The following is a 57,671-nucleotide window of genomic DNA, read 5'->3' on the forward strand; positions in this document are numbered from 1 at the left end:
CCGGGTCAAACCGGGGCCATACAGAACCCGGCTTACAGGCCAACTGGCGAATTTTCCTTTTCCGTCTTCGACGTGAAGCTTCTAAAAAATCTCATCATCATATTGTTTTTCAATCGGAAAATTATCGGTTTAAGGCAACTTTTGTGACGGTAAACTGCCGTCTTCGCGCACAAAGTAAACCATTCGTTAAACTTAACGGCTTATGAATTTCCGATGCGAAGTCGGTATCGTGCCGGCTTCATCCCATTGACGCCCATAGTGTCCCATGGTATCCCAAATGCACACCACATTGGGTCGTGTTTTTGACCCGCAATCGCTGAAACGTTTGAGGAGCCTACAAGGGGCTGCTGCAGGACATGTCGCCCTGGCGCTTGGCGATGTGTCGTGCGTACCGGTGTCGGCTGCGGAGCGGATGGATCGCTTTGGGGCATGCGGTTTTGGCGAGTTGAGTAATGGACCGCTTTTTATCGAACGTGACGAACAGGATCGACGCCAAGGGGCGCGTTTCGGTTCCGTCTCCGTTTCGTTCGGTGCTGGTGAAGCGCGGCATTCAGGAGCTTTATTGTCTCCAGGATTTCGCCTTTCCGGCAATCAGCGTCGGCGGTCCGGATCTGCTGGAGCGCTACGAGCGGCAGATCGCGTCCATGGATGCCTTCTCGCCGCAGGCAAACGCGATGTCGCTGCTGGTTCACGGCGGCGGTGTTTTCATGAAGCTCGACCAGGAAGGTCGATTGATGGTGACGGATTTTGTGCGGGAATTTACCGGCATCTCTACCGAGGTCACCTTCGTCGGGCGGGCGGATCATTTTCAGCTTTGGCAACCGGATGCGTTTTTGGCGGCGCAGGCGGAAGCAAGAGCGGGGCGCGGTTTTTCGGCTGCTCGCCCCGCCTAGGACGGGGACAGTCAATGGCGGCGAATTCTGGCGGACGATCTTCTGATGCCGATGGCGGACCTCAGCGCCATATTCCTGTGCTGCTTCGCGAAGTCATCACCGCGCTTGAGCCCGCCCCCGGCAAGGTCATTCTGGATGGCACTTTCGGTGCCGGCGGCTACACCCAGGCCATTCTCGATCAGGGTGCAAATGTCATCGCGCTGGACCGCGATCCAACGGCTATCGCCGGCGGCCAGGCGATGGTTGCAGTCAATGGCGGCAGGCTTTCGCTCATCCAATCGCAATTTTCCGATCTCGCAAAACATGCGCCGGAGGGTGGGCTTGATGGCGTCGTTCTCGATATCGGCGTGTCCTCCATGCAGATCGACGAAGCAGAGCGCGGTTTTTCGTTCCAGAAGAACGGCCCTCTCGACATGCGCATGTCCGCTTCCGGCGTTTCGGCGGCCGATGTCGTCAACCGTGCGAAGGTTGGCGATCTCATTCGCATCTTCGGTTTTCTCGGTGAGGAAAAGCAGCCGGGTCGCATTGCCCGCGCCATCGAGAAGAAGCGGGCGGAAGAGCCGTTCCGCACCACCCGCGATCTGGCGGGCCTGATCGAGATCGTCACGCCACGGAAAGCCAAAGACAAGATTCACCCGGCAACGCGGGTGTTCCAGGCGCTGCGCGTCTTCGTCAATGACGAGCTGGGCGAGCTGGCGCAGGCCTTGTTTGCCGCCGAGCAGGTTCTGAAGCCCGGCGGCCGGCTGGTCGTCGTCACCTTCCATTCTTTGGAAGACCGTATAGTCAAAAAATTCTTCTCCGACCGTTCGGGCAAGGCCGCCGGCTCCCGGCATCTGCCGATGGTGGAGGACAAGCCCGCCATTTTCGAGAATATCGGGAAGCCGATGATCGCTGCCAGCGACGAGGAGGCGGAGCTTAATCCGCGGGCCCGTTCGGCCAAGCTTCGCGCTGGCCTGCGCACCACGGCACCGGCGCGTGCTGCAGATTTCTCGATTTTCGAGCTTCCCGATCTCGCCAGCCTTGAAAAGATGGGAGGCTGATATGCTGCGCACTTTCGATGTCATCTTGATGGGGGTCATGGTCGCTGCGGCGGTCGTGACCTATTCGATCAAGCACAAGGCCGATCTGAAGCTTGAAGAGGTCCGCAAGCTGGAGGCCGAAATCAAGCTTGAGAAAGATACGATCGATCTCCTGCGGGCCGACTGGGCGCTGCTGACGCAGCCGAACCGTTTGCACCGGCTCGTGAATGCCTATCAGGACGAACTTGGTCTTTCGCCGACGCTGCCGACGCAATTGGCGCAGCCGCGTGAACTGCCGATGCTGCGCTCGCAATTGCCGCAGCCGCCCGAGCCTGAAGGAATGAGCGTCGAGGATGTCATCGCTGCCGCTGTCAACGGCTCGAAGCCGGGGGCAACGCTGGGTGGCGCTTCCAAGCCCAAATCGCCGCCCGCGGGCCAGATTGCCGTCAACGGCGTTCCGGTGCCCACGCCCCGTGCCCGCGTTTCACGTCCGGCGCCGGCGCCTGTGCCGGTCGCTTCCGCCGCCGGCGATGAATCCGGCGATATGGATGAAACCATAACAGGATCGGTGAACCGCTGATGTCTTTTCTCTCCCGCGTCATGGTTTTGAAGAGCAAGGCTCATTTTTCCGCCAGCACCACCGGTATCCATACCGACCATGCGGCGTTTGAGGGTGCCCGCAAGAGGCGCGCGGCCCAGGCGAAAAGCCGCGTCGGCCTTCTCATTTTTGGTTTCGTCGCTTTTTACGCCGTCGTCGGCGGCCGTCTCGTGCAATATGGCATGGCGGAACAGGAAACGGTATCGAGCATCGCGCCTGCAGACCGGCTGATGGCGTCGCGTCCCGATCTTCTCGACCGCAACGGCGAGGTGCTGGCCACCGATATTCGCACCGTCTCGCTTTTCGCCGAGCCGCACCGCATCGTCGATATCGACGAGGCCATCGAGAAGCTGCGCACCGTCCTGCCGGATCTCGACCAGCGCAGCACCTATCAGAAGCTTACCTCCAACTCGCGTTTCCAGTGGCTGCGCCGCCAACTGACGCCGAAGCAGCAGAGCCAGATCCTGGCGCTCGGCATTCCCGGCATCGGCTTCCGCCCGGAAAAGCGCCGCTTTTATCCCGGTGGGCCGACTGCCGCCCATGTTGTCGGACACGTCAACATCGACAATCGCGGCGTTGCCGGCATGGAACGTTACGTCGATAGCCAGGGTCTGGCCGATCTGACGGCGCTCGGCATGACCAGCGACCAGCCGCTGGAGCCGGTGAAGCTTTCGATCGATCTGCGCGTGCAGTCCATCGTGCGTGAAGTTGTAACCGCCGCCATTGCCAAATTTCGTGCGATCGGCGCAGGTGCTGTGGTTCTGGATGTGCATACTGGCGAGGTTCTCGCCATGGCCTCCGTGCCGGACTACGATCCGAACAACCCGGCCGAAGGCGCCAAGGAAGGCTGGCTCAACCGCATGTCGAACGGCACGTTCGAAATGGGTTCCACCTTCAAGTCCTTCACCATTGCCATGGGCCTCGATTCGGGCCGCGTCCATCTCGGCGACACTTTCGATGCGCGTTATCCGATCCGCATCGGCGGCTTCACCATCAAGGACTTCCACGGCAAGGGCCGCATGCTCTCGGTGCCGGAAATCTTCCAGTATTCGTCCAACATCGGTACGGCGAAAATCGCCGACACTGTTGGCACCGAAGGCCACAAGGAATTCCTGACGCGGCTTGGTCTTCTCACCCGCATGCAGACCGAACTGCCAGAAGTGGCGATGCCGTCGCAGCCGCGCGAATGGAAGAAGATCAACTCCATCACCATTTCCTTCGGCCATGGCGTTTCCACGACGCCGTTGCAGACGGCGGTTGCCGGTGCGGCACTCGTCAATGGCGGTAAACTGATCGAACCGACCTTCCTCCCGCGCACCCGTGAACAGGCGGATCAGGTGGCAAAGCAGGTGTTGAAGCCTGGCGCCAGCAAGGATATGCGCTTCCTCTTCGAATGGAACGGCGTCAACGGTTCCGGCCGCAATGCGCGTGTCGATGGTTTCAACGTCGGCGGCAAGACCGGCACGGCCGACAAGGTCGTCAACGGTCGTTACGTGCACGACAAGAACTTCAACGCCTTCCTGTCGGCCTTTCCAATGGACGATCCGCAATATGTCGTGCTGTCGTTCATCGACGAGCCGAAGACGGACAAGGGCAATGGCGCAGCACTTGCCGGCACGTCCGCAGCGCCCATGGTGCACGATATCATCAGCCGCACGGCGGCGGTGCTGGGCGTGAAGCCGAAATTCGGCAAGGATGGCTCGGCCTTGCTCGTGTCTTATTGATTGTTAGCTTATGATGTTCCGGCGATTCGCGCCGGGGGGACAAGACGGACACAGTCGATGAATTTGCGAGATATATCCGGAAATGCGTTTCCGGAATTGAAAGAATTGCTCCTGTCTGAGATCGGGGCGATTGAAATCGGGGGGATCACCGCAGACAGCCGCAAGGCTGCGCCCGGCAACCTGTTCGTGGCGGTTTCTGGCACCAAGGCCGATGGTACGACCTATGTGAAAGACGCGGTTGCCAAGGGGGCCGTTGCCGTTGTTTCCGGGCACGCGGTGGAAGCCGACGTGCCGGTTCTGGTCGTCACCGACCCACGCCTTTACCTCTCCCATGCCGCTTCCCGCTTTTATGGAAAACAGCCGAAAATAATGGTCGCCGTTACCGGCACCGCAGGAAAGACCTCGGTTGCTTCCTTTGTACGGCAAATCTGGGCTTTCGCCGGCCATGCCGCAGCCCAGATCGGCACGACCGGCGTCATTGCTCCTGGCCGCGAGGATTACGGCGCGCTGACGACGCCCGATCCGGTGACGCTGCATGCGCTTCTGGCCGAGCTTGCGAGCGAAGGCGTGACCCATGCGGCGATGGAAGCTTCCAGCCACGGTCTTGACCAGCGCCGCCTTGATGGCGTCCACCTTTCTGCCGCCGGCTTCACCAATCTTGGCCGCGATCACATGGACTACCATCCGACCATCGAGGACTATATGGCCGCGAAGATGCGGCTCTTCGATACGTTGATGGAAAAGAGCGCTCCTGCGGTGATCTTCGCTGACGACCCATGGTCGGACAAGGCGATCCGGGCAGCGCAGGAAGCAGGTCTCGATGTTCGCACCGTCGGTCGCAACGGCCAGTATCTGACGCTGAAGCGCGTCGAGCACTTCCGTCACAAGCAGATGATCGAAGTGCATCATGACGGTGTCATCTACGAAGTCGATATCCCGCTGGCGGGTGATTTCCAGGTGGCCAATGCGCTTGTTGCCGCCGGTCTTGCCATGTCCACGGGTGTTCCCGCCGCAACGGCGCTGAAGGCGCTTGAAAAGCTGATCGGCGCCGCCGGTCGTTTGGAACTCGTGGGCCAGACGAAAAACGGTGCGCTTGCCTATGTGGATTACGCTCATAAGCCCGATGCGCTGGAGAACGTGCTGACTTCGGTGCGGCCCTTCACCTCCGGCCGCATCATCACCGTTTTCGGCTGCGGCGGCGACCGCGACAAGGGCAAGCGCCCGATCATGGGCGAGGTTGCGACCCGTCTTTCCGACATCGTCATCGTCACGGACGACAATCCGCGCTCGGAAGATGCCGCGACGATCCGTTCGGAAGTCATGGCGGCAGCGCCCGGCGCATTGGAAATCGGCGACAGGGCCGACGCTATCCGCCATGCGGTGTCGCTGCTTTCGCATGGCGACACGCTGATCGTCGCAGGCAAGGGGCATGAAGAAGGGCAGATCGTCGGCTCCGTGACGCTGCCGTTTTCCGATCATGAACAGGTGCGCGCTGCACTGGCAGGGCTGGAAGGATCGAAGATTTGAGCTGGTTATGGACAGTCGCCGACATGATCGCCATCACGGCAGGACGCCCCGTGGGCAACCTGCCGACCGGAATCACCGGCATTTCCATTGACAGCCGGACCGTCAAGGCGGGCGAAGCGTTCTTCGCCATCAAGGGTGATCGTGTCGACGGTCACGACTATACAAGTTTCGCGGTTGCGAACGGGGCGGGACTTCTGGTCGTTGCCGAAGCCAAGCTGCCGGCGCTCGGCCGTTTGACTGTGCCGATGATCGTGGTGGAAGATGTGCTTGCAGCCCTTGGCAAGCTTGCCATCGCAGCGCGTGAAAGAACGTCGGCGCGCATCATCGCGGTGACCGGTTCGGTCGGCAAGACCACGACGAAGGAAATGCTGCGGCAGGCGCTCGCGCCGTCGGGCCGGGTGCATGCGGCGGTGGCGTCCTTCAACAACCATTGGGGCGTGCCGCTGACGTTGGCGCGCATGCCAGCGGACACGGAGTTCGGCGTGTTCGAAATCGGCATGAACCATTCCGGCGAAATCCGGCCGCTGGTGAAGACGGTGCGCCCGCATGTGGCGATCATCACGACCATCGCACCGGCCCATCTCGGCAATTTCAAGAACATCGAAGAGATCGCCGCCGCCAAGGCGGAGATTTTCGAGGGTCTGGAGGAGGGCGGCTCCGTCATCCTCAACCGTGATAACGCCCAGTTCGAGCAGCTTGAAGAGGCGGCGCAGGAGCAGGGTATCGAACATATCCTCACCTTCGGCCAGCACGCCAAAGCGGATTTCCGCCTCGCCGATTTCGAGAGCACGACGACCGGTTCGACGATCTGGGCGATTCTCAATGGTGAAACCAGCGAGCTGCATCTCAACATTCCCGGCCGGCATATTGCAGACAATGCGATGGCGGTGCTTGGCGCCGTGGCCGTCACCGGCGCAAATCTCGACCGCGCCTTTGAGGCGCTGGGAACGCTTGAGGCCGTGAAGGGGCGCGGTCAGCGTCACCACCTTCAGATCAACGGCGGCTCCTTCCTGCTGATCGATGAAAGCTATAACGCCAATCCCGCCTCCATGCGGGCGTCGATTGCCGTGCTGGCAGAAACGCCGACGCAGGGCCACGGCCGTCGCGTTGCTGTTTTAGGCGACATGCTGGAGATGGGCGAATTTTCGGCACAGCTGCATGAGGAACTGGCTGGGCCATTGCTTGCGGCAGGCATCGAACATGTGTGGCTCGCGGGTGAAGCGATGGCGGCGCTGCGTGATGCGCTGCCCGACAGCGTCACCGTCATCTGGTTCCCGACAACCGCTGAACTCACCGATTTTGCCCTGCAATGGGTGCAACCGGGAGACGCGCTGATGGTAAAATCATCACTTGGGCTTGGTTTCGGCAAGATTGTCGCCGCCCTGCTTGACAAGTATCCGGCATTCCCCGAGACGGAACGCCAAGTCTGAAATAGCCTTTTGAAAGGGCAATTATGCTGATCTGGCTCGTCGAACTGTCGGATAAAATTCAAATCTTCAACCTGTTCCGGTACATCACCTTCCGGGCAGGCGCGGCGATGTTCACCTCTGCGTTGATCGTCTTCCTGTTTGGACCGGCCATCATCAACTCGCTGCGCGTGCGTCAGGGCAAGGGCCAGCCGATCCGCGCCGACGGACCGCAGACGCATTTCAAGAAAGCGGGCACGCCGACCATGGGCGGCTTGATGATCCTTGCCGGTATTCTCGGCGGTTCGCTGCTCTGGGGCGACCTCTCCAACGTCTATGTCGTTGCCGTTTTGATGGTGACGCTCGGTTTCGGAGCCATCGGCTTCTACGACGATTATCTCAAGGTCACGAAACAGAGCGACAAGGGCTTTTCCGGCAAGGCACGTCTCGGCATCGAATTCCTGATCGCGGCGATTGCCGTGTTCTTCATGATGAAGATGGCGCTCGCTTCCGCGCCCCATGGCGGCACGCTCGGCAGCTCCATCGCCTTTCCTTTCTTCAAGGAATTCGTGATCAATCTCGGTTATTTCTTCGTGCTGTTCGGTGCTTTCGTCATCGTCGGCGCGGGCAATGCGGTGAACCTGACCGATGGTCTCGATGGGCTTGCCATTGTGCCGGTCATGATCGCGGCCGCCACCTTCGGCGTGATCGCCTATCTCGCTGGTAACGCGGTTTTCGCCAATTACCTGCAGATCAACTTCGTGCCCGGCACGGGTGAACTCGCCGTCATCGTCGGCGCGGTCATCGGCGCGGGTCTCGGCTTCCTGTGGTTTAATGCGCCGCCCGCGGCCATCTTCATGGGCGATACGGGGTCGCTCGCGCTTGGCGGCCTCATCGGCTCCATTGCCGTCGCCACCAAGCACGAGATCGTCATGGTCATCGTCGGCGGTCTCTTCGTCATGGAAACCCTGTCTGTGATCATCCAGGTCTTCTGGTTCAAGCGCACCGGCAGGCGTGTCTTCCTGATGGCGCCGATCCATCACCATTTTGAGAAAAAGGGCTGGACGGAAAGCCAGGTGGTCATCCGTTTCTGGATCATCTCCGTTGGCCTTGCGCTGCTCGGCCTCGCTACCCTGAAGCTGAGGTGAGCGATGATCGCGGTCACGTCGTTCAAAGGTAAGAAGGTCGCGCTCTTCGGGCTTGGCGGTTCGGGTCTTGTCACAGCCCGGGCGCTGGTGGCCGGCGGGGCGGATGTCGTTGCTTTCGACGACAATCCCGACAGCGTCGCCAAAGCTGAGGCCGAGGGCATCGCGACGGCGGATCTTCGGACGATAGACTGGGCTTCATGTTCCTCCTTCGTGCTCGCGCCCGGCGTGCCCTTGACGCATCCGAAGCCACACTGGTCAGTCGATCTTGCGAAAGCTGCCGGCGTTGAGATCATCGGTGATATCGAGCTATTCGTCCGTGAGCGTCGCGCTCATGCGCCGGATTGCCCCTTCATCGCGATTACCGGGACCAACGGCAAGTCGACCACGACAGCGCTGATCGCGCATATCCTGAAATCCGCGGGCCGCGATACGCAACTCGGCGGCAATATCGGCACGGCGGTGCTGAGCCTCGATCCGCCGAAGGCGCAGCGCTTCTACGTTGTCGAGTGCTCGTCCTACCAGATTGACCTGGCACCCACGATCAATCCGAGTGCCGGCATTCTTCTCAATCTCACCCCTGATCATCTCGACCGGCACGGCACGATGCAGCACTATGCCGACGTCAAGGAACGGCTGGTTGCCGGCAGCGGCACTGCCATCGTCGGTGTTGACGACAGCTATTCGACACTGATTGCCGACCGTATCGAGCGTGCCGGTGTGAAGGTCGAGCGCATTTCCAAGCGCAATGTCGTTTCCGAAGGTCTTTATGCCGAAGGCAGCCGGATTCTGCGGGCGCATGGTGGCAAGTCCTCGCTGCTGGTCGATCTCGACGATATCCAGACGCTACGCGGCAGTCACAATGCCCAGAATGCGGCGGCGGCAATTGCAGCCTGCCTTGCAGTCGGTGTTTCCGAAGATGACGTTCGCGCTGGTCTCAACTCTTTCCCCGGCCTCAAGCATCGGATGCAGCCGGTTGGCCGGCGTGGCAATGTCACCTTCGTCAATGATAGCAAAGCCACCAATGCCGATGCGGCGGCACCTGCACTTTCGAGTTTCGATCGCATCTACTGGATCGCCGGCGGTCTGCCCAAGGCGGGCGGCATCACCAGCCTTTCGCCGCTCTTCCCGCGCATCGCCAAGGCCTATCTGATCGGCGAGGCGGCGGCGGAATTTGCAGCGACGCTCGGCGAAGCGGTGCCCTATGAAATATCCGGCACGCTGGACAAGGCCGTCGAGCATGCCGCAGCAGATGCGGAAAAAGATGCGACGGCCGGCAATGTCGTGATGTTATCCCCGGCTTGCGCAAGCTTCGATCAATATAAGAACTTTGAAATCAGAGGCGATTCGTTCGTCGCGCAGGTCGCGGCGCTCGATGGCATGACGATGCTCGTTCACTCTGGAAAAGGGGGCTGAAGGCCATGGTAAGCCGAGTTGATCGCGGTCCGGTCGCGGAGTGGTTCTGGACTATCGACCGTTTCTTTCTGGCGGCGTTCATCGCGCTGATGGGCATCGGCCTGATGCTGTCCTTTGCGGCGTCGCCTGCGGTTGCTGAGCGTATCGGTCTCAACAGCTTCTTCTTCGTCGAGCGTCAGGCCATGTTCATGGTGCCGTCGCTGGCGATCATGGTCGGCCTTTCCTTCCTGTCGCCGCGACAGGTGCGCCGTGTGGCGGTCATCATGCTGATCGCGTCGCTGCTGATGATGATCTTCGCGCTGTTTTTCGGCATCGAGGTCAAGGGCGCGCGGCGCTGGATTTCCATCGGCACCTTCTCGATCCAGCCGTCGGAGTTCATGAAGCCGGCTTTCGTCATCGTCTGCGCATGGCTTTTTGCGGAGCGGGCGCGCCACCCGGAGATTCCGGGCAATCTCTTCGCCATCATCACGTTCAGTATCGTCGCTGCACTCCTGATCGCCCAGCCGGACTTCGGCCAGACAATCCTGACTTCGGTCGTCTGGGGCGGCATGTTCTTCATGGCCGGCGTGCCGTGGTTCTGGATCATCATGCTCGGCGGCCTTGGCGTCGGCGGCATTGTAACCGCCTATCTCATGCTCCCGCACGTCGCGGGCCGTATCGACCGGTTCTGGACCGGCGAAGGCGATACGTTTCAGGTTGATACCGCACGCGAGGCGATCATTCGCGGTGACTGGTTTGGGCGCGGACCCGGCGAAGGCATCGTCAAACGCATCATTCCCGACAGCCATACCGACTTCATCTTCTCGGTGGCGGCGGAAGAGTTCGGCATTGTTTTCTGCATGTTCCTCGTTGCGATCTTCGCCTTCATCGTGCTGCGCGGCCTCTCGCACGCCTTCAAGGAAAAGGACGATTTCTGCCGTTTTGCGGTGGCCGGTCTCGTGCTGCAGATCGGCATGCAGTCGATGATCAATATCGGCGTCAATCTCGAACTCATGCCCGCCAAGGGCATGACCTTGCCGCTGATTTCCTATGGCGGTTCGTCGATGATGGCGATCTGCGTGACCGCCGGCTTCCTTCTGGCGTTGACACGCCACAGACCCGAAAAGCGGGCGCAGGAGCGGAGTTTCTTCCGCGTCGGTTCCGGCGTTCCCGCGGAGTAAACGATCATGAGCAAGGGTATTGTTCTGCTTGCCGCCGGGGGAACCGGCGGCCATGTGTTTCCGGCGGAGGCGTTGGCGCATACGCTGAAGGCGCGTGGGTATTCCGTACACCTCGTCACCGACAGCCGCGCCGAGCGTTATGCGGGCAAGTTCCCGGCAGATGAAGTTCATGTGGTGCCGTCCGCCACTATCGGCTCGAAAAATCCGATTTCCGTAGCGCGTTCGCTCTGGAAGCTGTGGGTAGGTCTGCGCGCCGCACGCCGGCTGGTGGCTAAGCTGAAGCCGGTCGCGGTTGTCGGCTTTGGTGGTTATCCCACCGTGCCGCCGCTGCTGGCCTCCACCGGCCTCGGAGTGCCGTCGATCATTCACGAGCAGAATGCGGTGATGGGCCGCGCCAACAAGGCGCTGGCTGCCCGCGTGAAGGCGATTGCCGGCGGTTTCCTGCCGCCCGCCAATGGTCAATATTCCGACAAGACGGTGGCGACCGGAAATCCTGTGCGCCCGGCGGTGCTGGCGGCCTCTGAAATTCCCTACACGCCCTCGCAGATGGGCGAGACTTTCCAGCTCGTGGTTTTTGGCGGCAGCCAGGGTGCGCAGTTCTTCTCCGGCGCGGTGCCGGCCGCGATCTGCCTGCTGAAGGATGAGCAGCGCAAGCGCATTGTCGTCACACAACAGGCTCGGCCCGAAGATAAGGACAGCGTCATCGCCTCCTATCAGAAGCTCGGCGTGAAGGCTGACGTTTCGCCCTTCTTCGGTGATATGGCGTCGCGCATCGGCGAGGCCGATCTGGTCATCAGCCGCTCGGGCGCTTCGACGGTATCGGAGCTTTCGGTAATCGGCCGTCCGTCGATCCTCGTGCCTTATCCGCATGCGCTCGATCACGATCAGGCGGCCAACGCCGCAGCGCTTTCGGCAGCGGGTGGCGCGAGCGTCATCAAGCAGGCGGAACTGTCGCCGCAGAAGCTCTCCAGCCTGCTGTCCTCGGCGCTTTCGGAGCCGGACCGGCTTTCGGCAACGGCAGCAGCGGCCAAGGCAACGGGTAAACCGCATGCGGCGGATGTGCTGGCCGATCTGGTGGAGGCAATTGCCTCCGGCCAGTCCGTACAGGAATTCAAAAAGAAGAATGAAGGAGTTGGGGCATGAAGATGCCGAAAGCCATAGGCCTTGTGCATTTCATCGGCATAGGCGGGATCGGCATGAGCGGCATTGCCGAAGTGCTTCATAATCTCGGCCACCGCGTGCAGGGGTCCGACCAGGCAGACAGCGCTAATGTGCAGCGTCTGCGTGACAAGGGCATCGAGGTTTTCGTCGGTCACACGGCTGATAATATCGGTGACGCCGAGGTTGTGGTCGTTTCCACCGCCATCAAGAAGAACAATCCGGAACTTATCGCGGCGCGGGAAAAACACCTGCCGATCGTTCGCCGTGCCGAAATGCTGGCCGAGTTGATGCGTTTCCGTAATGCCATCGCCATCGGCGGCACCCACGGCAAGACCACGACGACCTCCATGGTCGCGACCCTGCTGGAAGCTGGAAACCTCGACCCGACCGTCATCAATGGCGGCATTATCAATGCTTACGGCACCAACGCCCGCATGGGCGAGGGTGAATGGATGGTGGTGGAGGCCGACGAATCCGACGGCACCTTCCTGAAGCTTCCGGCCGATGTGGCCGTCATCACCAATATCGATCCGGAGCATCTGGATCATTACGGCAATTTCGACGCCGTGCGCGCCGCGTTCCGCCAGTTCGTCGAGAATGTGCCGTTCTACGGCTTCGGCGTCATGTGCCTCGACCACCCGGAAGTGCAGGCGCTGGTCGGCCGCATCGAGGACCGTAAGGTCATCACCTATGGCGAGAACCCGCAGGCGGACGTACGTTTTTCGAATGTGCGCATCGACGGCACGCGCTCGGTCTTCGACGTGGAAATCCGCCGTCGCCGCACTGGCAAGATATTCTCCTTCAAGGACCTCGTCCTGCCGATGCCCGGCCGCCACAATGTGTCGAATGCTACGGCGGCGATTGCCGTCGCCAATCGCCTCGGTATTTCCGAAGCCGACATCAAGAAGGGCCTTGCCTCCTTCGGCGGCGTCAAGCGGCGCTTCACGCTGACGGGCGAAGCCAATGGGGTGCAGGTTTTTGACGATTACGGTCACCATCCGGTGGAGATCAAGGCTGTGCTGAAGGCGGCGCGGGAGGCGTGCAAGGGCCGCATCATCGCCGTGCACCAGCCCCACCGATACAGCCGCCTTTCCAGCCTGTTCGACGATTTCGCGCATTGTTTTAACGATGCCGATACGATTATCCTTGCTCCGGTCTATGCCGCGGGCGAAGATCCGATCGAGGGCGCAAGCTCGGAAGCGCTGGTTTCGGCCATCAGGGCCGCCGGCCACCGGGATGCCCGTTTTCTCGAGAAACGGGAAGATCTCGCCTCAGTGGTTGCGGGCATTGCGAATCCGGGTGATTTCGTGGTTCTCTTGGGGGCTGGAAATATCACGCAATGGGCAGCAGTACTGCCTTCGGAATTGAAGAGCATATCAGGAAAGTCTGAATGAGACAGGTCGATGGGGTTAAATTGCTGGGGAGGCTCGGCGACGGGGTAAACGAACTGAGGGGACGTCTGACACCGGATGCGCCCATGGACCGCGTGACGTGGTTCAGAGCTGGCGGTCTTGCGGAAGTCATGTTCCAGCCTCACGATACCGAAGATCTGATTGCCTTCCTGAAAATTCTGCCGGAAGACGTTCCGTTGACCGTGGTCGGCGTTGGCTCGAACCTTCTGGTGCGCGATGGCGGCATTCCGGGCGTGGTTGTCCGTCTGTCGGCCAAGGGTTTCGGCCAGGTGGAGCTTGCCGGTGAAAACCGCATCAAGGCGGGCGCGATCTGCCCCGACAAGCATATTGCGGCCATGGCCATGGACAATGGCATCGGCGGCTTCCATTTCTACTACGGCATTCCCGGCTCCATCGGCGGTGCGCTGCGGATGAATGCGGGCGCAAACGGCGGCGAGACGCGCGAGCGGGTGGTGGAGGTCTATGCGGTCGACCGTCAGGGCAACCAGCATGTGCTTTCCAATGCTGATATGGGCTATAGCTACCGCCACTCCGGCGCAGATGAGGGCCTGATTTTCACCGGCGCGCTGTTCGAGGGTTATCCGGAAGACAAGGCGAAAATCCGCGCCGAAATGGATGCTGTGCGTCATCACCGCGAAACGGTTCAGCCGATCCGCGAACAGACCGGTGGTTCGACCTTCAAGAATCCGGAAGGTCACTCCGCGTGGGAACTGATTGACGAAGCAGGCGGCCGTGGTCTGGTCATCGGCGGCGCGCAGATGTCTTCACTGCATTGCAATTTCATGATCAATACCGGCCACGCAACTGGCTATGATCTGGAATATCTGGGTGAAACCATCCGCAGGCGCGTGTTCGAGAAATCGGGCATCCGGCTCGAATGGGAAATCAAACGTCTTGGGCTGTTCATGCCGGGCCGTGAGGTGGAGCCTTTCCTCGGGGCTTGAGGCCGGCCGGCTTTTGAGCCTTTGATGACAAGTAACCAAATAAGAGCCCGCGAAACTCTCGTTTCGCGGGCTTTTTGCTGTCAGTATCGATGCGGCTCAGACTTCGTCCTTGTGGGACAGAAGAATGCAGGCCAGCGTGATGAGGGCGGATACGCAGAGGTAATAACCGACATAGCCCATGCCGTAATTCACCTGCAGCCATGTGGCGATGTAAGGCGCCAGCGATGCGCCGAAAATGCCGGCCATGTTGAAGGTGATGGATGAGCCGGTATAGCGCACGCGGGTCGGGAAGGGGGCTGCAAGCGCCGTTCCGATCAGACCGTAGGTCATGCCCATCAGCGTCATGGCAAGTGCTGCGAAGACGAAGATCGAGTCTTCGCTGCCGGTCATCAGGCTTGGCAGCAGGAAGGAGAACAGGCCGATCAGAATGGTCGTGATGATCAGGATTTCGCGGCGGCCGAATTTTTCGGCGAGCTTGCCAGCGATCGGGATGAAGATGCCGAAAACGATGGAGCCGAGGATCTGCACTTCCAGCGCGTCGAGGAACGGGATTTTCAGGACCTTGACGTTGTAGGAGAGCAGATAGGCGGTGCCGATATAGAACAGCACGAAGGTGGCCAGCGCCACGAAGGTGCCGAGCACGAGGCTGCGCTTGTGGTTGCGGAACAGTTCCGCAACCGGTACGGCCACGCGCTCTTCCTTTTCGATTGCCTTCTGAAAGTCGGGCGTTTCGGTGATCGACAGGCGAACCCACATGCCGACCGCGATCAGGATGATCGAAGCGACGAAGGGAATGCGCCAGCCCCAGCTCAAAAGCGCTTCCTGAGACATGAAGTGCAGCAGGATCCAGAACACGCCGGACGAAAGGAACAGGCCAACGGGTGCGCCGAGCTGCGGGAACATGCCGTACCAGCTACGCTTACCCGGAGGGGCGTTTTCCGTGGCGAGCAGGACGGCGCCGCCCCATTCTCCACCGAGGCCGAAACCCTGGCCGAAGCGGCAAAGCGCGAGCAGCAAGGGAGCCAGAACGCCGGCGGTCTCATAGGAGGGCAGGAGGCCGATCACGACGGTGGAGACGCCCATCGTGAGTAGTGCTGCGACAAGGGTGGTCTTGCGGCCGACACGGTCGCCATAGTGGCCGAAGACCACAGCGCCCAGCGGGCGGGCGAAAAAGGCGATGGAGAAGGTGGCGAAGGACGCGAGAAGCGCCGTCATCGGGTCACTGTTCGGGAAGAACAAGGTGGGGAACACGAGCACTGCGGCCGTGGCGTAAACGTAGAAGTCGAAAAACTCGATGGTCGTGCCGACCAGACTGGCAGTGAGAACTCGTGCAGGCGAATTTGTCTTTACAACGTTCGAATTGTCAGCCGTCGGCGATACCGTAGATATCGCGTCGGTCATGGTATTGGATCCATTTTGAATGATTTCAATGTCATGCCTTGGGAGGCGATGACTGCGTTAACGCAATTTTTGTGCTCAGGGAATGCTAAAAAAGAAATAATGCAGATAATGTGATCTATCAGCACGACACGTGTGGTTATGCTTCTCGGGGATGCTTTGGCGATTGAGAGACTGATTCAGGCCGCGGTTTTAAAACGCTGAAACGCCAGATAATTTTCCTTGGGGAATAATCCCGTCTGTTAACGTTTCGACCTTGCCTTTATCGCGGAGCAGGGGCCGCGCGGCTGCCGTTTTATTTTCGATCATTGAAAACCTGCATGTTGCAATCCGTGCAACTCTCTGATTCCAAGGAGGGAATCCGGATCGGTGCTGATTCTTTAACAAAACTCGGCACGTTGGGCGCGGCGGTTAACGAAAGTAAACGATTCATTAACCTTAATGGCGTTTAACTGATCTCAAGGATCATGTGCCAGAATCACCGTTCGTCAAATCCGGTCGGTTCGGGGCGTGGTTCGTAACGGAGAGTTGGTGTCAGAGGGTTCGATGAGCGGCAAGCACGTAGCTGTTCTTTTGGGTGGATTTTCGTCGGAGCGGCCGGTCAGCCTGTCGTCGGGCAACGCTTGCGCGCAGGCTCTGGAGGACGAGGGCTACAAGGTCACCCGGGTCGATGTGGGGCGCGATATCGCCGCCGTACTCGACGAGCTGCGCCCGGATGTCGCCTTCAACGCGCTGCACGGTCCTTTTGGTGAAGACGGCACCATTCAGGGCGTCCTCGAATATCTCGCCATTCCCTATACGCATTCCGGCGTGCTGGCTTCAGCTCTCGCCATGGACAAGGCGCAGGCCAAGAAGGTTGCCGCTGCTGCCGGCATCCCGGTGGCTGCCGAGCGCGTCATGAACCGCTTCGATTTCACCAGCGAGCATCCGCTTGCACCCCCTTATGTGGTGAAGCCGGTGCGCGAAGGTTCGAGCTTCGGTGTCGTGATCGTCAAGGAAGACCAGTCGCACCCGCCGCAAATCCTCACCTCGTCGGAATGGCGTTACGGCGACCAGGTCATGGTCGAGCGTTACATTCATGGTCGCGAGTTGACCTGTGGCGTGCTCGATGGCGAGGCGTTGGGCGTTACGGAAGTGGTGCCGCTTGGTCACAATTTCTATGATTACGATGCGAAATACGCTGCCGGTGGCTCGAAACATGTCATTCCCGCAGAAATTTCACCGAAAATTTACCAAAAAATTCAAACACTGGCGGTTATGGCGCATCGGGCGATCGGATGCCGTGGCGTAAGCCGTTCAGACTTTCGTTACGACGACCGTTTCTCAGAAGATGGCGAAGTTATCTGGCTTGAAGTGAATACGCAGCCGGGCATGACGCCGACCTCCCTGGTGCCGGAAATGGCGGCTCATGCTGGCCGCTCCTTTGGTAACCTTGTTAGCTGGATGGTGGAGGACGCTTCGTGTTTGCGGTGACCGGCAAAAAGTCGACGGCAAAAAAGCGCGAGCAATATGCGGCGGCGGTCAATGCCGACGATCGCAGGGTGCTGCCGCGTCCGCTGCGTCGCTTCGTGCGTTTTGGTGTCAGCCTTGCGACCGGACGCATTCACATTCCCGCCCATACCGGTACGATTTCGGCCGTCGCTTTTTACGCTGTGATCGGGCTCTACGGCATGTCGCTCGGCGGGCACACGAATATCGTGACCCAGACCACGACATCGGCCGCAGGCTTTGCGGTTGAGGACGTGAAGGTCTCCGGCAATCTGCAGACCTCCGAAATCGAAGTTTTCCAGCTTCTCGGCCTCGATGGCAGCACCTCGCTGATCGCGCTCGATATCGATGCAGCGCGCCGCAAGCTGGTGCAGCTTCCCTGGGTGGAAGACGTCGATATCCGCAAGGTCTATCCGAAGACGGTCGAGGTCCGTCTGAAGGAGCGTAAAGCTTTCGGCATCTGGCAGCACGGCACGGAACTGTCGCTGATCGAAAAAAGCGGTAGCGTGATTGCGCCACTGCGGGACAATAAATTCGCCTCCCTGCCGCTGTTCGTCGGCCGCGACGCGGAAACGGGTGCTGCCGGTTTTGTCGCGCAACTGGCCGACTGGCCGGAGATCCGCAACCGCGTTCGCGCCTATGTCCGCATTGCCGGCCGCCGCTGGGACCTGCATCTCGATAACGGCATCGTTGTCAAGCTGCCGGAAGAAAATCTGCCGAAGGCGCTGCAATTGCTGGCGCGGCTCGATCTCGAGGAAAAGGTGCTGTCGCGCGATGTCGCCGCCGTCGATCTGCGGCTGTCGGACCGCACCACGATCCAGCTGACCGAGGGCGCCGCCAAGCGCCGTCAGGTGGCTGTCGATGCGCGGACCAAGGCTCTCAAGAAGGCGGAGAAGAACACATGAGCTTTTTCGGTTCTTCCCATTTTGGCCTGCCTCGCCTGAAGCCATTGTCTTCCAAGCGCAGCCACATCGTTTCGGTGCTCGACATCGGCTCGACCAAGGTCGTGTGCATGATCGGCCGGCTGACGCCGCGCCAGGAAAGCGAAATTCTGCCCGGCCGTACCCACAAGGTCGAAATCATCGGCATCGGCCATCAGCGGTCGCGTGGCGTGAAATCCGGCGTGATTGCCGATCTTGACGCGCTCGAAGGCGTTATCCGTCTCGCCGTCGATGCGGCCGAGCGCATGGCGGGTCTGACCGTCGACAGCCTGATCGTCAATGTTTCGGCCGGAAGGCTGGCGAGCGATATCTATACCGCGAGCATCGATCTCGGCGGTCAGGAAGTGGAAGCAAGCGATCTGCGCAAGGTTCTGGTGGCGGCAAGCCAGCAGTCCATGCGTCAGGACCGGGCGATCCTGCATTCGCTGCCGACGGGTTATTCGCTGGATGGCGAGCGCGGGATTCGCGATCCGCTCTCGATGTATGGCGATCTTCTCGGCGTCGACATGCATGTCGTGACGGTCGAACGTACGGCGCTGAAGAACCTCGAGCTTTGCGTCAACCGCGCCCATCTTTCGGTCGAGGGCATGGTGGCGACGCCCTATGCCAGCGGTCTTGCAGCACTGGTGGACGATGAAGTCGAACTCGGCTGTGCGGCCATCGACATGGGCGGCGGCACCACGACGATCTCGGTTTTTGCCGAGGGCCGGCTCATCCATACCGACGCGATCGGCCTTGGCGGTCATCACGTCACGACAGATCTTGCACGAGGCCTCTCGACACGAATCGAAGATGCGGAGAGACTGAAGGTGGTGCATGGTTCGGCATTGCTGAATGGCGCGGATGAGCGCGACATGATTTCGATCCCGCCGATTGGCGAAGACGATCGCGATCAACCATCGCAAGTTTCAAGAGCATTGGTCACCCGCATCGTGCGGGCACGTATCGAAGAGACGCTGGAATTGATCCGTGATCGTATCCAGAAGTCCGGCTTCAGCCCGATTGTCGGCAAGCGCGTCGTCCTGACCGGCGGCGCAAGCCAGTTGACGGGTCTGCCGGAAACGGCGCGGCGCATTCTTGCCCGCAACGTCCGTATCGGCCGCCCCATGGGTGTGGCCGGTCTTCCGGTCGCGGCAAAGGGCCCTGCCTTTTCGACGGCGTGCGGACTGATGATCTATCCGCAGGTGGCGGATATCGAAATTCATGCGGCGCAAGGCGGAATGTTCTCGCCGTTTGGCAACGGTAGCGGCCGGATAGCCCGGGTGGGGCAATGGCTGAAAGAGAGTTTTTGAGTGGCCTCGGGGCGCAAGCCGGAGGTTTCAGAGTTGAGTTTCAAGAATCGGCCAGCGGGGCGATGCGGCCAGAGAAAGAAGGAATGTTAAAATGACGATACAGCTGCAGAAGCCTGATATCACAGAGCTGAAGCCACGCATCACCGTCTTCGGTGTCGGCGGTGGCGGTGGTAACGCTGTCAACAACATGATCACGGCTGGCCTTCAGGGCGTCGACTTCGTCGTCGCCAACACGGATGCGCAGGCGCTGACCATGACGAAGGCAGATCGGGTCATTCAGCTCGGCGTCAACGTCACCGAGGGTCTCGGCGCCGGTTCGCAGCCGGAAGTCGGTCGCGCTGCCGCTGAAGAATGCATCGACGAGATCATCGATCACCTGAACGGCACCCATATGTGCTTCGTCACCGCCGGCATGGGCGGCGGCACCGGCACGGGCGCTGCTCCCGTCGTCGCACAGGCGGCCCGCAACAAGGGCATCCTGACGGTCGGCGTCGTTACCAAGCCTTTCCACTTCGAAGGCGGACGCCGCATGCGTCTTGCCGAACAGGGCATCGAGGAACTGCAGAAGTCCGTCGATACGCTGATCGTCATTCCGAACCAGAACCTCTTCCGTATTGCCAATGACAAGACGACCTTTGCGGACGCCTTCGCCATGGCCGACCAGGTTCTCTATTCCGGCGTTGCCTGCATTACCGACCTGATGGTGAAGGAAGGTCTCATCAACCTCGACTTCGCCGACGTCCGTTCGGTCATGCGTGAAATGGGCCGCGCAATGATGGGTACTGGCGAAGCTTCCGGTCCGGGCCGCGCAATGCAGGCTGCGGAAGCGGCAATCGCCAACCCGCTGCTCGACGAAACCTCGATGAAGGGCGCACAGGGCCTGCTGATCTCCATCACCGGCGGTCGCGACCTTACCCTGTTCGAAGTCGACGAAGCCGCAACGCGTATCCGCGAAGAAGTCGATCCGGATGCGAACATCATCCTCGGCGCGACCTTCGACGAAGCGCTTGAAGGCCTTATCCGCGTCTCCGTCGTTGCAACCGGCATCGACCGCGTCGCAGGCGTCGGCGAACAGAACGTTGCCGAAATGCGCGCCGCAGCCGCCGCTGCAAAGCCGCTTATCCGTCCTTCCGCGGCCGTTGCTCCCGCTCCGGCCGCAGTCCAGCCTGCCGCAGTCTCGCAGGCACCGAAGGCCGTAGACCCGATCGCACAGACCATCCGTTCGGCGGAAGCCGAAATGGAACGTGAACTCGGTTTTGCCGCACACCAGCAGCCGGCCCAGGACTTCCGTCCGCAGAGCAAGCTGTTCGCATCTTCTCCGGCTGAAGCACCGGCGGCTCTCCGTCCGGCCCAGCCGGTTCAGCAGGCGGCTCCGGCTCCGGTAGCCCAGGCTCCGGCCTATCATGCTCCGGAACAGGTTTCCGCTCCGGCACCGCGCATGCAGCAGCCGCAGGCACCCGTCTATCAGGAGCCCGCACCAGTTGCGCGCCAGCCCGAGCCGGTTCGCATGCCGAAGGTTGAAGACTTCCCGCCGGTCGTCAAGGCCGAGATGGAACATCGCACCCATGCCGCTCCTGCCGCCCAGGAAGAGCGTGGCCCGATGGGTCTTCTGAAGCGCATCACCAACTCGCTTGGTCGCCGCGAAGAGGAAGAAGTTCCCTCCGACATGATGGACGCACCGAGCATGGCTCCGCAGCAGCGCCGCGCCCCGCTTTCGCCGGAAGCCAGCCTCTACGCACCGCGCCGTGGCCAGCTTGACGATCACGGCCGCGCAACGCCCGCCTCGTCCAGCCATCACGACGACGACCAGTTGGAAATTCCGGCCTTCCTGCGTCGTCAGTCCAACTAAAAGCGATTCCATCCGCCTCTTCGAACGCCCGGGTTTCACGATCCGGGCGTTTTGTTTATTTTGCGTTATTAACACTAAATTAATTCGTATTTTCAATTGTTTAGGCGTGTAACAATCCGAAACGAACAGTGATTTGTCGTGGCGCCTTCATGTGCGTATGTATGAGGCTGGGTAAAGGAAACACGGACTTGGCCGGTTGCCAAACCGGCTCGAAAACTTGAACGGCGCTCAAGCGGCGCGGTTTGCAAAACAAGGCATATTCGCATGACCATCGGACTGCTCGGATTTCAGACAACTATCGCACATGCCGTTCAGCTTAAAGGCATTGGCGTGCATTCCGGCAATCCGGTCTCGATGACGTTCCAGCCCGCAGAAGCTGGAACGGGCATCGTTTTTAATCGCCTTCATGACAATGGCAGCGTTACCGAACTGAAGGCGGTGTCCGCCAATGTCGGTAACACCGATCTTTGCACGGTGCTCGGCCGCTCGCTGACGCAGTCTGTCGCGACGATCGAGCACGTCATGGCCGCCATCTACGCCATGGGCCTTGATAACCTTGTCGTTGAGGTCGACGGTCCGGAAGCGCCGATCATGGACGGCAGCTCGGCGCCTTTCATCGAGGCGATCGAATCCGTCGGCATCAAAAACCTCGGCGTAAAGCGCCGCTACATCCGCGTCACGAAGCCGGTACGTATCGATTCGGGCGCCTCCTGGGCGGAGTTCCGTCCTTACGACGGTACGCGCTTCGAGGTGGATATCGATTTCGACACGCCGCTGATCGGCAAGCAGTCCTGGAAGGGCGATCTGACGGCGGAGAGCTTCAAGAACGAACTGTCGCGCGCCCGTACCTTCGGCTTCATGCGTGATGTGGAGCGCCTGTGGGCGGCCGGTTATGCGCTCGGCTCTTCGCTTGAGAACTCGGTCGTCATTTCCGATGACAACAGCGTCATCAACATGGAAGGCCTGCGTTACGCCAAGGACGAATTCGTCCGTCACAAGACGCTGGACGCCGTGGGCGATCTGGCGCTTGCCGGCGCGCAGTTCATCGGCTGCTACCGCTCCTATCGCGGCGGCCACAAGGTCAATGCGAATGCGCTGAAGGCGCTTTTGAGCGACCGTACGGCCTATGAGATCGTCGAAGCACCGGCCGCCCGCAACCAGATGGTTCGCGCCCGCGAATTCGTTGCGGTCAATATGCCGGAATTCGCACCCTGGTCTGCGTGATTTCCTTCGCAGGCTATCAATTGACAGAAAAAGCCGCTCCCTTTGGGGCGGCTTTTTCGTGATGCGAACAAGAAGTTGCGTTATATCGTCTGATATTCATGCGATTGCATGGGTCGATGCCATAAAAATGCGTTAATGCGTCATCATTGCGTTGCCCTGCGGATGCTTTTATGGCTAGAACGCCATTGCAAAGCCGATGCTTATGTATTTGCGCGGGAAGTGGGAACTGTCGAATGAAGCATGTAGGGTCTGGTGCAATGAAGGGTACGATGCGGGGGATCGCCGTCTCGTTGATGTTGGTTGGCGCGAGTGTCGCCATCACGGCCTGCCAGTCCGATCCGGATATCGACATCACCAAGCTCGGCGTCGAGACCGATCCGCCGGATGTTCTGTACAAGCAGGGCCTTGCCAACATGAACGCCGGCAACATGACAGAAGCCTCACGCAAGTTCGAGGCCATCGACAAGCAGTATCCGTTCACCGAATGGGGCCAGAAGGCGCTGGTGATGCAGACCTTCATCGCCACACGCACCAACAAGAACGATGTGGCGATCACCACTGGCAGCCGGTTCCTGCGGCAATATCCGCGCGCCAAAGATGCCGCTTATGTTCAGTACATGATCGGCCTTGCCTATTCGAAGCAGATTTCCGACGTGACACAGGATCAGCGCGCGGCGCAGCGCACCGTCGAGGCGATGAGCAAGGTCGTCAACGACTATCCCGATTCGGAATATGTCGCCGACGCGCAGGCCAAGATCCGTTTCGCCCGCGACCAGCTCGCTGGCCGCGAAATGCAGGTCGGCCGTTATTATCTTGAGCGCAAGGAATACCTCGCCGCCGTTTCGCGTTTCCGCATCGTCGTTGAGCAGTACCAGAACACCAACCAGATCGAGGAAGCGCTGGCGCGTCTGACCGAGGCCTATTACGCCATGGGCCTGGTGGACGAAGCACAGACGGCGGCTGCCGTTCTTGGCAACAACTATCCTGACAGCCAATGGTATGCGGATTCCTACAAGCTGCTGAAGGGTCAGGGGCTGGAGCCGCGTGAAAACAAGGGGTCCTGGATTTCGCGCGCCGGCAAGAAGCTCATCGGCGCTTGAGACGGGGCATAGGCCATGCTGGTCCAGCTCTCGATTCGCGATATCGTTCTCATCGAAAGGCTCGACCTCGGTTTCGAGGCGGGCCTTTCCGTGTTGACGGGCGAGACGGGTGCGGGCAAATCCATTCTTCTCGATAGTCTCTCGCTGGCGCTTGGTGGCCGCGGCGATGGCGGCCTTGTGCGGCACGGCGAGGACAAGGGGCAGGTGACGGCCACCTTCGAAGTCCCGAACAATCACCCGACACGGCTTCTCCTGCGCGAGAACGGTCTCGACGATGACGGCGACCTGATTTTCCGGCGGGTGCAATCCTCCGACGGTCGCACCAAGGCCTATGTCAACGATCAGGCCGTGAGTGTGCAGATGATGCGCCAGCTCGGGCAATTGCTGGTCGAAATTCATGGTCAGCATGATGATCGCGCGCTTGTCGATACTGATGCGCACCGCACGCTGCTGGACGCCTTTGCCGGGCTGAGCGATGAGGCTCGCGCTGTTCAGAGCCTATACCGCACCTGGAAGGATGCCGAACGCGCGCTGAAGACGCACCGCGCCAAGGTGGAGGCGGCGGCGCGCGAGGCGGATTACCTTCGCTCGTCCGTCGAGGAACTGGAGACGCTCTCGCCGCGCGACGGCGAAGAGGATGAGCTGGCCGAGCGCCGGGCGGTGATGCAGAAATCCGAACGCATTGCCGGCGATATCGCGGAGGCCAGCGAGTTCCTGAACGGCAATGCGTCGCCTGTGCCTGTCATCGCGTCGATGATGCGGCGTCTGGAGCGCAAGAGCCACGAAGCGCCGGGATTGCTGGAAGACACCGTACAATTGCTGGATGCCGCGCTGGACAGCCTCTCCAACGCACAGATGGAAGTGGAGGCGGCCCTGCGTCGCACCGAATTCGATCCGCGTGAGCTGGAGCGGGTGGAGGAGCGGCTGTTTGCGCTGCGCGCCGCCGGGCGTAAATACAATGTCGCCGTACCTGACTTGCCGGCTCTCGCCGAAAAAATGACGGCCGATCTCGCCGATCTCGATGCCGGTGAAGAAAAGCTTGGCAAGCTCGAGGCCAATCTCGGCGTGGTGAAGGCCGATTTCGACCGTGCCGCGCAATCGCTTTCCGACAAACGCCGCCATGCGGCGGAAGCGCTTTCCAACGCGGTGATGGCAGAACTTCCGGCGCTGAAGCTGGAACGGGCGCGGTTTACCGTCGAAGTGACCTCCGATCCCGAACAGGCGACGGCGGACGGTATCGATACGGTGGAATTCCACGTCCAGACCAACCCGGGCACGCGCCCCGGTCCGATCATGAAAGTGGCATCGGGCGGCGAATTGTCCCGCTTCCTGCTGGCGCTGAAAGTGGCGCTGGCGGATCGTGGTTCGGCGCCGACCTTGGTGTTCGACGAAATCGATACGGGCGTTGGCGGCGCTGTGGCGGATGCCATCGGCCAGCGGCTGCGCCGCCTGTCGAAAACCGTGCAGGTCCTGTCCGTCACCCATGCGCCGCAGGTGGCGGCGCGGGCGGCCACTCATCTTCTCATTTCCAAGGGTCCATCCGGCGACGGCAGCGAGCGTATCGCGACGCGCGTGGCCACCATGGAGCCGAAGCACCGCACCGAAGAGATTGCCCGTATGCTTGCCGGCGCGTCGGTGACGGACGAGGCTAGGGCTGCGGCGGCTCGCCTGCTGGCGGCCAAGGACTGACGGCTATTCGTTGCCTTGCGCAAGCGGATGCGGCCTGTGAGTCCAACGGCAAAACTGTTTTTAATGTTTGTTATTTCGGCTAAAAGCGTTCGGTAATTCCGAAAAGAGGCCGTCATGTCGCAAGACCAGAAATCCGTCGAAAACCTCACCGAGCTTGAAGCCTCTTCCGAGCTTGCATTTCTGGCGGCCGAGCTTGCGCGTCATGATGCGCTTTACCACGGCAAGGATGCGCCGGAGATTACGGACGCCGAATATGATGCGCTGAAGCGTCGTAATGACGCCATCGAAGCGGCTTTCCCGGCGCTGGTGCGGGCCGACAGCCCGTCGAGAAAAGTCGGCTTTGCGCCGCTTCCGACCTTTGCGCCCATCGTGCATGCGCGGCCAATGCTGTCGCTCGACAACACGTTTTCGGAAGAGGATTTGCGGGATTTTGTGAGTTCCGTCTATCGCTTCCTCGGGCATCTGCCTGACGATTCCATCGCCTTTACCGCTGAGCCGAAGATTGACGGGCTTTCCATGTCGATCCGCTACGAGAACCGCAGGCTGAAGACCGCGGCGACGCGAGGAGACGGCACGACCGGTGAAAATGTCACCGCCAATATCAGGACCATCAAGGAAATTCCGGACGAACTGCCCGCCGATGCGCCCGATGTGGTTGAAGTACGCGGCGAGGTCTATATGGCCAAGAGCGACTTTCTGGCGCTCAATGCCCAGATGGAGGCCGAAGGCAAGCAGACCTATGTGAACCCGCGCAACACGGCGTCCGGTTCGCTGCGCCAGCTCGACGCCAATGTGACGGCGAAACGCAAGCTGCGGTTCTTCGCCTATGCGCTGGGCGAGGTTTCGAATGGCGGCCAGCCAGCGCGGCTCGCCGATACGCAATACGGCATTGTCGAGAAGTTCCGCGAGTGGGGTTTTCCGGTCAATCCGTTGATGAAGCGATTCACCTCGGCCCAGCAATTGCTTGAGCACTATAACGAAATCGGCGTCGCGCGGCCTGACCTCGATTATGATATCGACGGCGTCGTCTACAAGGTCGACCGGCTCGATCTGCAGGAACGGCTGGGTTTTCGTTCGCGCAGCCCGCGTTGGGCGACCGCGCACAAGTTCCCGGCCGAGCAGGCCTTCACCACCGTTGAGAATATCGAGATACAGGTGGGGCGCACCGGCGCCTTGACGCCGGTGGCGCGGCTCACGCCGATCACCGTTGGCGGTGTCGTCGTTACCAATGCGACGCTGCATAATGCCGATTATATCGAAGGTATCGGCAATAGCGGCGAGCGCATCCGCCCAGAAGACCACGATATCCGCATCGGTGACACTGTTATCGTGCAGCGCGCCGGCGATGTCATTCCGCAGGTGCTGGACGTGCTTCTGGAAAAGCGCCCGGCCGAGGCGGCGAAATATGCCTTCCCGGAGAAATGCCCGGTCTGCGGCAGCCACGCGGTGCGGGAGCGCAATGAAAAGACCGGCAAGCTCGATTCGGTCACGCGCTGCACCGGCGGTTTCGTCTGCCGGGCGCAGGCGGTGGAGCATCTCAAACATTTCGTTTCGCGCAATGCCTTCGACATTGAGGGGCTCGGCACGAAGCAGATCGATTTCTTCTTCGAAAGCGACGATCCGGCGCTCTCGATCAAGACAGCGCCTGACATTTTCACGCTGAAGGCGCGACAGGAGGCGTCTCATCTGACCAAGCTGGAAAATATCGACGGCTTCGGCAAGGTCAGCGTCAGGAAGCTGTTCGAGGCCATTGATGCCCGCCGCGAGATCGATCTGCACCGGCTGATCTTCGCTCTCGGCATCCGTCATGTGGGCGAGACCACGGCGAAGCTTCTGGCGCGCTCTTACAGCACTTATGAGCATTTTGAAGAGGCGATGAAGGCGGCGGCTGATCCCGCAAGCGATGCCTGGGCCGAGCTCAACAGCATTGACGGCATCGGCGAGGTGGTGGCCCGCGCCATCATCGAGTTCTACAAGGAGCCGCGCAATCTCGACGTCATCGACCGCTTGATACGGGAGTTGAAGCCGAAAGAAGCCGAGAAACCCTCAACTGACGGCAGTCCGGTAGCGGGCAAGACTGTGGTCTTCACTGGCTCGCTCGAAAAATTCACCCGCGACGAGGCTAAGGCGCGCGCGGAAAGCCTTGGCGCAAAAGTGGCGGGGTCGGTGTCGAAAAAGACCGATATTCTTGTGGCGGGGCCGGGGGCCGGTTCCAAGCTTGCCAAGGCGACGGAACTGGGCGTGCAGACCATGGACGAGGATGAGTGGCTGGCGTTGATCGGTGGCTGACGGGCCGTCATGGTAATGTTGTTCTCTGCCGCTAGAGCTTTGCGCCTGACACGGAGAGCGCAGCATGGATGACCGTATTGTCGTCAGCACAGAACAGGTTGGGGCGCTGGTGGACAGCCAGTTTCCGCAATGGGCGGGGTTAAATATCCGGCCGGTGGAACTGAGCGGCTGGGACAATCGCAGCTTCCGTCTTGGCGATGAGATGCTGATCCGCATGCCAAGTGCCGCCCGGTATGTTGCGCAGGTAGAGAAGGAGCACAGGTGGCTGCCGGCGCTTGCGCCGCTCCTGCCTTTTCCGATCCCTGCGCCGTTGGCGCTCGGGCAACCGGGACAGGGTTATCCGTTCCGCTGGTCCGTCTATCGCTGGCTTGAGGGCGAACCGCTCGCCCGGTATCTGGATCGCGTTGATCTCTCAACCATCGCCATCGATGTTGCCGCGTTTTTAAGGGCATTGCACGGGACGGATGCTTCGGATGGCCCACCCGCAGGCGCGCACAATTTCCATCGCGGCGGCTCGCTTTCGGTCTATGACGGGGAGGCGAAGGCTTCGGCGGCGCGGCTTGCGGACGAGGTGGATCAGGCGCTGGCCATGGAGATATGGCAGCTTGCACTTTCGAGCCACTGGCGGAAGCAGGGAGTGTGGGTGCATGGAGACATTGCCGGGGGCAATCTGCTGGTGAAGGACGGCCGGCTTTCAGCCGTCATCGATTTCGGCAGTTCCGGCGTCGGCGATCCGTCTTCCGATCTCATCCTCGCGTGGAATGTGCTCGATGCGGAAAGCCGCGCCGTTTTTCGTAAGGCGCTGGAGCTGGATGAGGCCACATGGCAGCGCGGGCGCGGCTGGGCGCTGTGGAAGGCTTTGATCGTGCTGGATGCGGAGCGCGGATGTAACGACAAAATGGCCGAATGGTCGCGGCGGACCATTCGGGAGGTGTTTTCGGATCACCTGGACAACTGACCGGAATTATCGAAGACGCGCCATCACGTGAGCATCGACGTATTTTCCGTCGCGGTAGGCGTCGTTGCGCAGAGTGCCCTCACGTTCGAAACCGAATTTCTCGTAAAGCCGGATTGCCGGGAGATTATCGGTGAAGACGTTCAGCTCGATGCGGCGTATATCGTGCCAATTGTCGGCCGTGTCGATCAACGCCGCGAGAATATATGATCCGACGCCCTTGCCCGCAAAATCGTCGTGAACACTGATCACAAGATCGGCAATGTGGGACTGCCTTCCCGCCCTGCGAAACAGTCCAGCATTGGCAACGATCTTTCCTCGCCATTCGCCAACGATGGCGATATCGTTCGGGCCGCGGTTTTCCATCGATTTCCGTGTCTTTTCAACGGACTGAAACGGCTGTCGAAGCGTGCCGTGACGGACGCCAGGCAGGTTGAACATTTCGGTCAAGGCTTCGGCATCGTCCAGGCGCGCCGCACGCAGGATGACTTCGTTCAAGCTGAATTGCGAATCTTCATTATCGGCAAATTTCACGTTCTGCATGCCTGTCTCCTTGGGCGTATTGGGGGCGTGTGGGGAGCAGGTTTGCGAACCCTGCTCTCTTGGCAGGGTAAAAATGGATCGCTTAACGCGACGACACACCTTTCCCTGCCGAATGGCCGGTGATGGTATGGCGACGGGTGGTATTCTGCTTCGTTGCGATCATGCGTGCAGAATGCTTTTGCCCCGTGTTCCTGTCAAGCGGGTGCGTTGCGCAGCAGGCTTCTGAGTTTTGCCGGCAGCCTGCCGTCGATCGCCGCAAGACCGGCGGCGATCATCGCCATGCCGGCTAAGTGCTTCATCTCCAGCTGTTCCCCGAGAAGCAGCGAACCGAGCAGGATGGCGCTGACGGGAATGAGGAAGGTGACGAGGGCAAGGTTGGTGGCGCCGGCGCTGGCGAGGATGCGGAAGAAGATCAGGTAGGCGAGCGCTGTCGACAGGAGGGCGATGCCGACAAGCGCGCCCCAGGTGCCGAGGCCCGGCATGGCCAGCATCCATGGTTTATCGATAAGGAGGGCGGCCGGGATGAGCATCAGTGTCGAGGAGGAGATCTGGCCGGTGGCGGTCATCAGCGGCGGTACGCCCATGGCCTTGAAACGGCGACCGAAGATGCCCGCGAAGGAATAGGAGACGGCGGCGCCGAGAATGGCGATCTGGCCCCAGAGGCCGGATGAGCCGGTGAAGGCGGCCGGGCCGATCATGGTTGCCACGCCGGCAAAGCCGATCAGCACGCCGGTGAGCTTGTTGCCGGTCATCTTCTCGTCGGCGGTCAGAAAATGGGCGACGATGACGGTGAAAAGCGGCGTTGTCGCATTGAGGATCGAGGCTAGTCCGCTGGCAATATGGGTCTGTCCCCAGACGATCAGGCAGAATGGGATGATGTTGTTGAGCAGACCCATGCCGAAAAAGGCGCGCCACACCGTCCATTCCCTGGGCAGGCGAAGCCCCATGAGGCGGCAGACGATCAGAAGCGCGATCGCCGCCAGGCTGACACGCAGCGCGACGATGGTGACCGGCGGCAATTCCTTGACTGCAACACCGATGAAAAAGAATGATCCGCCCCACAGAAGCGAAAGCGCGACAAGCATCGCCCATTCACCGGCATCCATCTGTTTTTGTATCGCCATCGTCGTCTCCCAAAGCTTGAATATCGACATGATCGCAGGCGGGATGGCCGCCATCCACCCGATATTGGTTGAGTTTACCTCAAGCCGAAGATGGGTGGTTTTAAATGCGTTTCAGGTCTTGTTGCGTCTATTTACTCCCTGTTTTATGGTGTTTTCAAACGATTGTTTCTCGTGCGATAATTGAGATGGGCTAAACCATGGCAGCCGAACTTCCTTCTTTGAAAGGGTTGCAGGCCTTCGAGGCCGCAGCGCGGTATCGCAGCGTCACGCTTGCTTCCAATGAGCTGAATGTCACGCCGGGCGCGGTCAGCCTGCAAATCCGGGAGCTGGAGGCACGGCTCGGTGTGCAGCTTTTTTCCCGCAAACCGCGCAGCATCCAGCTGACGCGTGAAGGGGAACGTTATTACGGCGCGCTTCGCACCGCCTTCCGGATGATGCGCGAGGCGACGGCTGAACTGACGGCTCGCTCCGAGATCACGGTTCTGACGCTGAGCTGCACGCCGACTTTCGCCGTGCAATGGCTGATGCCGCGACTGCCTGCCTTTCAGCAGCAACATCCACAGGTGGATGTCCGCATCAGCGTGACGAACCGGCTGGTGGATTTTTCGAGGGACGATGTCGATCTGGCGGTGCGGCATGGTTCTGGTCATTATGACGGGCTGGAGAGCATCCGCTTCATTGATGACAGCACCCTGCCCGTGTGTGCGCCGCAACTTCTGGAGAAATACGGGCCGCTTCAGGAAGTGGGGGACCTGAAATCCATTCCGCTTCTGCACGATGAGAACCGCAATGAATGGCGGCGCTGGCTGGAGGCGGCGGGCGCATCGGACGTGGATGCCTCCGGCGGCACCGTCTTCATCGACAGCAACGGTGCGCTGGATGCGGCCAAGGCCGGGCACGGCATTGCGCTGACCCGGCGTTCGCTGGTTTCCCGCGAGCTCGCGGAAGGTGCATTGATCGCGCCCTTCGGCAAGGATATGGCCAGCACGCTTGCCTATTTCGTCGTTTATCCCAGGCGTATGCTCGATAATCCCGATCTGGTGACGCTTATCGACTGGATGCTTTTGGAAGCGCGGTCAGCCGAGGCCGGTTCTCTTTGACGTTAATCCGGTTTATGCCAGAATGAAACAACGGGAATCACTCTTGAAAACCATCGCCATCGATTTCGAGACCGCCAATGAGGAACGGGGCAGCGCCTGCTCCGTCGGGCTTGCGTGGATAGAGGACGGCGAGATCGTTCGCGTCGAGGAGCGTCTCATCCGGCCGAAGGACATGCGGTTTTCGTCCTTCAACATTGCCGTACACGGGATTCGCCCTGCCGATGTCGAGGACGCGCCGGAATTCCCTGAGGTGATGGAGGAGTTCATCGACGACTTCCACGGCGCCACCATGATCGCCCATAATGCCGCCTTCGATTTCAGCGTCATGCGGGCGTCCTTCGACAAATACCGGCAGTGCTATCCCGATCTTTCCTATCTGTGCAGCGTCAAGATCGCCCGGCATGTCTGGCCCAACCTGGCGTCGCACAAGCTGAATGTCATCGCCCACCATCTCCAGCTGCGTTTCGTGCATCACAATGCCGCCGAAGACGCCGTCGTCTGCGCGGCAGCGTCGATTGCGGCGGCCAAGGCGCTGCGTGTCACCCATGTCCGCGATCTGCCGGGAAAGATCGGCATGGTCGCGGGGCGTCTCACCGCCACCGGTTACCAGCCCTGCAGCATGAAAAAACGCACCGTCTCCCGGGTTGCGTAACGGCTTCGTCCACCTATGTTTGAAGCAGCGTAACGGAGAAGATGCGATGAGGATGAAAACTCTGTCGGGTTTGTTTGCGGGCCTTCTGGCATTGCTGCCGGTCACAGCGGCGCATTCCGAGGTCGTCGGTAAGGTCGGCGTCGACTGGATGGGCAACGACATCGTCGTCGAGGCGATTGCCGATCCGAAGATCAAGGGCGTAACCTGCCACGTTACCTATTTCGATCGCGGTGTGATCGACCGGTTGAAGAACGGAAACTGGTTCGAAGACCCGTCCAACAACGCCATTTCCTGTAGCCAGACGGGGCCGGTTGAGATCGGCGACATCGATCTGTCGAAGGGTGGGGAAGAGGTGTTCCGGCAGGGCATGTCGCTGGTCTGGAAAAAGCTCGTCGTCAGCCGTGTCTATGACAAGGCGAACGACACGCTGATCTATCTGGTGCATGCGCGGGAGCTGACCGACGGTTCGGCCAAGATGGCGATTTCCACGGTGCCGCTCTATAACCAGCAGGTCACATGGCAAAAGGGCAAGCCGTAAGGCTCGCCCCCGCAATTGCGCTATAGATGCCTTGGATCAGGCCGCTTCGCGTGCCAGCTCGTCGGCAATGACGGTGTCGAGGTTGAGGAAGCAGACCATGCTTTTTTCCAGCGCCACGATGCCGCGGCAGAAGCTGCGCTGCTCTTCCGGAATGATATCGGGCGCGGGCTGCAGGTCTTCGGAGCGGATGGTCATCATGTCGGAGACCTGTTCCACCAGAAGGCCGACCAGCTTGCCGCCGATATCGGTGACGATGATGGCGGAGCGTTCGGAGGGCTCGGTCATTTTCATGCCGAGGCGGCCAGCCATGTCGATGACGGGAATGACGGCGCCGCGCAGGTTGATGAGGCCGAGAACATAGGGCGGGGTGTGCGGCATCGGGGTAACAGGCGCCCAGCCGCGGATTTCGCGGATCGCCATGATGTCGATGCAGAATTCCTGATCGCCCAGATGGAAGGAAACGATTTCGAGATATGCGCCGGATTGCTTGATGGCGTTGGACATGACGGCAGTTTTCCTCTGATGGCTCTCTAACAGGCCCGCGCAGGATTGAGCTTCATGCGGCGGCCGGAGAGTTGACCGGGAGACATCATGTCGAGGCTTAAAAACCGCTATGGTCATAATGCACAGCAAGATTTTAAACTTTCCCTAACAATGCCTGCTGTCCCGCCGGCAAAACCCAGTATTTTGGCGGTTTTCGCGCTCACGCAAACAGGTTATGATGGGCATATGAACGCACTGGTTTCCCATCCGCTGAAGTTTATTCTGGCTGGTCTTGCCGCTATGGCCTCGCTTGCCGTCGTGCTGCTTGCCTTTGACGGCTGGGTGCGGCACGGCACGGATATTTTCCTGTCCACGATACAGAGCGGCATCGCCTGGTGTCTGTGACGTGTTTTCCGGCTGCGGATTTGTGACAAATCAGCGCGGTTCCCGCAAATACGCCCAGTTGATTTGCCGTCCCGGTCGCCTTTCGTTATCTGTCTGTCAGGGCCAGCGACATGCCGCCGGCTTTCGGGGTAGGATTGGACAATGAGAAATATTCGCATCGTATTGTGGGCCGTCGTGCTCGTTCTCGCCGGCGTCGTCAGCTGGTTGACGATCGAAATGACGAAAACCCGGGAGCAGATGGTCGAGACGGCCTATGGCGTGCCGTTCCAACTCACGGCGCAAAATGGCCAGCCGATCACCGAAAAGGCGTTCCAGGGAAGGCCGACAGCGCTGTTCTTCGGTTTCACCCATTGCCCGGAAGTCTGCCCGACAACCCTTTTCGAACTGAACGGCTGGATGGAGAAGGTGGACCCGGCCGGCGACAAGCTGCAGGCCTATTTCGTCTCCGTCGATCCCGAGCGCGATACGCCTGAGATCATGCAGCAATATGTCTCCAATGTCTCGAAGCGGATCACCGGCATCACCGGCCCGGCCGACAAGATTGCCGAGACTCTGAAGGGCTACCGCATCTATGCCAAGAAGGTGCCAGTGGACGAGAAGGATCCGAATGGCGATTACACCATGGATCACACGGCGTCCGTCATTCTGCTCGATGCCAATGGCCGGTTTGCCGGGACGATTGCCTATGGTGAAAATCCCGATGTTGCCGAGCAGAAACTTCAGAATCTCCTGAAGGGTACGAAGGTTTAATTACGCGCAGCTTATTGGACTGACTGCGGTTTTGTGGCAAAGGCAGACACAGAACTATTAGCCAGAGAAAGCAGCCCGCCGTGAGCGAAATCCGACTTTACGTCACCACGACCGAAATTCAGGCTGGTGAAATCCTTGATCTCATGTCGGACTATTTCGGCGAGGAGGATGTCGCGATTGCCACCACCGAGGTGGATGAGAAGCGCGATATCTGGGAGGCCTCGGTTTATCTGATGGCCGATCAGGAAGAGGAGTTCCGCGAGCGGGTCAGCACGCTGCTTGCTCCCGCATTTCCCGGTCTCGTCATCGAGAAGGAGACGGTTCCAGATGTCGACTGGATCGCCAAGTCGCTCGAGGGGCTGAAGCCGGTTCGGGCGGGGCGCTTCATCGTGCATGGCGCGCATGATCGCGACAAGGTGCGGGCGAACGATCTGGCGATTGAAATCGAGGCGGGACAGGCTTTCGGCACCGGCCACCACGGCACGACGGCAGGTTGCCTTGAGATGATTGAGGAGGTTCTACGGGCGCGGACCGTGCGCAATGCGCTGGATCTCGGCACTGGCAGCGGCGTGCTGGCAATTGCGGTGCGCAAGATGCGTCCTATTCCCGTGCTTGCGACGGATATAGACCCCATCGCCGTCAAGGTGGCGAAGGAGAATGTGCGGCTGAACGGCATCGTGTCCGGGATGGCGCTGGAGACCGCGCCGGGCTTCCACTCGGACGCCTTCCGCAAGCACGGCCCGTTCGATCTCATCATCGCCAATATTCTTGCGCGGCCGCTCATCAAGATGGCGCCGCAGCTCGTCACGCATCTGGCGCCTGGCGGCACCGTCATCCTGTCCGGCATTCTGGCGTCGCAGCGCTGGAAGGTGCTTTCCGCCTATAATGGCGCAAGGCTTTCCCATGTCCGCACCATCTGGCGCAATGGCTGGGTGACGCTGCATCTGCGCAAGGACTGAAGCTTCCGCAGCATCCCTTTCGGGCAAAAGAAAAGGCGGCGCTTTCGCGCCGCCTGGAAACCCGCGAGCATGGGAGGAGCTTGCTCAAGCGGGTCGACGTATTCCTGTTCGGCGCGGTGGAGGGAGGATCGCCGCGCCGGACGTTATCAGAATACGTAGCTGGACTTTGCCTTGCGACGCAGATCGGCGCGGTTCATGCCGAGCGCTTCGAGCGACTTGTCGTCGAGGTTCAGAAGGGCAGCGTTGACATGGCGGCTGACCTGACGCTCGCGTGCTTCAACGACGCGATCAAAGGCGGTGCGGAGGAAAGATTTTGCCATTGCTTCAAATCCTTGTTTGTCAGGAGAGTGTCTCTCTCGCTGTGTTGATCTGAAGATAAGCGATGTGTTTTTGTTTAGTTAGAGGGGATATCTCAGGGTAGATATGCATATATTGCATGTCATTTTGCGTTGAGTATTACTTATTTCGCGAAATATGCACAATTTATCGCCGCAATCCGGTCTGTCATATATGGCTTGAAACCGGCTTTGTCCGCGTGGCATTGTCGTTGCGCGCCAATGATTTGACAACGCAACCTTGCAGCTTTTCTCATGACAGTTCCCGAAAGACGCCCATGTTCCAGACCTTTGAAAACAAATCCGCGCCGCAATTCGGTAAGGCCCGCGTCGAGGCGCTGCGCGCCGGTTTCGACGCCCTTGGCATCGACGGTTTTCTGGTGCCGCGCGCCGATGAATATCAGGGGGAATATGTACCTGAATGCGCCGAGCGCCTGTCCTGGCTGACCGGCTTTACCGGTTCCGCCGGCATTGCGCTGGTGACGCGCACGGAGGCCGTGGTTTTTGTCGATGGACGTTATACGACGCAGCTCAAGTCGCAGGTCGATCAATCGATCTTCAGCGGCGGCGATCTGGTTGGCGCGCCGCCTTCCGTCTGGCTGGCCGAACATGCTCCACAGGGTTTCCGGCTCGGCATCGATCCGTGGCTGCACACCGGCGCGGAGTTGAAGCGGCTGGAAAAGGTGCTTGGCGGCAAGGGCGGTTCGGTCATCCTCCTGGAAAAGAACCCGCTCGACGCCCTGTGGCAGGACCGTCCCTCCGAGCCGCTGGAGCCCGTCGTTATCCAGCCTGAGGCCTTTACCGGCAGGTTGGCGAAAGAAAAGATCGCCTCGCTGGCGGAGACGGTCTCGGCAAAGGGCGCGAACGCCCTGCTGGTTACCGATCCATCCTCCATCGCCTGGATTTTCAATCTTCGCGGCAACGACGTGCCGCATACGCCGCATCCGCTCGCCCGCGCCATCATCTATGCCGACGGCAGGGCGGATATTTTTCTCGACAAGCGCAAGACGGGCATCGAGACCGAGGCCTATCTGGCGCAACTCGCGACACAATTGCCGCCGTCGAAGATCGCTGACCGTCTGCATGCCATTGCCAGCGCCAAGGGCCGCGTCATGGTGGATGCGGATTTGACGCCGGTGGCGCTGACCGGCGCAATCACGGCGGCGGGCGGCTCGCTGATCGAGGAGGCCGATCCCGTTCGCCTGCCGCGCGCGCGCAAGAACAAGGCGGAGCTGGCTGGCTCGGCAGCCGCCCACGTACAGGACGGCGCGGCCATGGTCGAATATCTCTGCTGGCTGGACCGCCAGCAGCCGGGCAGCGTCACCGAAATCGCCGCCGTCAAGGCGCTGGAAGCCGCTCGGGTCAAGGTGGGGCAGGGGCTGCAAAACCCGCTGAAGGACGTGTCGTTCGACACGATTTCAGGTGCCGGCGAACATGCCGCCATCATCCATTACCGCGTCACCACCGATACCGACCGCACACTTGCGGCGGGGGAGATGTTCCTCGTCGATTCCGGCGCGCAATATGTCAACGGCACCACGGATATCACCCGTACCATTGCAATCGGTGCTGTCCCGGAAGAGCAGAAGCGTTTCTTCACACTGGTGCTGAAGGGCATGATCGGCATCAGCACCGCACGGTTTCCGAAGGGAACGCGCGGTTGCGATCTCGATCCGCTGGCGCGTATCGCGCTCTGGAAGGCGGGAGCAGATTACGCCCATGGCACCGGCCACGGCGTCGGCTCCTATCTTTCGGTGCATGAGGGGCCGCAGCGTATTTCGCGGCTTTCGACGCAGGAGCTTTTGCCCGGCATGATCCTGTCCAACGAGCCGGGTTATTACCGGCCGGGTGCTTTCGGCATCCGCATCGAGAACCTCATCTATGTGCGTGAGGCGGAAGAGGTGGCCGGCGGCGATCAGCCGATGTTCTCCTTCGAGACGCTGACCTGGTGCCCCATCGACCGCAGGCTGGTGGTCACCGCTCTCCTGACCGAAGAAGAACTGGGTTGGCTGAACGCCTATCACGCCGGGGTTCTGGAGAAACTTTCTCCCTTGATCACCGACGAGGAGGTTAAGGCGTGGCTCGTTGCCGCCACGAAGCCATTGGAGCGGGTCGCTTAAAGCAGCCCGAAATGCCTGATCGCGATGACGATCGCCCAGCCGATGGCGAGCATCGTCAGACCGGGAAAGCGCAGGCAGACCAGAAGCGCTGCCACCATGCCGATCTTCACCTCGTATCCGCCTTCGAAAAAGGCGGGTGCGACGAGCGTGGTCAAAACCGCCACGGGAACGGCGTTCAATCCCGCCTCCATGCGCGGCGGGATGGATTTCATCCGTGTCATCAGCACATAACCGCCGATGCGGGTGAGGTAGGTGGCGATGGCGGCGAGCGCGATCAGGATCAGCGTATCGATGTGCAGCATGTCGCTCATGGCGTTTCCACCCCGCTTTCAGAATTCGCCGTGCCATTCGGTTTCGGCGGATAAAGGACCGCGACGAGAATTCCGGCGACCGCGCCGAGGCTCACATGCCACGGCGAGCCGACGAAGTGATAGGCGACCGTTGCGCCAATCGCGCTCGCCAGCATCACCGGGTAGAAATTCTCCCGCTGGCGAAAGCTCAACACCATGCCCATGAAATAGATCGGCAGCAGCACATCGAGACCGATGGCTTTCGGATCGCCGACCATATTGCCGAGCGATGCGCCGAGGATGGTCATGGCCAGCCACAGCACATAGACCGGTGCTGCAAAGCCCATATACCAGGAAAAACCGACCGTACCGGTATTTTCGTATTTTCTGACCGATTCGGCGAATTGCGGATCGACCAGCACGAAGAAGCCCGCGGCTTTTTGCAGGAAAGACCAGTTCGAGATCATCCGGGCAATGGCGGCGGAATAGAGGATATGGCGGAAATTGACGGCGAAGACAGATAGAACGATCAGCCAGGGGGCAACCTTCTGGCCGAACAATTCGATACCGACGAGCTGGCTCGCGCCCGCATAGACTGCGCCGCTCATGATCGTGGCTTCGGTGACGCTCAGCCCGTTATCGACTGCGACCGCGCCAAACAGCGCACCAAAAGGGGCGGCGGAGAGGGCGATTGGGAAACCGCTCTTCAATCCCTCGCGAAAATCTGCATTGAACATGTCTGGAAACTCCTTGCCGCCGCTCTATCGCCGTCCCGTCCGGCTGGCAAACGAATTGCATGAATGGATCGATTGATTAACTTGAAGCTTCCGTTACGGTAACGCCCATATGGCCGGTGCCGGACGGACGGATTCACCGCCTTCCTGCCGTATCCCTCAATAGTCAGACCATGGAAGATCGATGCTGGAAAAGCAGGAAAAGGCCGATCTGGCCGCACGCATCAGGGCTTATCTCGCCCGGGAGACCGAAGCCGAGATCGGCCAGCTGCAGGCGGAAATCTTTGTGGATTTTCTGGCCGAGGAGCTGGGGCATGTTTTTTATAATGAGGGGCTCAGAGATGCACATGCCGCGATCCTGAGACGTCTTGAGGATGCGGCAGGCGATATCGACGTGCTGGAGAAGCCGAAGCCGCGCTAATGGCGCTCTCCTTCCTCATCCCTGTGACGAGCACAGGAGGGAGGGGGAGTAAGGGATCCGCCCTGTCCGGTAGCGTTCGTTCTTTAAACCCGACGGGTCCTAGTCCCGCAAAATGTCGCGGCTTTTGAGAATGGCCGCGCCTTTTTCCCGCATCGTCGAAATCGCCGCCTTGATGCCCTGCGGATCGATGCCGCGGCTGGCATCTTCTATAAAACGGACATTCACACCAGGCAGCATGTCGAGGGCATCGAGCACCGAAAAACTGACGCAATAATCGGTGGCGAGGCCGCAGACGTCGAGTTGCGTGACACCCTGACGGCTCAGATAATCGGCCAGTCCCGTCGTCGCCCCCTGATCATTGTCGCGAAAGGCGGAATAGCTGTCGACGGCGGGGTTTTCGCCCTTCTGCTGAATATAATCGAAGGCGTCCGTTTTGAGGTCCGGATGAAATTCCGCATCCGGCGTGCCCTGCACGCAATGGTCCGGCCACATCATCTGCGGTTTGCCGGAGAGTTCACCCATGTCAAAGGGTTTCTTGCCGGGATGCTGGGACGCGAAGCTGCCGTGATTTTCCGGGTGCCAGTCCTGCGAGGCGACGATGAGATCGTAGCCGCCATTGTCGATCAGGGCATTGGCGATGGGTACGACCCTGTCGCCATCGGCAACGGCCAGATTTCCGCCCGGGCAAAAACCGTTCTGGATATCGATGAGCAGCAGCGCCTTCATGATGTGCCTCCCTTTTCAGGGCAGGATGCCAAGCCAGCTTTGACGGATCAAGTCCCTTTCGACCCATCCGGCCGGCACAAGTGCGTCGGCCAGCTGTTCGCCTTGTCGCAGTCCTGCCGCATTTGCAGCAAATTTCTGGCCAAGTCGGAACTTACCTGACAATGCGGCGGCGGAAATATTTGGGCCAATGACGCCCCTTTGAGGGGCATTTTCCGGGACAATGCGGTGCGGATGCACGCAGTACCCGCGCAAGTCATTGTTTTACCTTCGCCTTACAATGCGCAGACCTTAACGAAATATTTTTGCAGGGACTCGTAAACACTTTGGTTACCATAATTCGTCATGCTTCGAACCAGTCAGTTCCGAAACCGGCGTGGTGTCCGCCCGCCCTTCGGATGTCCAAAAATCCCTCCGGCGTCGGCCGGGTGTGCGTGAACGGTTCGAGTAACGAGTATCATGGCGTTTTCTGCTGCGGCCTATAATGGCGCCGGTCTTGCCGGTTCGTCTTCCGTCAAAAGAGGCAAATCCTTTGCGTTCGGCCGAATGTCCGCTCTTCTCGGCGGCGGCGCCTTTGCCAGCCTTTTCGCCTTTGCCGCCTTCGCCTCGCTGCACAGCATGGCTGCCGCTTCGCATGGTGTCGGGCAGTTTGAAAAGACGCTGGTGACGAGATTCGCTTCCACTGAAACGGCAATTGCCCACGCGGCTGCGCGGGATATTCACGTCCGCAAGTTTTCCCGCCTGAGCGACCACAGCCATGGCCAGCAGAAGGCGGTTCGCCTCGCTGGCATCATGCCCGGGATCGGTGCGAAGGAATTTAGCGAGCGCTACGGTGCGGCTGCCAATGCAAAAGGGCAGGCGACGGTGAAACAGCTTGCCGCGCTCCAGCCGTCGGCGATCGTCGATTCGGCGCTGGGTCGCACCTCCGAGGTTGCCTATCAGGGCGCCGTTCCGCAGCATCCGGCATTTGAAGTGGCGCTGGCGCGGCCGCAGATCGAGGAAGAGGCAAGCAGCCTGCTGCCCGATGATGTGCCGCTGCCAAGCTTCCGCCCCGAGGTTGCTACGGCTCAGACCGTTGAGCCGTCACCGCGTCCCGCGACACCGTCCAAGACCGATGAACATGGTCCGGCCGTTGCTTCGGCACCGGCTTTCGACGCGCCGGTTCCCCTGAAGGCGCCTGCGCCGCCGAAGCAGAGCACCGGCGCCATGCTCGCTTTTGCGAAGCCTGACAATCCGATACGCGGACCGAGCAAGATGGATGCGGTTCCGTGGCCGGATCGCGGCAACGGCACGGCGATCTATGATATTTCCTCCGGTATCGTACATATGCCGAATGGCGAGAAGCTCGAAGCGCATTCCGGCATTGGCAAGATGCGCGACAATCCCGATTACGTGCATGTGAAGATGCGCGGCTCGACGCCGCCTTCCAGTTATCGTCTGACGATGCGCGAGGCGCGGTTCCACGGCGTTGAAGCCATTCGCCTGACGCCCGAAAACGGTGTTAACCCGCATGGCCGTGACGGTCTTCTGGCGCATACCTATATGTTGGCCAAACGCGGCGAATCGAATGGCTGCGTGGTATTTCGCGATTACCCGCGCTTTCTGGCGGCCTTCAAGCGCGGTGAAGTCAAGCGCATGGTCGTGGTGCCGAAGTTGAACGGCAACCGGCCGACACTTGCGAGCAGCGGCGGTAAAAGCGGGGGCAAGACATTGCTCGGCATGTTCTCGCGCGACAGCGATTCCTGAGCTTTCCTGATTCTGCGCATTCTCCGGGCGTAGAGCCGTTGCGCACTTCTGTTGAAAATGCTCTAGCGGCCACGTCGCTGTGTCAGCACCATACCGGCGATGATGAGCAGGATGCCGAGTGCGCTTGCCCAGATCTTCGGCGGATGGTCGCCGAAAAGATCGAGAACCACGCCTGAAACCATCTGGCCGCTGATGACCAGAAGGGCGGTATTGACCGCACCGATGCGCGGAATGAGCCAGCTTCCCGAAGCGATGAAGACGACACCGATAGGCCCACCGATAAAGGCAAGCCAGGGCGCATGGGCCGCGCCCGGCGGGATGAGACCGCCGACGATGAGGCCGATGACCGTCAGCACGGCGAAACCGACGATATGGTTCCAGAACGACGCGATGAGCGGCGAGTTGGACAGGCTGAGGCGGCCGTTGATCTGGCGGCTCAGCGCCACGAAGACGCCGCCGGTAAAGGCCATGGCGATCCAGGCGATCATGCCGTTCTCCCGACAAGGATGATAAGCGCGCTGCCGCAGAGAATGAGCGCCACCGCCGCCATGTCCCGCAGGTCCGGCTTTCTTTTGGGCAGGCCGAACAGGCCGAAAAGATCAGCCAGAAGGCTGAAAATCACCTGTCCGCCAAGCCCGAGCGCGATGGTGCCCGAGAGCGCCAAAGGCGAATTGACGGCGGTGGAGGTGAGAATGACGATGGCCGCACCCACGACCCCGCCGCAATAGGCCCATAATGGCGCTTTCGGTTTTTCTGCCGCGCCCGCGTCTTTCTTCGGACGCATGATGGCGAGATAGATCAGCGCCGCCACCGTGCCGGTGCCATGGGCAGTCCAGGAGGAAAACAGTGCATTGCCGTAATGGGCAAGCTGACCGTTAAAATGCACCATCAATGTCAAAAGGCAGCCGCTCGCGAAGGCGGCGGCGAGATGCAGTGGGTTCAGGCATGGATGCGTCGTGTTTGTCATGGCCGGCCGAATTCTGTTCACGCTCGGAAGCGTTATCGCATCGGCGCCGCAAGCGAAATCGAATTCTCCATGTTTCCTGAATTCATACGGGGAACGTCAGCTCCCCCGAGCGGTTGCCTCAACGCTGCGGACCGGGATTGCGTCTGTCATCACTTCGGCGAGGAACTCCGTAATCAATATGGAAACACATTTCGGGTCTTCCCAATGTGGATTGTGGCCATGGCCCGGTAGCGTCACGCTTTGCGCCGTGGGAAACGCCTCGGTGAGTTGCCGCTGATGGGCTTCGTCGAACAGAGGGTCTTCAGAACCGGAAAGGCAAAGTATCGGTGCATTTATTTTGGATGCGCTGTGGTGCAGGTTCGTTTCTCCGAAGGCCTTCAAAACGCCATGCCATGTCGAAGCGGGCATATTTGCCGCGTCCCGCTTCATGAAGGAGAGGAATTCGTCGCTGACGGGACGGCAGCAGGAATACCAGTCACTTAGGAAACCGTCGGCCGGCCTGATTGGATCGCGCAGCGCAAGAATATCCCTGGAAAGCCTGCTTTCGGCACCGAAGTCGGGTTCCAGCGTGCCCGAGATCAGAGTGAGCGCACGGATGGAATGGGGACGCCGGGAGGCCAGTTCGATTGACGTCATTGCACCCATGGAATGGCCAAGCAGAAAGAAACGCGAGATGCCCATGAGCGTCAGGAAGTGATCGATCGTTTCCGCGAAGTCCGAGACGTGAAAACCGTGCCCCAAGGAGGATGCGCCGTGGCCGGGCAGGTCAGGAGCAATCAGCCGGTATTCCTGGAAATACGGCTCGAGGACCGAAAAGCTGCGGCTGGTGTCGGAAAACCCATGCAGCATCAAAAGCACCGGACCGGGACCGCCGGTGTCTATAAAGGACAGTCGGCGCTTGCGCGGCAACTCTATGTAGCGTTTGCGCTTTTCCCAATCGTCAAGATAAACCGACGTCATAGGCCGAGACCCGCCTTGACGGCTGCAAGACCGTTCTGGCCGTCAAAGGTGGACACGTCTTTCAGCCATGTCTCAAGCCGTTGTGGTTCCGCCTTGAGCGCCTGTGCTGCCGCGTCCTCCGGTGACAGGCCGCCATTCATGATCAGGTCCATGCCCTTATTTTCGTATTCCACGTCAAATTCGAGGTTTTGGAGCAGCTTGGCCACATTGGGGCATTCCTGCAGGTAACCTTTGCGGACCTGGGTATCGACGGTGGCCGCACCAAAGTTGGGCCCATAGAATTTGTCGCCGCCCGTCAGATATTTCATGTCGAATTTGCTGTTCATCGGATGCGGCGCCCAGCCCTGGAAGACGATGAAAGACTTGTTGCGGTTAAAGCGCGCTACCTGGGAAAGCATACCCTGTTCGCTGGATTCAACGACCTCCCAGTCTTTCAGGCCGAGCGACGGATCGTTGACGGCGTCCAGCATCAACTGGTTCGAACCGGGTTCGATGCCGTAGAGTTTCCTGTCGAACTTATCGGCAAATTTCTGCAGATCGGTGAAGTCCTTAACACCGGCCTCCCAGACATAGGCCGGCACGGCGAAGGTGTACTTGGCGCCCACGAGGTTGGTGCGGACTTTTTCGACCGCCCCATCTTCCTTGTAGGGCTTGTAATAATTGACCATCGCCGGATCCCAGTAACCGAGGAAAACGTCGAGGTCCCTGGTCTTCAGGCTGGTGTAGATGACGTCAATTCCGAGCAGCTGGCTTTGCGGTTCGTAGTGCAACGCTTTCAGGAGGGTTGTGGCAATGCCGGTTGTGAAGGCGAGATCGTTCCAACCGGGTTCCGCCATTCTGACGATCTTGCATGCTTCAGGCTCGGCTGCGAAAGCGGCGTTTTCGCCAGCTATCACCAATGCCGCTGCGGAAAGAACTGTCGCAAATCGTCCCATTAGGCAACCTTTTATCTTAGCGGTTACAAAATTAACCCATGGGACAATAATTGATCTTTGCGGAAAGTTTGTCAATGTGTCTCTGCAAGGAGACTGAAATGCGACTCACTAAAATAAGCGATATTCGCCGCGCCGAACTGAGACGGGCGGCGTTTGAAGTGCTGCAGAAAGAGGGGATGGCGGGGGCAACGCTTGAGAGGGTCGCGGCACAGGCCGGCGCCTCCAAAGGCATCGTGCTGCATTATTTCGCCAGCAAGCAGGAACTGTTCGAACATGCGATGCGGGAAGCCAATTTGAAGCTGGCGGAGGTCGTCGTTGCACGTCTCAATCGTGCCTCCAGTCCTCGTGAAAGACTCGACGCGATTATCGAAGGCAATTTCGACGAGAGCTTTTTCCAGCCATCGATCTGCCATGCCTGGCTTTCGCTGTGCGCCGAGGTTCCCCGCGAGCCGCAGCTTGCGCGCATCCAGAAGGTGATCCATGCGCGCATGCGCTCGAATCTGCTCTCCGCGCTAAGGCATCTCGCGCCGCAGGAGGATTGTGAACCCATTGCGCTGGGCATCACCACGCTGATCGACGGGCTGTGGTTGCGGTCCGGTCTGCAATCTGGAGGTCTGTCGAGAGAGGAGGCGATGGCCCAAATGCATGACTACCTGTCACACCGGCTGCCAAACCTGGAATCGGCGGTCTGAGGCTCGCGGCGCCAAAGACGAGAGCTGTGATGGAACCAGCCTTCGTCTTCCGCATTATTCCCGGATGAAGAAAACGACACGCAAACCATTGAACAGGATGACGATTTTCGTCATTTCGATTTTCGTTCTCGCAGCCGTGGTCGCGGCGGTTTACCTCATCGGCTTCACGCCCGGAGAGGCCTGACCCAGCGAGTCAATTGCCGGCGGGTATGGTCTTTCGCTTTCCGCCTTCAAGTGCAACGCGCGCCTTGGCGACGGCGAAGCGAATGCCGCGCAACAGGAATCGGCTGGTTTCCAGATAGGCGCGATAGGGTAAAACGGTGAAATAGCGCCAGCGCGGCAGGCGGTAGATACGCAGATTGTTCTGGATCTGGCTCTCCCCGTCCGCATCCTGCGTCGCGCAGAGCGGGTATAGGAAGGCCGCCTTCAGCCCCGCTAGATATTCCAGATCGAATGCGATGTCATAGGCGAGCCGCATGGGGATCAGCTTCGATATCCATTTTCCGGCGCGGCGGTTGACGAGATAGGCTCCCGATCCTTTTTCCCGTGTGAGCGCAATGGCGAGAGAGCGACCGTTGGAAAGCGGGCGGAACGGAAATTTCCGGCCATTGCTGACCGTCGTGAGCCGCAGAATATCCCAGTCACCCTCATTTATGATCGCCTCATCGATTGCCTGCAGAAAATCATCCTCGAAGACCACGTCGTCTTCAAGAATGAGCGCGATATCGGCATCGCCATCCATGAATTTATTGGCGCAGGCAACATGGCTGAGGTAGCAGCCGATTTCCGGCGGCGAGGTGCGGCGGCCATGCATGAGCATATAGGAAAGTTCGCTGAATTCCGGGATCGGATACTGCAACTCCCTGCCATTGACGCCAGGGACACGCTCCGCTTTCAGCCCCATGGCGTCGAGGCGGGCGTTCATGTCGGCAAGGCGCTTTGTGGCGCTGTCCATATTGATCAGGAAAACCGCAAGCTTGCGCTGGCTTTTTGGTAATATATGCAAAGCAATCCTCGCCCGGTTTTCACGTCTCCATTGCAACTCCTTTATTGCAACAGAATGATGTGGGCTACGGAAAAAGCGGCCCGCGGGCACTCATGGTTGTCGAATCAAACCTTTTCCACAAATCCATCCAGCACGCGCTTCTGGCCGGCGCGATCGAAGTCGATTGTCAGCTTGTTGCCCTCGATGGCGGAAATATTGCCATTGCCGAACTTGATGTGGAAAACGCGGTCGCCGACGAAGAATTTCGAGGGCTTGTCAGCCACGGATTTGGCCACCAGTTCGCCATCTATAGTGCGGGTGCGCGGGCCGCTTTCGCCGTAACCGATGCGTTCCACCGCATGGCCGGAGCGCGTGCCCCAATTGTCGCGGGTGGCATCGCTGCGGTTCTGCTGCGCGCGCTTCCAGCCGGGGGTGGAATAGTTGTTGGTGAAGGGGTCGGCCTTATCAAAACGCGACTGGCCGTAGCCGCCGCGTCCGCCATAACCACCGTAATTGCTGTCGGATGCCGCGACGTCCACATGGGCGGGCGGTAGCTCGTCAAGGAAACGCGAGGGCAGGGTGGATTGCCACAGCCCGTGAATACGCCGGTTCGACACGAACCAGATATGGCAGAGCTTCTTGGCGCGGGTGATACCGACATAGGCAAGACGACGTTCTTCCTCCAGACCGGAGCGGCCGCCTTCATCCAGCGCCCTTTGGTGCGGAAACAGGCCTTCTTCCCAGCCGGGCAGGAAGACGGTGTCGAATTCCAGACCCTTGGCGGAATGCAGCGTCATGATGGAGACGGCATCGAGATTTTCGTTCTGCTCGGCATCCATGACCAGCGCGACATGCTCGAGGAAGCCGCGCATGCTCTCGAAGGCCTCCATCGAGCGGATGAGTTCCTTCAGGTTCTCAAGGCGTCCTGGCGCTTCGGCCGTCTTGTCGGCCTGCCACATGGCGGTATAGCCGCTTTCGTCGAGAATCTGCTCGGCAAGCGTGGTGTGTTCGGTGTTTTCCAAGAGGCCCTGCCAGCGACGGAAATCCTGCACGACGTCGAACAGCGCCTTGCGCGCCTTCGGCTTCAGCTCGTCAGTTTCAATGATATCGGCCGCCGCCGCCAGCATCGGAATGTCGCGGGCGCGGGCATAGTCGTGCAGGTTCCGGATCGTCGTATCACCAAGGCCGCGCTTCGGCGTGTTGACGATCCGTTCAAAGGCGAGATCGTCGGCCGGCTGGCAGACGAGGCGGAAATAGGCCATGGCATCGCGGATTTCGAGGCGCTCGTAAAAGCGCGGGCCGCCGATGACGCGGTAATTGAGGCCAAGCGTGACGAACCGGTCTTCGAATTCGCGCATCTGGAAGGAGGCGCGAACGAGGATCGCCATGTCGTTTAGCAGGTGACCCTTGCGCTGAAGCTGCTCGATCTCTTCGCCGACGGCGCGGGCTTCCTCCTCGGAATCCCAGGCGGCGTGCACCACGACCTTTTCGTCGTCAGGGCTGCTGCGTTCGGTAAACAGCGTCTTGCCGAGACGGCCCTCATTATGGGCGATCAGATGGCCGGCAGCGCCAAGAATATGTTCGGTGGAGCGATAATTGCGCTCAAGCTTGATGACCTTGGCGCCGGGAAAATCCTTGTCGAAGCGGAGGATATTGTCCACTTCCGCGCCGCGCCAGCCATAGATCGACTGGTCGTCGTCACCCACGCAGCAGACATTCTGCGGCTCGCCCTTAGCGCGCTGCGCAAGCAGCCGCAGCCACATATATTGCGCCGTGTTGGTATCCTGATATTCGTCCACCAGAATGTAGCGGAACTTCTGGTGATACTCTTTCAGAATATCGGCGTGGCGGCGGAAGATGCTGATCGGGTGCAGCAGCAGGTCGCCGAAGTCGCAGGCGTTCAGCGTTTTCAGCCGGTTCTGATAGGCGGCGTAAAGTTCGCGGCCCTTGCCATTGGCGAAGGCGCGGCTGTCCCCTTCCGGAATATCAGGCGGCGTCAGGCCCTTGTTCTTCCAGCCGTCGATCATGCCGGCGAACTGTTTGGCCGGCCAGCGCTTGTCATCCAGACCTTCGGCCTGGATGAGCTGCTTGATCAGCCGCACCACGTCATCCGTATCGAGAATGGTGAAATCCGATTTGAGACCAACGAGTTCGGCGTGACGACGCAACAGCTTGACGCCGATGGAGTGGAACGTGCCGAGCCAGGGCATGCCCTCGACCGCGCCGCCGACCAGAACGCCGATACGTTCCTTCATCTCGCGGGCGGCCTTGTTGGTGAAGGTCACGGCAAGGATCTGGCTCGGATAGGCCCGACCGGTGGCGAGAATATGGGCGATGCGGGTCGTCAAAACGCGGGTCTTGCCCGTGCCGGCGCCAGCGAGGACGAGAACCGGTCCGTCCAGCGTCTCCACGGCATCGCGCTGTTCCGGGTTGAGGCCGGAAAGATAATCGGGCGCGGCACGCGTCTGGTCGCGCGCCGCCATGGCGCGGGCGGCGATGCCAAGCCCGCCGCCGTTTTCCGAAGGGGCATTGTTCTTTGCCCTGCGCGGTGCGGCGGGTTCCTCATCGAAGAACGGCATATCGTCAAAACTGTTGCTCATGCGGCCCAATGTAGTGATTCGGGATATAAAGGCCAGAACCGTGTTCTGCTTTTATTCCGGTATCAACCGTCAAAACGCCCATTCCAAGGCATTATTTCGCTTCATGCCTGCCTGTCGGCGTCGAAAGCGGCGTCAACGGGCACTTGCAGCGCGACCGCAAGTTGGTTGGTCTTGGCGGCAAGTGCGATGACGCGCAGTAAATCGGCATGCTGATCTGTCGTCATGCCCCTGGCTTTGGCGGCGGCCGTGTGGGAATGGGCGCAATAGGAGCAGCCATTGGTGACGGAAACGGCGATGTAAAGCATTTCCTTCACGACGGGATCGAGCGCCGAAGGTGTCGCCATCACCGCCTTGACCTCACCCCATGTCTTTTCAAGCAGATCGGCATCGAAGGCGAGATAGAGCCACATATTGTTGATGAAATCCGATTTGCGGGTGGCGCGGATGTCATCGAACACCGCCTTGACGCGAGGATCGGTTTCCGGGTTTTCGGTCTTCTTTACGGTGCTCATCGCTTCCTCCGGTTATGGCGTCTCGGGGGCAGATTAGCCCAATGGCGGATATTTGCGACAGGAATGCACGGATGGATTGCGGATTGGCTGCGCCGGGCGGCATTTGCGCCCAAATTACAATTACGTAAGGAACGGATTTGTGCGTTGCCTTGCCTTAGCCAAGCGGGAATAGTGTTTCTGTCCCGGAACGAGTGTTTTCCGGAATGCTTTATGCTGCGTGGATCAACCGGAGAAGTATATGCGGGTGTGGAAACAGGTGGGTGTCAGTGTTGCCGTGGTCGGAGCGGGGCTCTGTCTCTGGGGCTTCTATTCGCCCGAAGCCCGCAATCTGCTTGCCGCGATCGGGCTTGGCAAAACGCCTGCCGGGGCGATTGAAGTTGCCGCATCCGGCGGCCCGGCAGCCGGTGCATCCACAGGGCAGAATGCCGGCGGTGCGCGCCGCAACGGCAACGCCACACTGGTGGTGACGGCCCCGGTGAAGAAAGGCACGGTCAATGACCGTTTGAACGCCATCGGCAATGGCGAGGCGATCCAGTCGGTTATCGTCATGCCGCAGGCTTCCGGCACGCTTTCCGAAATTCGCACCTCGTCCGGCGCGCGTGTCGTGAAGGGGCAGGTGCTGGCGAGGCTTGACGATGAAGAGCAGGTGATCGAGCGCGACAAGGCGCAGGTGGCGCTGCGCAGCGCGGTTGAAAAATCCAATTCCTATAAGAACCTGAAATCCGTTTCCCGCCTCGATGTGCTGGATGCGCAGATTGCCGAGGAAGCCGCCAAACTTGCCTTGAGCACTGCCGAACTCAATCTCAAGCGCCGCGACATCGTTGCGCCGATAGAGGGTGTGGCGGGTATCGTCGCCGCCAATATCGGCGATAATGTCACCACGCAGTCAACCATCGTCAGCATCGACGACCGGTCCGAAATTCTTGTCAATTTCTGGGCTCCCGAGCGGTTCGCAACCGCGATCGAGGTCGGCATGCCGGTGGAGGCGACGTCGATTTCCCGGCCGGGTGAGACTTTCAAGGGTGAGATCGAGGCCGTCGACAACCGCGTCGACGAGGCGAGCCGCACAATCCGCATCCGGGCGAAGTTCGGCAATGAGAAGGACGAGCTGCGGGCCGGCATGTCATTCGGCGTCACCATGCGGTTTGCCGGGGAAACCTATGCCTCGGTCGATCCGCTGGCCGTGCAGTGGGATGCGGAAGGCTCCTATGTCTGGCGTGTGGCCGATAATAAATCGAACAAGGTGCGGGTGCAGATCGTGCAGCGCAATCCCGATGCCGTTCTCGTCAAGGCGGAGCTGGCGGATGGCGAACCTGTCGTGATCGAGGGCCTTCAGCGTGTGCGGGAAGGGGGCGCGGTCCGCGTCGGTAATCAGCCCAAGCCCGAGGAGGTTGCCAGCCAATGACGACCCAGCCGCCACCGATTAAGGATTCCAAGCTCACCTTCACGGCATTGTTCGTGCGCCGGCCGATCCTGGCAGCAGTCCTCAACACGCTGCTGGTCGTTGCCGGTCTCGCAGCTCTGGTTGGCGTCGAAGTCCGCGAATTGCCGGATGTCGACCGGCCGATCATCAGTGTCAGGACCACCTATGAGGGGGCGGCGCCCGAGACTATCGATCAGGAAGTGACGCAGACCATTGAAGGTGCGGTGGCGCGGGTCAGCGGCGTGAAGTCCATCTCTTCCCATTCGCAATTCGGCACCAGCCGGGTGACGATGGAATTCGGCGACAATGTCGATCTGGCCGTCGCCGCCAACGATGTGCGCGACGCCATCGGCCGCGTCACCAACCAGTTGCCGGACGATGCCGACGAACCGCAGATCATCAAGGCCGATTCCGACAGCCAGCCGATCATGCGCCTCGCCGTCACCTCGTCCACGCTCGGCATGGAAGACCTGACCAAGCTGGTGGATGACGAGATCATCGACCGTCTGGCCGCCGTCGATGGCGTGGCGGATGTGGAGCTTTACGGCGATCAGGAAAAGGTTTTCCGGGTGGATCTCAATCAGGCGGCATTGGCGAGCCGGGGTCTGACTGTGACGGATGTTTCCAACGCGCTTGCCAGCGCCGCCCTCGATGTGCCGGCGGGATCGCTGAAAAGCACGACGCAGGACATCGTCGTGCGCGCCACAGCCAGCCTGACGAAGCCTGAAGACTTCTCCAATCTTCTCATCAAGAACAATATCCGCCTCAGGGATGTCGCAACCGTTATGCTGGGGGCGGACGACCAGTCCACCTCTTTGCGTTCCAACGGCGTGCAGGGCGTCGGCCTCGGCGTCATCCGCCAGGCGCAGTCCAACACGCTCAATATTTCATCCGGTGTCAAGGCGGCGGTCGACGCCATGGCGCCCAACCTGCCTGAAGGCACGCGCATCGTCGTCACCAGCGATGACGCCGTTTTTATCCAGGGCGCCTTGCATGAAGTCGAGTTGGCGCTCGGGCTTTCGGCGATCGTTGTCGTGGTGGTGCTTTATCTCTTCCTGCGTGACTGGCGCGCAACGCTCATTCCCGCGATCACCATGCCGGTGGCGCTGATCGGCACCATCGTCGCGATCTATATGGTTGGTTTCTCAGTCAATATCCTGACGCTTCTCGCCATCGTTCTGGCGACGGGTCTGGTGGTGGACGACGCCATTGTGGTGCTGGAAAATATCGTGCGCCGCCGGACGGAAGGCATGGGGCCGCGCGCCGCCGCCGTTCTGGGCACGCAAGAGGTGTTCTTTGCCGTTCTGGCAACGACGGCGACGCTTGCCGCCGTCTTCATTCCGCTGTCGTTTCTGCCCGGTCAGCTTGGCGGCCTTTTCCGCGAATTCGGTTTTGTCCTGGCCTTCGCCGTCGGCCTTTCCTCCATCGTGGCGCTGACGCTCTGTCCGATGCTCGCCTCACGCATGCTGAAAGACGGGTTGAAGGAGCCGACCGGGCCTTTGGCATGGTTCGGCAATGTCTTTGCCTCCACCTACCGGATGACCCTTGCGGCCTGTCTCAACAATCCGCTGATCGTCATCGTCGTGGCGCTCGGTTTTTCCGCCCTGTCGTGGATCGCCTTCGGCATGATCCAGAACGAATTGACGCCGCGCGAGGACCGTTCTTCGATCATGATGCGGGTCACGGCGCCGCAGGGCGTCAGTCTCGAATATACACGCGATCAGTTGCAGCGGATCGAGGAAAACCTGCAGCCGCTGCGCGATAGTGGGGAAATCCGCAATATCTATTCGATCACCGGCATGAACGGTTCCTCCAATACCGGTTTCATGGTGCTGACGCTGGCGCCCTGGGCCGACCGTGAGCGCACGCAGAACCAGATCGCCGCCGATGTCACCTCCGCCGCCAACAGGGTTCCCGCCCTGCGCGGCAACGCGATTCAGCCCAACAGCCTCAGAATTCGCGGCGCTGGCAACGGCTTGCAAATGGCGATGGTCGGCAGCAATTATTCAGCGCTGACGGCGGCAACGCAGAAATTGCTGCTTGCCATGGAAGAGAGTGGCCTTTTCGTAACGCCGCGTTTCGACAATGAGCCAAATCAGGCGCAGATATCCGTCTCCATCGACCGCGAGCGCGCGTCGGATCTCGGCATCGACATCACCGGCCTGTCACGGGCCATGCAATCTCTGCTGGAAGGCCGTTCGATTGTGGATGTCTTCGTGGATGGCGACGCGATCCCCGTGCGCCTCCTGTCTTCCACGCGGCCGATCAACGACCCTACCGATCTCGAAAACGTCTTTCTGAAAACCGGCGACGGCAAGATCGTGCCGATGTCGGTGATCGCCACGCTGAAGGAAAATGCGGTTGCGCCGCAGCTCAACCGCGAGCAGCAGCTTCCCTCCGTCGGCTTTACCGCCAACTTGAAGGATGGCGTTTCGCTGGGCGAGGCGCTGCAAAAGGTGAATGAGCTCTCGCAATCCCTCCTGCCGCCCGGTGCGCGTCTGCTGCCGTTGGGTGAAGCGGCGACGCTGGAGGAGAATTCGAGCGGCATGCTGCTGACCTTCGGTTTCGCCATCGCCATCATCTTCCTCGTGCTGGCCGCGCAGTTCGAAAGCGTCTTGAGTTCCGTCATCATCATGACGACGGTGCCGCTTGGCCTCGCCTGCGCCGTCATCGCACTGCTGGTCACCGGTTCCAGCCTCAACGTCTATAGTCAGATCGGTCTCGTTTTGCTCGTCGGCGTCATGGCGAAGAACGGTATCCTGATCGTCGAATTCGCCAATCATCTGCGCGATCAGGGGGCAACGGTGCGCGAGGCCATTGAGAAGGCCACCAGCATCCGTCTGCGCCCTGTCATGATGACGATGATCGCCACCATCCTTGGCGGTGTACCGCTGGTTCTCGCGCAGGGGGCAGGGGCGGAAGCCCGCATCGCGCTCGGATGGGTCATCGTCGGCGGCCTTGGCATTGCGACGCTGGTGACGCTTTACATTACACCGGTCTCCTATCTGCTGATCGCCCGCTTCGCCAAGCCGCAGGCGGATGAAGAAATCCGCCTCCACCGCGAACTGGAGCTTGCCGCCCGCCGCAAGGCGCTGGAGGAGGACAAGCCGCTGCTGGCTGCGGAATAAAAAACGGTTGCCGCCAATTACCGTCCGGTGCCATTGCGATGCTGGACAAAGCGTTAACCTTATCCCATACCACCTGACGGAATTTCGTAACGGATCGAATCCTTTACGGGCAGATGTTGCGGTGGAGACGGACGATGGCGCTGAAAGATGTGGTGGCGGGAAAACGCAACGAAGAGGGCATCGCCCTGGCGCTGGCGGCGCTGAAACAGCAACTGGGTGACAAGCTCCAGACGGGGCAGGCGTTTCGCGAGCAGCACGGCCACACCACCACATATCTGACGCTGCAGGCGCCGGACGGCGTCGTTTTTGCCGAGAGTGCGGACGATGTGAAGGCCGTGGTAAAGGTCTGCGCGCAACACAAGGTGCCGGTCATTCCTTTCGGAACGGGCTCTTCGCTGGAAGGGCAGGTGAATGCCCCGAACGGCGGAATCTGCATCGATTTCAGCCGGATGAATCGCATCATTGAGGTGAATGCCGAAGATCTTGACGTGACGGTGGAGCCGGGCGTGACGCGCGAGGACCTCAACGTCTATCTGCGCGATACCGGTCTTTTCTTCCCGATCGATCCGGGCGCCAATGCCTCCATCGGCGGCATGGCCTCGACGCGGGCGTCGGGCACCAATGCCGTGCGTTACGGTACGATGAAGGACAATGTGCTGGCCGTTACCGCCGTCGTTGCCAATGGCGAGGAAATCCGCACGGCACGGCGCGCCCGCAAGTCGTCTGCGGGTTACGATCTGACGCGGCTCTTCGTCGGTGCTGAAGGCACGCTCGGTGTCATTACCTCCGTGACTTTGCGGTTGCAGGGCATTCCGGAAAAGATCGCAGGCGGGGTCTGCACCTTCGACAGCATCAAGGCGGCCTGCGACGCCGTCATCATGACGATCCAGATGGGGGTTCCGGTTGCCCGCATCGAATTGCTGGACGAGGTGCAGGTGCGCGCCTGCAACGCCTATTCCGGCCTGAACTACGCGGAGAAGCCGACGCTGTTCGTGGAATTCCACGGCACCGAGGAAACGGCGGCGCTGCAATCGCAGCAGTTCGCCGAGATCGCCGCCGAATGCGGCGGCGTCGATTTCCGCTGGACGAGCGATGCGGCCGAGCGCAACAAGCTGTGGAAGGCCCGGCACGATGCTTACTGGGCTTCCCGCGCGCTTGCGCCGCAGCTCGATGGGCTGTCCACCGATGTCTGCGTGCCGATTTCGCGGCTCGCCGATTGCGTGGTGGAAACGCAGCAGGATATTCAGGAAAACGGTTTTCTTGCACCCATCGTCGGCCATGCGGGCGACGGGAACTTCCACGTCCTCATCCTCTTCGATGGCAAGGACGCGGAAAGCGTGGCGAAAACCGAGGCCTTTGTCGCCCGCCTCAACCGCCGCGCCATCGCCATGGACGGCACCTGCACCGGTGAACACGGCATCGGCCAGGGCAAGATGAGTTTCCTTGCCGAAGAGGCGGGAAATGCACTGGATCTGATGCGTGCCATCAAAACGTCGCTCGATCCCGATAACATCTTCAATCCGGGCAAGTTGTTCCGTCTTGTCTGATCATTCTCATATTTGATTGGTACAAATGGCTGCTTGCCGTTAAGGCAAAAAAGGATAGGTTTGCAGCGTTCGCGAAGGGAGATGCAGGTCAGTGCTCGGACGTATTCTGGTTTTTCTGGGCGGACTGCTGGCGGTGGTGCTTTTTTCGGCGCTGCTTATTCCCTATTTCGTCGACTGGACGGATTTCCGCCGCGATTTCGAGGACCAGGCAAGCCGTATTCTCGGCAAGAAGGTGGTGGTCCATGGGCGCGTCGAAGCCCGTATCCTGCCTTTCCCTTCGGTAACATTGCATGATGTGCGCGCTGGAACGGATGCGGATGGATCGCCGCTCATTCAGGTGGCCCGTTTTTCCATGGATGCGGAGCTTGCGCCTTTCCTTTCCGGCGAGGCGCGTATCTTCGACATGCGCATCGAGGAACCCAAGGCCAAGATAAGGCTGCTGAAGGACGGCACGCTGGACTGGATGCGCGGCAGTCGGGCGGAAATTCCCGCCCGCACCGTGGTTCTGGAAAGCGTACAGATCGAAGGCGGTCAGATCGAATTCATCGACGAGCAATCCGGCCGCAACCGTGTCGTGACCGGCCTCAACGCCGACATGTCCGCCAATTCGCTGGCCGGACCGTGGAAGGCCGAAGGGCGCGCCGCCATTGACGGGCATCCAGGTTCCTTCTCGCTCTCCAGCAGCGAACCGGATTATTCTGCCGGCCGCATGGGTCTCAGGGTCCGCGTGGTGCCGGATGAGCATCCGGTCGAGGTCGATCTTGACGGCGCGATCGCCGCGACGGCGGGAAAGCCAGCCTATAGCGGTTCTTTCTCCTTCAGTTTCCGCGAGGACGAAAAGCAGAAGCAGCAGGCCGGACAATCGCTGTTTTCCTCACCGCGCACCCGCGGCAGTTTCGAACTGACCAATGAAAGCGTGCGCATACCGAGCTACCGTATGGAACTCGGCGGCAGCGAGAATCCCTATGTCGTGACCGGTGAGGCGATGCTCGATACCGGCGCCAAGCCGGAATTCCTGCTGACGGCCGATGGCCAGCAGATCGATGTCGCCCGTTTCGCGCCGCCCGTCTTGCAGACGGGCAAAACCTCGCGCCAGCCCACCATCTCGGTGCGACAGCGCATCGAGGCCTTTGCGGCCATGGTGGCCCGCATTCCGGTGCCGCCGGTGCCGGGCAAGGCCAGCATCAGCCTTCCGGCGCTGGTTTCCGATGACACAACCATTCGCGACATCAGGCTGGATGTGCGCCCGGACGGCAGCGGCTGGCAGGTTGTGAATGCCGTGGCGACCCTGCCGGGCCGGACGCAGCTCGAGGCAAAGGGGTCGTTGACGCTTCTCGGCGGCCCCGCTTTCAACGGCAATCTGCTGCTTGCCTCCAACCAGCCTTCGGGTCTGGCGAACTGGCTTTCCGGTTCCGTCGATCCGGCGATCCGCCAGCTCAATGCCGCCGGCTTTTCCGCCGATGTCTCGCTGACCACGCTTAACCAGCGTTTCGACAATCTGGAGCTTGCAGTCGGGGATGCGTCGCTGAGGGGCGCGCTGGAGCGGCGCTCCGACGGCAAGACCTCCAATCTTTCCATCGATCTCGCCGGCAACGAAATCGATCTCGATGCGCTTAAGGCGCTCGGCAGTCTGGCGCTTGGCGATCAGGTCGGCAGTTCCGTTCTCGACCACCGCATTACCGCGAAATTCAAGGCTGACCGGTTCAACATGGCGGGGGTGACGGCTAATCATGTCGAGACCGCCTTCACCATGGCGGGGGGCGTTCTCTCGCTGGAAAACATGACGGCGGGAGACATCGCCGGTGCGGAGGTCAGGGCAAGGGGCGAGCTGCAGGGTTCGCTGCTGAAATATGCGGGTAAGGGCACGGTGAACCTGCATGCGGCGGATATGCAGCCGTTCTTCACCATGCTGCAGCAGAAATTGCCGAACCATCCATTCCTCAGCCGTCTGGCGGCGAGCGCGCCTTGGTACGCCAATTCCGATCTCTCAATGGATGTTTCGGTCAATAGCGAAAAAGGCGGCGCCAATGTCGCCGTTTCCGGCACCGTCAATGGCAGCCGGCTGTCAGCTGTGGCCAAGATGCCGGATTTCCTGTCGATCACCGATGATACCGCCATGTCGCTGGAAGCGGTTCTGAAGAACCAGTCGACGGCCATCCTGTTCGGGCAGGCGGGGCTCGATCCGCTGCCCTTCGATGCGGATGGCGAGGGGCTTTTATCCGTCAAGCTTAACGGCACGCTCGGCTCGCCCGCCCAGACGGAACTGCGCTTTTCGACGGAGCGCACGCATTTTTCGATGAACGGTTCCTTTGCCGTTTCATCCGCCAATTTCGGTGAGGGCAGTGCCGACGTGGCGCTCGAAAGCGCTG

At 60.2% G+C, this 57,671-nt stretch carries 50 protein-coding genes and 1 other RNA gene (2 of these 51 running past the window's edge); 36 read left to right on the forward strand and 15 right to left on the reverse strand.

Annotated elements, in window-relative coordinates; all coding sequences use genetic code 11:
• The 13 genes from rnpB to murB all read left to right on the forward strand — a co-directional run.
• Positions 1-51: RNase P RNA component class A (gene rnpB, locus AGR1_RS02745), an RNA gene on the forward strand; it begins 352 nt to the left of the window's first position.
• A 401-nt stretch (positions 52-452) separates the two neighbouring features.
• Positions 453-893, forward strand: a complete 441-nt coding sequence (mraZ, locus tag AGR1_RS02750; protein ID WP_077981666.1) for a division/cell wall cluster transcriptional repressor MraZ — start codon at positions 453-455, stop codon at positions 891-893.
• A 14-nt stretch (positions 894-907) separates the two neighbouring features.
• On the forward strand, positions 908-1,933 hold the full coding sequence (gene rsmH / locus AGR1_RS02755) for a 16S rRNA (cytosine(1402)-N(4))-methyltransferase RsmH (protein ID WP_149146117.1): 1,026 nt from the start codon (positions 908-910) through the stop codon (positions 1,931-1,933).
• Position 1,934: 1 nt separating this feature from the next.
• Complete coding sequence (locus tag AGR1_RS02760) at positions 1,935-2,492, forward strand: hypothetical protein (protein WP_077981668.1); 558 nt, start codon at positions 1,935-1,937, stop codon at positions 2,490-2,492.
• The gene (locus AGR1_RS02765; RefSeq protein WP_080790310.1) at positions 2,492-4,234 is read left to right on the forward strand and encodes a penicillin-binding protein 2; all 1,743 of its coding nucleotides are present in this window, start codon (positions 2,492-2,494) and stop codon (positions 4,232-4,234) included. The genes AGR1_RS02760 and AGR1_RS02765 overlap by 1 nt, the downstream gene beginning before the upstream one ends.
• A 57-nt stretch (positions 4,235-4,291) precedes the next feature.
• Positions 4,292-5,761, forward strand: coding sequence for a UDP-N-acetylmuramoyl-L-alanyl-D-glutamate--2,6-diaminopimelate ligase (locus AGR1_RS02770; RefSeq protein ID WP_149146118.1), 1,470 nt, complete (start codon positions 4,292-4,294; stop codon positions 5,759-5,761).
• Entirely contained in the window at positions 5,758-7,191 is a 1,434-nt protein-coding gene (locus AGR1_RS02775) for a UDP-N-acetylmuramoylalanyl-D-glutamyl-2,6-diaminopimelate--D-alanyl-D-alanine ligase (RefSeq protein WP_149146119.1), read from the forward strand. Before AGR1_RS02770 ends, AGR1_RS02775 begins: the two co-directional genes overlap by 4 nt.
• Positions 7,192-7,214: 23 nt before the next feature.
• Positions 7,215-8,315 (forward strand): phospho-N-acetylmuramoyl-pentapeptide-transferase, encoded by a 1,101-nt coding sequence (gene mraY, locus AGR1_RS02780; protein WP_003522196.1) that lies wholly within the window; start codon positions 7,215-7,217, stop codon positions 8,313-8,315.
• 3 nt (positions 8,316-8,318) lie between these two features.
• A complete protein-coding gene (murD, locus tag AGR1_RS02785; protein WP_149146120.1) occupies positions 8,319-9,728 on the forward strand; it encodes a UDP-N-acetylmuramoyl-L-alanine--D-glutamate ligase in 1,410 nt (469 codons plus the stop codon).
• Positions 9,729-9,733: 5 nt separating this feature from the next.
• Positions 9,734-10,888: a putative lipid II flippase FtsW gene (gene ftsW / locus AGR1_RS02790; protein WP_080790315.1), complete on the forward strand. Its 1,155-nt coding sequence runs from the start codon at positions 9,734-9,736 to the stop codon at positions 10,886-10,888.
• Between the two features lie 6 nt (positions 10,889-10,894).
• Entirely contained in the window at positions 10,895-12,031 is a 1,137-nt protein-coding gene (gene murG / locus AGR1_RS02795; protein WP_149146121.1) for an undecaprenyldiphospho-muramoylpentapeptide beta-N-acetylglucosaminyltransferase, read from the forward strand.
• A complete protein-coding gene (gene murC / locus AGR1_RS02800; protein WP_080790317.1) occupies positions 12,028-13,443 on the forward strand; it encodes a UDP-N-acetylmuramate--L-alanine ligase in 1,416 nt (471 codons plus the stop codon). The genes murG and murC overlap by 4 nt, the downstream gene beginning before the upstream one ends.
• Positions 13,440-14,405: a UDP-N-acetylmuramate dehydrogenase gene (gene murB / locus AGR1_RS02805; RefSeq protein ID WP_080790318.1), complete on the forward strand. Its 966-nt coding sequence runs from the start codon at positions 13,440-13,442 to the stop codon at positions 14,403-14,405. Before murC ends, murB begins: the two co-directional genes overlap by 4 nt.
• A gap of 96 nt (positions 14,406-14,501) precedes the next feature.
• Here murB and AGR1_RS02810 read toward each other — a convergent pair whose 3' ends face one another.
• Entirely contained in the window at positions 14,502-15,806 is a 1,305-nt protein-coding gene (locus AGR1_RS02810; protein ID WP_149146122.1) for an MFS transporter, read from the reverse strand.
• 543 nt (positions 15,807-16,349) lie between these two features.
• Between AGR1_RS02810 and AGR1_RS02815 the strand changes: the two genes are divergently transcribed.
• The 9 genes from AGR1_RS02815 (at position 16,350) to AGR1_RS02855 (ending at position 28,633) form a co-directional block, all read left to right on the forward strand.
• The gene (locus AGR1_RS02815; protein WP_080790320.1) at positions 16,350-17,276 is read left to right on the forward strand and encodes a D-alanine--D-alanine ligase; all 927 of its coding nucleotides are present in this window, start codon (positions 16,350-16,352) and stop codon (positions 17,274-17,276) included.
• Positions 17,264-18,196: a cell division protein FtsQ/DivIB gene (locus AGR1_RS02820; protein WP_187772027.1), complete on the forward strand. Its 933-nt coding sequence runs from the start codon at positions 17,264-17,266 to the stop codon at positions 18,194-18,196. Before AGR1_RS02815 ends, AGR1_RS02820 begins: the two co-directional genes overlap by 13 nt.
• Positions 18,193-19,524 (forward strand): cell division protein FtsA, encoded by a 1,332-nt coding sequence (gene ftsA / locus AGR1_RS02825; RefSeq protein ID WP_063950569.1) that lies wholly within the window; start codon positions 18,193-18,195, stop codon positions 19,522-19,524. Before AGR1_RS02820 ends, ftsA begins: the two co-directional genes overlap by 4 nt.
• Positions 19,525-19,615: 91 nt before the next feature.
• Complete coding sequence (gene ftsZ, locus AGR1_RS02830; protein ID WP_080790322.1) at positions 19,616-21,373, forward strand: cell division protein FtsZ; 1,758 nt, start codon at positions 19,616-19,618, stop codon at positions 21,371-21,373.
• Positions 21,374-21,637: 264 nt separating this feature from the next.
• The gene (lpxC, locus tag AGR1_RS02835) at positions 21,638-22,597 is read left to right on the forward strand and encodes a UDP-3-O-acyl-N-acetylglucosamine deacetylase (RefSeq protein ID WP_080790323.1); all 960 of its coding nucleotides are present in this window, start codon (positions 21,638-21,640) and stop codon (positions 22,595-22,597) included.
• Positions 22,598-22,830: 233 nt separating this feature from the next.
• The gene (locus tag AGR1_RS02840) at positions 22,831-23,697 is read left to right on the forward strand and encodes an outer membrane protein assembly factor BamD (protein ID WP_080790324.1); all 867 of its coding nucleotides are present in this window, start codon (positions 22,831-22,833) and stop codon (positions 23,695-23,697) included.
• 15 nt (positions 23,698-23,712) lie between these two features.
• Positions 23,713-25,386, forward strand: coding sequence for a DNA repair protein RecN (recN, locus tag AGR1_RS02845; protein WP_149146124.1), 1,674 nt, complete (start codon positions 23,713-23,715; stop codon positions 25,384-25,386).
• 114 nt (positions 25,387-25,500) lie between these two features.
• Complete coding sequence (gene ligA / locus AGR1_RS02850; RefSeq protein ID WP_149146125.1) at positions 25,501-27,675, forward strand: NAD-dependent DNA ligase LigA; 2,175 nt, start codon at positions 25,501-25,503, stop codon at positions 27,673-27,675.
• A 64-nt stretch (positions 27,676-27,739) separates the two neighbouring features.
• Positions 27,740-28,633, forward strand: coding sequence for an aminoglycoside phosphotransferase family protein (locus AGR1_RS02855; protein WP_080790327.1), 894 nt, complete (start codon positions 27,740-27,742; stop codon positions 28,631-28,633).
• Positions 28,634-28,639: 6 nt separating this feature from the next.
• On the opposite strand, the gene AGR1_RS02860 is transcribed toward AGR1_RS02855, so the two are convergent.
• Both AGR1_RS02860 and AGR1_RS02865 read right to left on the reverse strand, forming a co-directional pair.
• Complete coding sequence (locus tag AGR1_RS02860; protein ID WP_080790328.1) at positions 28,640-29,173, reverse strand: GNAT family N-acetyltransferase; 534 nt, start codon at positions 29,171-29,173, stop codon at positions 28,640-28,642.
• Between the two features lie 194 nt (positions 29,174-29,367).
• Entirely contained in the window at positions 29,368-30,297 is a 930-nt protein-coding gene (locus AGR1_RS02865) for a DMT family transporter (protein WP_187772028.1), read from the reverse strand.
• A gap of 197 nt (positions 30,298-30,494) precedes the next feature.
• On the opposite strand from AGR1_RS02865, the gene gcvA reads away from it, so the two are divergent.
• The 3 genes from gcvA to AGR1_RS02880 are packed head-to-tail and all read left to right on the forward strand — an operon-like array spanning position 30,495 to position 32,587.
• Complete coding sequence (gcvA, locus tag AGR1_RS02870; protein ID WP_149146126.1) at positions 30,495-31,397, forward strand: transcriptional regulator GcvA; 903 nt, start codon at positions 30,495-30,497, stop codon at positions 31,395-31,397.
• Positions 31,398-31,440: 43 nt separating this feature from the next.
• On the forward strand, positions 31,441-32,049 hold the full coding sequence (locus AGR1_RS02875) for a 3'-5' exonuclease (RefSeq protein ID WP_149146127.1): 609 nt from the start codon (positions 31,441-31,443) through the stop codon (positions 32,047-32,049).
• A 46-nt stretch (positions 32,050-32,095) separates the two neighbouring features.
• Positions 32,096-32,587, forward strand: coding sequence for a CreA family protein (locus AGR1_RS02880; protein WP_080790330.1), 492 nt, complete (start codon positions 32,096-32,098; stop codon positions 32,585-32,587).
• 36 nt (positions 32,588-32,623) lie between these two features.
• Here the strand turns inward: AGR1_RS02880 and AGR1_RS02885 are convergent, their stop codons facing one another.
• Positions 32,624-33,091: a chemotaxis protein CheW gene (locus tag AGR1_RS02885; protein WP_003522339.1), complete on the reverse strand. Its 468-nt coding sequence runs from the start codon at positions 33,089-33,091 to the stop codon at positions 32,624-32,626.
• A gap of 183 nt (positions 33,092-33,274) precedes the next feature.
• On the opposite strand from AGR1_RS02885, the gene AGR1_RS02890 reads away from it, so the two are divergent.
• From AGR1_RS02890 to AGR1_RS02900, 3 genes are all read left to right on the forward strand, one after another.
• A complete protein-coding gene (locus tag AGR1_RS02890; protein WP_149147267.1) occupies positions 33,275-33,475 on the forward strand; it encodes a hypothetical protein in 201 nt (66 codons plus the stop codon).
• A gap of 141 nt (positions 33,476-33,616) precedes the next feature.
• Positions 33,617-34,225, forward strand: a complete 609-nt coding sequence (gene sco, locus AGR1_RS02895) for a cytochrome oxidase assembly protein Sco (RefSeq protein ID WP_080790332.1) — start codon at positions 33,617-33,619, stop codon at positions 34,223-34,225.
• Positions 34,226-34,305: 80 nt separating this feature from the next.
• Positions 34,306-35,184: a 50S ribosomal protein L11 methyltransferase gene (locus AGR1_RS02900; protein WP_080790333.1), complete on the forward strand. Its 879-nt coding sequence runs from the start codon at positions 34,306-34,308 to the stop codon at positions 35,182-35,184.
• A 146-nt stretch (positions 35,185-35,330) separates the two neighbouring features.
• Here AGR1_RS02900 and AGR1_RS29460 read toward each other — a convergent pair whose 3' ends face one another.
• Complete coding sequence (locus tag AGR1_RS29460; protein ID WP_003522343.1) at positions 35,331-35,504, reverse strand: hypothetical protein; 174 nt, start codon at positions 35,502-35,504, stop codon at positions 35,331-35,333.
• A gap of 293 nt (positions 35,505-35,797) precedes the next feature.
• On the opposite strand from AGR1_RS29460, the gene AGR1_RS02910 reads away from it, so the two are divergent.
• Positions 35,798-37,639, forward strand: coding sequence for an aminopeptidase P family protein (locus AGR1_RS02910; protein WP_149146128.1), 1,842 nt, complete (start codon positions 35,798-35,800; stop codon positions 37,637-37,639).
• Here the strand turns inward: AGR1_RS02910 and AGR1_RS02915 are convergent.
• Entirely contained in the window at positions 37,636-37,950 is a 315-nt protein-coding gene (locus AGR1_RS02915; RefSeq protein ID WP_080790335.1) for an AzlD family protein, read from the reverse strand. The two genes, AGR1_RS02910 and AGR1_RS02915, sit on opposite strands and share 4 nt — an antisense overlap.
• Positions 37,947-38,666, reverse strand: a complete 720-nt coding sequence (locus AGR1_RS02920) for an AzlC family ABC transporter permease (RefSeq protein WP_149146129.1) — start codon at positions 38,664-38,666, stop codon at positions 37,947-37,949. The genes AGR1_RS02915 and AGR1_RS02920 overlap by 4 nt, the downstream gene beginning before the upstream one ends.
• A 181-nt stretch (positions 38,667-38,847) precedes the next feature.
• Here AGR1_RS02920 and AGR1_RS02925 point away from each other — a divergent pair, with 181 nt between their 5' ends.
• Positions 38,848-39,084, forward strand: coding sequence for a DUF2164 domain-containing protein (locus tag AGR1_RS02925; protein WP_080790337.1), 237 nt, complete (start codon positions 38,848-38,850; stop codon positions 39,082-39,084).
• Positions 39,085-39,183: 99 nt separating this feature from the next.
• Here AGR1_RS02925 and pncA read toward each other — a convergent pair whose 3' ends face one another.
• Positions 39,184-39,810, reverse strand: a complete 627-nt coding sequence (gene pncA / locus AGR1_RS02930) for a bifunctional nicotinamidase/pyrazinamidase (RefSeq protein ID WP_003522349.1) — start codon at positions 39,808-39,810, stop codon at positions 39,184-39,186.
• A gap of 456 nt (positions 39,811-40,266) precedes the next feature.
• Here pncA and AGR1_RS02935 point away from each other — a divergent pair, with 456 nt between their 5' ends.
• The gene (locus AGR1_RS02935; protein ID WP_149146130.1) at positions 40,267-41,553 is read left to right on the forward strand and encodes a DUF2778 domain-containing protein; all 1,287 of its coding nucleotides are present in this window, start codon (positions 40,267-40,269) and stop codon (positions 41,551-41,553) included.
• A 62-nt stretch (positions 41,554-41,615) separates the two neighbouring features.
• Here AGR1_RS02935 and AGR1_RS02940 read toward each other — a convergent pair whose 3' ends face one another.
• From AGR1_RS02940 to AGR1_RS02955, 4 genes are all read right to left on the reverse strand, one after another.
• On the reverse strand, positions 41,616-42,041 hold the full coding sequence (locus AGR1_RS02940; protein WP_149146131.1) for a DMT family transporter: 426 nt from the start codon (positions 42,039-42,041) through the stop codon (positions 41,616-41,618).
• Positions 42,038-42,520 (reverse strand): DMT family transporter, encoded by a 483-nt coding sequence (locus tag AGR1_RS02945; RefSeq protein ID WP_162927327.1) that lies wholly within the window; start codon positions 42,518-42,520, stop codon positions 42,038-42,040. The genes AGR1_RS02940 and AGR1_RS02945 overlap by 4 nt, the downstream gene beginning before the upstream one ends.
• A 96-nt stretch (positions 42,521-42,616) precedes the next feature.
• Positions 42,617-43,480 carry an alpha/beta hydrolase gene (locus AGR1_RS02950; protein ID WP_149146132.1) on the reverse strand — a complete coding sequence of 288 codons (864 nt, stop codon included), beginning with the start codon at positions 43,478-43,480 and terminating at the stop codon, positions 42,617-42,619.
• Positions 43,477-44,415: a choline ABC transporter substrate-binding protein gene (locus AGR1_RS02955; RefSeq protein WP_149146133.1), complete on the reverse strand. Its 939-nt coding sequence runs from the start codon at positions 44,413-44,415 to the stop codon at positions 43,477-43,479. Before AGR1_RS02955 ends, AGR1_RS02950 begins: the two co-directional genes overlap by 4 nt.
• 98 nt (positions 44,416-44,513) lie before the next feature.
• Here AGR1_RS02955 and betI point away from each other — a divergent pair, with 98 nt between their 5' ends.
• Positions 44,514-45,107 (forward strand): transcriptional regulator BetI, encoded by a 594-nt coding sequence (gene betI, locus AGR1_RS02960; protein WP_080790343.1) that lies wholly within the window; start codon positions 44,514-44,516, stop codon positions 45,105-45,107.
• 193 nt (positions 45,108-45,300) lie between these two features.
• Here betI and AGR1_RS02965 read toward each other — a convergent pair whose 3' ends face one another.
• From AGR1_RS02965 to AGR1_RS02975, 3 genes are all read right to left on the reverse strand, one after another.
• Positions 45,301-46,113, reverse strand: a complete 813-nt coding sequence (locus tag AGR1_RS02965) for a glycosyltransferase family 25 protein (protein ID WP_149146134.1) — start codon at positions 46,111-46,113, stop codon at positions 45,301-45,303.
• 104 nt (positions 46,114-46,217) lie between these two features.
• Positions 46,218-48,692 carry a UvrD-helicase domain-containing protein gene (locus tag AGR1_RS02970; protein WP_149146135.1) on the reverse strand — a complete coding sequence of 825 codons (2,475 nt, stop codon included), beginning with the start codon at positions 48,690-48,692 and terminating at the stop codon, positions 46,218-46,220.
• A gap of 101 nt (positions 48,693-48,793) precedes the next feature.
• Positions 48,794-49,204, reverse strand: coding sequence for a carboxymuconolactone decarboxylase family protein (locus AGR1_RS02975; protein WP_149146136.1), 411 nt, complete (start codon positions 49,202-49,204; stop codon positions 48,794-48,796).
• Positions 49,205-49,442: 238 nt separating this feature from the next.
• On the opposite strand from AGR1_RS02975, the gene AGR1_RS02980 reads away from it, so the two are divergent.
• The 4 genes from AGR1_RS02980 to AGR1_RS02995 all read left to right on the forward strand — a co-directional run.
• Complete coding sequence (locus tag AGR1_RS02980; protein WP_080790346.1) at positions 49,443-50,609, forward strand: efflux RND transporter periplasmic adaptor subunit; 1,167 nt, start codon at positions 49,443-49,445, stop codon at positions 50,607-50,609.
• On the forward strand, positions 50,606-53,755 hold the full coding sequence (locus AGR1_RS02985) for an efflux RND transporter permease subunit (RefSeq protein WP_149146137.1): 3,150 nt from the start codon (positions 50,606-50,608) through the stop codon (positions 53,753-53,755). The genes AGR1_RS02980 and AGR1_RS02985 overlap by 4 nt, the downstream gene beginning before the upstream one ends.
• A 134-nt stretch (positions 53,756-53,889) precedes the next feature.
• Positions 53,890-55,302: an FAD-linked oxidase C-terminal domain-containing protein gene (locus tag AGR1_RS02990; protein WP_149146138.1), complete on the forward strand. Its 1,413-nt coding sequence runs from the start codon at positions 53,890-53,892 to the stop codon at positions 55,300-55,302.
• Between the two features lie 91 nt (positions 55,303-55,393).
• Positions 55,394-57,671, forward strand: partial view of an AsmA-like C-terminal region-containing protein gene (locus tag AGR1_RS02995; protein ID WP_149146139.1) — the 5' portion only. It continues 1,448 nt past the right edge of the window; the window shows 2,278 of its 3,726 coding nt (coding positions 1-2,278); its start codon is at positions 55,394-55,396; the stop codon falls past the right edge of the window.

Origin of the sequence: Agrobacterium sp. B1(2019), from assembly GCF_008274755.1 — a bacterium.
Taxonomy (GTDB): domain Bacteria; phylum Pseudomonadota; class Alphaproteobacteria; order Rhizobiales; family Rhizobiaceae; genus Agrobacterium; species Agrobacterium salinitolerans.

Coding starts and splice junctions, on each gene's coding strand:
- mraZ (WP_077981666.1), top strand. CDS start 453: ATGGACCGCTTTTTATCGAACGTGACGAACAGGATCGACGCCAAGGGG.
- rsmH (WP_149146117.1), top strand. CDS start 908: ATGGCGGCGAATTCTGGCGGACGATCTTCTGATGCCGATGGCGGACCT.
- AGR1_RS02760 (WP_077981668.1), top strand. CDS start 1,935: ATGCTGCGCACTTTCGATGTCATCTTGATGGGGGTCATGGTCGCTGCG.
- AGR1_RS02765 (WP_080790310.1), top strand. CDS start 2,492: ATGTCTTTTCTCTCCCGCGTCATGGTTTTGAAGAGCAAGGCTCATTTT.
- AGR1_RS02770 (WP_149146118.1), top strand. CDS start 4,292: ATGAATTTGCGAGATATATCCGGAAATGCGTTTCCGGAATTGAAAGAA.
- mraY (WP_003522196.1), top strand. CDS start 7,215: ATGCTGATCTGGCTCGTCGAACTGTCGGATAAAATTCAAATCTTCAAC.
- murD (WP_149146120.1), top strand. CDS start 8,319: ATGATCGCGGTCACGTCGTTCAAAGGTAAGAAGGTCGCGCTCTTCGGG.
- ftsW (WP_080790315.1), top strand. CDS start 9,734: ATGGTAAGCCGAGTTGATCGCGGTCCGGTCGCGGAGTGGTTCTGGACT.
- murG (WP_149146121.1), top strand. CDS start 10,895: ATGAGCAAGGGTATTGTTCTGCTTGCCGCCGGGGGAACCGGCGGCCAT.
- murC (WP_080790317.1), top strand. CDS start 12,028: ATGAAGATGCCGAAAGCCATAGGCCTTGTGCATTTCATCGGCATAGGC.
- murB (WP_080790318.1), top strand. CDS start 13,440: ATGAGACAGGTCGATGGGGTTAAATTGCTGGGGAGGCTCGGCGACGGG.
- AGR1_RS02810 (WP_149146122.1), bottom strand. CDS start 15,806: ATGACCGACGCGATATCTACGGTATCGCCGACGGCTGACAATTCGAAC.
- AGR1_RS02815 (WP_080790320.1), top strand. CDS start 16,350: ATGAGCGGCAAGCACGTAGCTGTTCTTTTGGGTGGATTTTCGTCGGAG.
- ftsA (WP_063950569.1), top strand. CDS start 18,193: ATGAGCTTTTTCGGTTCTTCCCATTTTGGCCTGCCTCGCCTGAAGCCA.
- ftsZ (WP_080790322.1), top strand. CDS start 19,616: ATGACGATACAGCTGCAGAAGCCTGATATCACAGAGCTGAAGCCACGC.
- lpxC (WP_080790323.1), top strand. CDS start 21,638: ATGACCATCGGACTGCTCGGATTTCAGACAACTATCGCACATGCCGTT.
- AGR1_RS02840 (WP_080790324.1), top strand. CDS start 22,831: ATGAAGCATGTAGGGTCTGGTGCAATGAAGGGTACGATGCGGGGGATC.
- recN (WP_149146124.1), top strand. CDS start 23,713: ATGCTGGTCCAGCTCTCGATTCGCGATATCGTTCTCATCGAAAGGCTC.
- ligA (WP_149146125.1), top strand. CDS start 25,501: ATGTCGCAAGACCAGAAATCCGTCGAAAACCTCACCGAGCTTGAAGCC.
- AGR1_RS02855 (WP_080790327.1), top strand. CDS start 27,740: ATGGATGACCGTATTGTCGTCAGCACAGAACAGGTTGGGGCGCTGGTG.
- AGR1_RS02860 (WP_080790328.1), bottom strand. CDS start 29,173: ATGCAGAACGTGAAATTTGCCGATAATGAAGATTCGCAATTCAGCTTG.
- AGR1_RS02865 (WP_187772028.1), bottom strand. CDS start 30,297: ATGGCGATACAAAAACAGATGGATGCCGGTGAATGGGCGATGCTTGTC.
- gcvA (WP_149146126.1), top strand. CDS start 30,495: ATGGCAGCCGAACTTCCTTCTTTGAAAGGGTTGCAGGCCTTCGAGGCC.
- AGR1_RS02880 (WP_080790330.1), top strand. CDS start 32,096: ATGAGGATGAAAACTCTGTCGGGTTTGTTTGCGGGCCTTCTGGCATTG.
- AGR1_RS02885 (WP_003522339.1), bottom strand. CDS start 33,091: ATGTCCAACGCCATCAAGCAATCCGGCGCATATCTCGAAATCGTTTCC.
- sco (WP_080790332.1), top strand. CDS start 33,617: ATGAGAAATATTCGCATCGTATTGTGGGCCGTCGTGCTCGTTCTCGCC.
- AGR1_RS29460 (WP_003522343.1), bottom strand. CDS start 35,504: ATGGCAAAATCTTTCCTCCGCACCGCCTTTGATCGCGTCGTTGAAGCA.
- AGR1_RS02910 (WP_149146128.1), top strand. CDS start 35,798: ATGTTCCAGACCTTTGAAAACAAATCCGCGCCGCAATTCGGTAAGGCC.
- AGR1_RS02915 (WP_080790335.1), bottom strand. CDS start 37,950: ATGAGCGACATGCTGCACATCGATACGCTGATCCTGATCGCGCTCGCC.
- AGR1_RS02920 (WP_149146129.1), bottom strand. CDS start 38,666: ATGTTCAATGCAGATTTTCGCGAGGGATTGAAGAGCGGTTTCCCAATC.
- AGR1_RS02925 (WP_080790337.1), top strand. CDS start 38,848: ATGCTGGAAAAGCAGGAAAAGGCCGATCTGGCCGCACGCATCAGGGCT.
- pncA (WP_003522349.1), bottom strand. CDS start 39,810: ATGAAGGCGCTGCTGCTCATCGATATCCAGAACGGTTTTTGCCCGGGC.
- AGR1_RS02935 (WP_149146130.1), top strand. CDS start 40,267: ATGGCGTTTTCTGCTGCGGCCTATAATGGCGCCGGTCTTGCCGGTTCG.
- AGR1_RS02940 (WP_149146131.1), bottom strand. CDS start 42,041: ATGATCGCCTGGATCGCCATGGCCTTTACCGGCGGCGTCTTCGTGGCG.
- AGR1_RS02945 (WP_162927327.1), bottom strand. CDS start 42,520: ATGACAAACACGACGCATCCATGCCTGAACCCACTGCATCTCGCCGCC.
- AGR1_RS02950 (WP_149146132.1), bottom strand. CDS start 43,480: ATGACGTCGGTTTATCTTGACGATTGGGAAAAGCGCAAACGCTACATA.
- AGR1_RS02955 (WP_149146133.1), bottom strand. CDS start 44,415: ATGGGACGATTTGCGACAGTTCTTTCCGCAGCGGCATTGGTGATAGCT.
- betI (WP_080790343.1), top strand. CDS start 44,514: ATGCGACTCACTAAAATAAGCGATATTCGCCGCGCCGAACTGAGACGG.
- AGR1_RS02970 (WP_149146135.1), bottom strand. CDS start 48,692: ATGAGCAACAGTTTTGACGATATGCCGTTCTTCGATGAGGAACCCGCC.
- AGR1_RS02975 (WP_149146136.1), bottom strand. CDS start 49,204: ATGAGCACCGTAAAGAAGACCGAAAACCCGGAAACCGATCCTCGCGTC.
- AGR1_RS02980 (WP_080790346.1), top strand. CDS start 49,443: ATGCGGGTGTGGAAACAGGTGGGTGTCAGTGTTGCCGTGGTCGGAGCG.
- AGR1_RS02985 (WP_149146137.1), top strand. CDS start 50,606: ATGACGACCCAGCCGCCACCGATTAAGGATTCCAAGCTCACCTTCACG.
- AGR1_RS02990 (WP_149146138.1), top strand. CDS start 53,890: ATGGCGCTGAAAGATGTGGTGGCGGGAAAACGCAACGAAGAGGGCATC.